The 57,671-nt window shown below is 33.6% G+C and carries 48 protein-coding genes and 2 tRNA genes (2 of these 50 running past the window's edge); 32 read left to right on the top strand and 18 right to left on the bottom strand.

The window, feature by feature from the left end; all coding sequences use genetic code 11:
* From BC962_RS06970 to BC962_RS06950, 5 genes are all read right to left on the bottom strand, one after another.
* Positions 1-825: the 5' portion of an OmpA family protein gene (locus tag BC962_RS06970; protein ID WP_121345233.1), read on the bottom strand. It extends 459 nt beyond the left edge of the window; 825 of the gene's 1,284 nt are visible here — the first part of the coding sequence; the start codon lies at positions 823-825; the stop codon falls past the left edge of the window.
* 324 nt (positions 826-1,149) lie between these two features.
* On the bottom strand, positions 1,150-1,485 hold the full coding sequence (locus BC962_RS06965; protein ID WP_121345231.1) for a hypothetical protein: 336 nt from the start codon (positions 1,483-1,485) through the stop codon (positions 1,150-1,152).
* A gap of 64 nt (positions 1,486-1,549) precedes the next feature.
* Positions 1,550-2,110, bottom strand: coding sequence for a Pycsar system effector family protein (locus tag BC962_RS06960; RefSeq protein WP_121345229.1), 561 nt, complete (start codon positions 2,108-2,110; stop codon positions 1,550-1,552).
* A gap of 236 nt (positions 2,111-2,346) precedes the next feature.
* Positions 2,347-2,730, bottom strand: coding sequence for a response regulator (locus BC962_RS06955; protein ID WP_121345228.1), 384 nt, complete (start codon positions 2,728-2,730; stop codon positions 2,347-2,349).
* Between the two features lie 44 nt (positions 2,731-2,774).
* The gene (locus tag BC962_RS06950) at positions 2,775-6,158 is read right to left on the bottom strand and encodes a PAS domain S-box protein (protein WP_147405630.1); all 3,384 of its coding nucleotides are present in this window, start codon (positions 6,156-6,158) and stop codon (positions 2,775-2,777) included.
* A gap of 323 nt (positions 6,159-6,481) precedes the next feature.
* Here BC962_RS06950 and BC962_RS06945 point away from each other — a divergent pair, with 323 nt between their 5' ends.
* From BC962_RS06945 to BC962_RS06925, 4 genes are all read left to right on the top strand, one after another.
* Positions 6,482-7,066 carry a TetR/AcrR family transcriptional regulator gene (locus BC962_RS06945; RefSeq protein WP_245984099.1) on the top strand — a complete coding sequence of 195 codons (585 nt, stop codon included), beginning with the start codon at positions 6,482-6,484 and terminating at the stop codon, positions 7,064-7,066.
* Positions 7,067-7,264: 198 nt separating this feature from the next.
* Positions 7,265-7,933 carry a hypothetical protein gene (locus BC962_RS06940; RefSeq protein WP_121345222.1) on the top strand — a complete coding sequence of 223 codons (669 nt, stop codon included), beginning with the start codon at positions 7,265-7,267 and terminating at the stop codon, positions 7,931-7,933.
* A gap of 1,058 nt (positions 7,934-8,991) precedes the next feature.
* On the top strand, positions 8,992-9,411 hold the full coding sequence (locus BC962_RS06930; RefSeq protein WP_121345218.1) for a hypothetical protein: 420 nt from the start codon (positions 8,992-8,994) through the stop codon (positions 9,409-9,411).
* Between the two features lie 25 nt (positions 9,412-9,436).
* Positions 9,437-11,005: a DUF1986 domain-containing protein gene (locus BC962_RS06925; protein WP_121345216.1), complete on the top strand. Its 1,569-nt coding sequence runs from the start codon at positions 9,437-9,439 to the stop codon at positions 11,003-11,005.
* 61 nt (positions 11,006-11,066) lie between these two features.
* Here BC962_RS06925 and BC962_RS06920 read toward each other — a convergent pair whose 3' ends face one another.
* The 4 genes from BC962_RS06920 to BC962_RS06905 all read right to left on the bottom strand — a co-directional run bounded on the left by BC962_RS06920 (position 11,067) and on the right by BC962_RS06905 (position 14,083).
* The gene (locus BC962_RS06920; protein WP_121345214.1) at positions 11,067-12,281 is read right to left on the bottom strand and encodes a site-specific integrase; all 1,215 of its coding nucleotides are present in this window, start codon (positions 12,279-12,281) and stop codon (positions 11,067-11,069) included.
* A gap of 212 nt (positions 12,282-12,493) precedes the next feature.
* Positions 12,494-12,571: transfer RNA gene (locus tag BC962_RS06915), tRNA-Pro, on the bottom strand.
* A 28-nt stretch (positions 12,572-12,599) separates the two neighbouring features.
* Positions 12,600-12,684, bottom strand: a tRNA-Ser gene (locus BC962_RS06910).
* 160 nt (positions 12,685-12,844) lie between these two features.
* Positions 12,845-14,083 carry an NAD(P)/FAD-dependent oxidoreductase gene (locus BC962_RS06905; protein ID WP_121345212.1) on the bottom strand — a complete coding sequence of 413 codons (1,239 nt, stop codon included), beginning with the start codon at positions 14,081-14,083 and terminating at the stop codon, positions 12,845-12,847.
* A 95-nt stretch (positions 14,084-14,178) separates the two neighbouring features.
* On the opposite strand from BC962_RS06905, the gene BC962_RS06900 reads away from it, so the two are divergent.
* The 17 genes from BC962_RS06900 (at position 14,179) to BC962_RS06820 (ending at position 31,538) form a co-directional block, all read left to right on the top strand.
* A complete protein-coding gene (locus BC962_RS06900) occupies positions 14,179-15,717 on the top strand; it encodes an HAL/PAL/TAL family ammonia-lyase (RefSeq protein WP_121346029.1) in 1,539 nt (512 codons plus the stop codon).
* Positions 15,718-15,749: 32 nt separating this feature from the next.
* The gene (gene fabG, locus BC962_RS06895; protein ID WP_121345210.1) at positions 15,750-16,487 is read left to right on the top strand and encodes a 3-oxoacyl-ACP reductase FabG; all 738 of its coding nucleotides are present in this window, start codon (positions 15,750-15,752) and stop codon (positions 16,485-16,487) included.
* Between the two features lie 2 nt (positions 16,488-16,489).
* Positions 16,490-17,368 carry an LpxL/LpxP family acyltransferase gene (locus tag BC962_RS06890; protein WP_121345209.1) on the top strand — a complete coding sequence of 293 codons (879 nt, stop codon included), beginning with the start codon at positions 16,490-16,492 and terminating at the stop codon, positions 17,366-17,368.
* Between the two features lie 6 nt (positions 17,369-17,374).
* Entirely contained in the window at positions 17,375-17,824 is a 450-nt protein-coding gene (locus BC962_RS06885; RefSeq protein WP_121345208.1) for a hypothetical protein, read from the top strand.
* Complete coding sequence (locus BC962_RS06880) at positions 17,825-18,244, top strand: acyl-CoA thioesterase (RefSeq protein ID WP_121345206.1); 420 nt, start codon at positions 17,825-17,827, stop codon at positions 18,242-18,244. It abuts the gene before it with no gap.
* Positions 18,245-19,381 carry a beta-ketoacyl-[acyl-carrier-protein] synthase family protein gene (locus tag BC962_RS06875; protein ID WP_121345204.1) on the top strand — a complete coding sequence of 379 codons (1,137 nt, stop codon included), beginning with the start codon at positions 18,245-18,247 and terminating at the stop codon, positions 19,379-19,381.
* Positions 19,381-19,992 (top strand): hypothetical protein, encoded by a 612-nt coding sequence (locus tag BC962_RS06870; protein WP_121345202.1) that lies wholly within the window; start codon positions 19,381-19,383, stop codon positions 19,990-19,992. The genes BC962_RS06875 and BC962_RS06870 overlap by 1 nt, the downstream gene beginning before the upstream one ends.
* Positions 19,985-20,242, top strand: a complete 258-nt coding sequence (locus BC962_RS06865; protein WP_121345200.1) for a phosphopantetheine-binding protein — start codon at positions 19,985-19,987, stop codon at positions 20,240-20,242. Before BC962_RS06870 ends, BC962_RS06865 begins: the two co-directional genes overlap by 8 nt.
* Positions 20,243-20,245: 3 nt before the next feature.
* Positions 20,246-21,436: a beta-ketoacyl-[acyl-carrier-protein] synthase family protein gene (locus BC962_RS06860; protein WP_121345199.1), complete on the top strand. Its 1,191-nt coding sequence runs from the start codon at positions 20,246-20,248 to the stop codon at positions 21,434-21,436.
* Positions 21,429-22,496, top strand: coding sequence for a beta-ketoacyl synthase chain length factor (locus tag BC962_RS06855; protein ID WP_121345197.1), 1,068 nt, complete (start codon positions 21,429-21,431; stop codon positions 22,494-22,496). The genes BC962_RS06860 and BC962_RS06855 overlap by 8 nt, the downstream gene beginning before the upstream one ends.
* Positions 22,493-23,263: a polysaccharide deacetylase family protein gene (locus BC962_RS06850; protein WP_121345195.1), complete on the top strand. Its 771-nt coding sequence runs from the start codon at positions 22,493-22,495 to the stop codon at positions 23,261-23,263. The genes BC962_RS06855 and BC962_RS06850 overlap by 4 nt, the downstream gene beginning before the upstream one ends.
* A complete protein-coding gene (locus BC962_RS06845; RefSeq protein ID WP_121345193.1) occupies positions 23,250-23,870 on the top strand; it encodes a LolA family protein in 621 nt (206 codons plus the stop codon). Before BC962_RS06850 ends, BC962_RS06845 begins: the two co-directional genes overlap by 14 nt.
* A gap of 67 nt (positions 23,871-23,937) precedes the next feature.
* On the top strand, positions 23,938-24,306 hold the full coding sequence (locus tag BC962_RS06840) for a hotdog family protein (protein ID WP_121345192.1): 369 nt from the start codon (positions 23,938-23,940) through the stop codon (positions 24,304-24,306).
* Positions 24,307-24,378: 72 nt separating this feature from the next.
* Positions 24,379-25,587: a DUF2062 domain-containing protein gene (locus BC962_RS06835; RefSeq protein WP_121345190.1), complete on the top strand. Its 1,209-nt coding sequence runs from the start codon at positions 24,379-24,381 to the stop codon at positions 25,585-25,587.
* Positions 25,588-28,569: an MMPL family transporter gene (locus BC962_RS06830; RefSeq protein WP_121345188.1), complete on the top strand. Its 2,982-nt coding sequence runs from the start codon at positions 25,588-25,590 to the stop codon at positions 28,567-28,569. It begins immediately after the preceding gene.
* Between the two features lie 11 nt (positions 28,570-28,580).
* Positions 28,581-30,251: a C45 family autoproteolytic acyltransferase/hydolase gene (locus tag BC962_RS06825; RefSeq protein ID WP_121345186.1), complete on the top strand. Its 1,671-nt coding sequence runs from the start codon at positions 28,581-28,583 to the stop codon at positions 30,249-30,251.
* Positions 30,252-30,254: 3 nt separating this feature from the next.
* Positions 30,255-31,538, top strand: a complete 1,284-nt coding sequence (locus tag BC962_RS06820; protein WP_121345184.1) for a phenylacetate--CoA ligase family protein — start codon at positions 30,255-30,257, stop codon at positions 31,536-31,538.
* Positions 31,539-31,606: 68 nt separating this feature from the next.
* Here the strand turns inward: BC962_RS06820 and BC962_RS06815 are convergent, their stop codons facing one another.
* The 6 genes from BC962_RS06815 to tsaD are packed head-to-tail and all read right to left on the bottom strand — an operon-like array spanning position 31,607 to position 36,824.
* Positions 31,607-32,803 carry a class I SAM-dependent methyltransferase gene (locus BC962_RS06815; protein WP_121345182.1) on the bottom strand — a complete coding sequence of 399 codons (1,197 nt, stop codon included), beginning with the start codon at positions 32,801-32,803 and terminating at the stop codon, positions 31,607-31,609.
* An 11-nt stretch (positions 32,804-32,814) separates the two neighbouring features.
* Positions 32,815-33,903 carry an AI-2E family transporter gene (locus tag BC962_RS06810; protein WP_121345181.1) on the bottom strand — a complete coding sequence of 363 codons (1,089 nt, stop codon included), beginning with the start codon at positions 33,901-33,903 and terminating at the stop codon, positions 32,815-32,817.
* 12 nt (positions 33,904-33,915) lie between these two features.
* Positions 33,916-34,440, bottom strand: a complete 525-nt coding sequence (locus BC962_RS06805) for a TrmH family RNA methyltransferase (protein ID WP_121345179.1) — start codon at positions 34,438-34,440, stop codon at positions 33,916-33,918.
* Positions 34,437-35,081: a DUF4159 domain-containing protein gene (locus tag BC962_RS06800; protein WP_121345177.1), complete on the bottom strand. Its 645-nt coding sequence runs from the start codon at positions 35,079-35,081 to the stop codon at positions 34,437-34,439. The genes BC962_RS06805 and BC962_RS06800 overlap by 4 nt, the downstream gene beginning before the upstream one ends.
* A gap of 6 nt (positions 35,082-35,087) precedes the next feature.
* Complete coding sequence (locus tag BC962_RS06795; RefSeq protein ID WP_121345175.1) at positions 35,088-35,798, bottom strand: 16S rRNA (uracil(1498)-N(3))-methyltransferase; 711 nt, start codon at positions 35,796-35,798, stop codon at positions 35,088-35,090.
* Between the two features lie 3 nt (positions 35,799-35,801).
* Positions 35,802-36,824, bottom strand: a complete 1,023-nt coding sequence (gene tsaD / locus BC962_RS06790) for a tRNA (adenosine(37)-N6)-threonylcarbamoyltransferase complex transferase subunit TsaD (RefSeq protein ID WP_121345173.1) — start codon at positions 36,822-36,824, stop codon at positions 35,802-35,804.
* An 84-nt stretch (positions 36,825-36,908) separates the two neighbouring features.
* Between tsaD and BC962_RS06785 the strand changes: the two genes are divergently transcribed.
* The 3 genes from BC962_RS06785 (at position 36,909) to BC962_RS06775 (ending at position 42,764) form a co-directional block, all read left to right on the top strand.
* On the top strand, positions 36,909-41,315 hold the full coding sequence (locus tag BC962_RS06785; protein ID WP_245984097.1) for a translocation/assembly module TamB domain-containing protein: 4,407 nt from the start codon (positions 36,909-36,911) through the stop codon (positions 41,313-41,315).
* A 96-nt stretch (positions 41,316-41,411) separates the two neighbouring features.
* Positions 41,412-42,398 carry a 6-phosphofructokinase gene (pfkA, locus tag BC962_RS06780; protein ID WP_121345171.1) on the top strand — a complete coding sequence of 329 codons (987 nt, stop codon included), beginning with the start codon at positions 41,412-41,414 and terminating at the stop codon, positions 42,396-42,398.
* A gap of 3 nt (positions 42,399-42,401) precedes the next feature.
* Positions 42,402-42,764, top strand: coding sequence for a methylglyoxal synthase (locus tag BC962_RS06775; protein ID WP_121345170.1), 363 nt, complete (start codon positions 42,402-42,404; stop codon positions 42,762-42,764).
* On the opposite strand, the gene BC962_RS06770 is transcribed toward BC962_RS06775, so the two are convergent.
* Positions 42,757-43,137, bottom strand: a complete 381-nt coding sequence (locus BC962_RS06770) for a RidA family protein (protein ID WP_121345168.1) — start codon at positions 43,135-43,137, stop codon at positions 42,757-42,759. The two genes, BC962_RS06775 and BC962_RS06770, sit on opposite strands and share 8 nt — an antisense overlap.
* A gap of 17 nt (positions 43,138-43,154) precedes the next feature.
* Positions 43,155-45,860: a putative LPS assembly protein LptD gene (locus BC962_RS06765; protein WP_121345166.1), complete on the bottom strand. Its 2,706-nt coding sequence runs from the start codon at positions 45,858-45,860 to the stop codon at positions 43,155-43,157.
* Between the two features lie 137 nt (positions 45,861-45,997).
* Between BC962_RS06765 and BC962_RS06760 the strand changes: the two genes are divergently transcribed.
* From BC962_RS06760 to bshA, 7 genes are all read left to right on the top strand, one after another.
* On the top strand, positions 45,998-47,125 hold the full coding sequence (locus tag BC962_RS06760) for an N-acetylmuramoyl-L-alanine amidase family protein (protein ID WP_121345164.1): 1,128 nt from the start codon (positions 45,998-46,000) through the stop codon (positions 47,123-47,125).
* Positions 47,126-47,178: 53 nt separating this feature from the next.
* On the top strand, positions 47,179-48,129 hold the full coding sequence (locus BC962_RS06755) for an MlaD family protein (RefSeq protein ID WP_121345163.1): 951 nt from the start codon (positions 47,179-47,181) through the stop codon (positions 48,127-48,129).
* A gap of 8 nt (positions 48,130-48,137) precedes the next feature.
* Positions 48,138-49,478 carry a (Fe-S)-binding protein gene (locus BC962_RS06750; RefSeq protein WP_121345161.1) on the top strand — a complete coding sequence of 447 codons (1,341 nt, stop codon included), beginning with the start codon at positions 48,138-48,140 and terminating at the stop codon, positions 49,476-49,478.
* Between the two features lie 92 nt (positions 49,479-49,570).
* A complete protein-coding gene (locus tag BC962_RS06745) occupies positions 49,571-50,362 on the top strand; it encodes a (Fe-S)-binding protein (RefSeq protein ID WP_121345159.1) in 792 nt (263 codons plus the stop codon).
* A 131-nt stretch (positions 50,363-50,493) separates the two neighbouring features.
* Positions 50,494-50,979: an ABC transporter ATPase gene (locus tag BC962_RS06740; protein ID WP_121345157.1), complete on the top strand. Its 486-nt coding sequence runs from the start codon at positions 50,494-50,496 to the stop codon at positions 50,977-50,979.
* Between the two features lie 7 nt (positions 50,980-50,986).
* Complete coding sequence (locus BC962_RS06735) at positions 50,987-53,908, top strand: glycoside hydrolase family 3 N-terminal domain-containing protein (RefSeq protein ID WP_121345155.1); 2,922 nt, start codon at positions 50,987-50,989, stop codon at positions 53,906-53,908.
* A 3-nt stretch (positions 53,909-53,911) separates the two neighbouring features.
* Entirely contained in the window at positions 53,912-55,051 is a 1,140-nt protein-coding gene (gene bshA, locus BC962_RS06730) for an N-acetyl-alpha-D-glucosaminyl L-malate synthase BshA (RefSeq protein WP_121345154.1), read from the top strand.
* A 46-nt stretch (positions 55,052-55,097) separates the two neighbouring features.
* Here bshA and BC962_RS06725 read toward each other — a convergent pair whose 3' ends face one another.
* A complete protein-coding gene (locus BC962_RS06725; RefSeq protein WP_121345152.1) occupies positions 55,098-55,613 on the bottom strand; it encodes a hypothetical protein in 516 nt (171 codons plus the stop codon).
* A gap of 139 nt (positions 55,614-55,752) precedes the next feature.
* On the opposite strand from BC962_RS06725, the gene BC962_RS06720 reads away from it, so the two are divergent.
* Positions 55,753-57,671, top strand: partial view of an FAD-binding and (Fe-S)-binding domain-containing protein gene (locus tag BC962_RS06720; protein WP_121345151.1) — the 5' portion only. 991 nt of this gene lie beyond the right edge of the window; 1,919 of the gene's 2,910 nt are visible here — the first part of the coding sequence; it begins with the start codon at positions 55,753-55,755; its stop codon lies beyond the right edge, outside the window.

Genomic DNA, 57,671 nt, shown 5'->3' with positions numbered 1-57,671 from the left:
AGTTCCCTCTCTAATTGCTCTTGGAAAATCCAAAACTTTCTCTCCATTAACATACATTCTATAACGCGGTCCTTTAACTGATATCCCAATGTGAGCTCCATTTAAAATAGCTTCTCGAATATCTTTTTCATTACTACCTCTCACAACTTCTCCTTTATCCCATGAAACAAAATCTTGTTTCTTTACCCAATCTTGAAAAGGGGAAATATTTGCTGAGAGATAAGTGTTTCCATATTTCAAAGGGCTTTTCCCATCACCTACATAAATATAAAAATTAGCGGTTTGCGAAGTATTCTTTTTTGAGATACCATAAGTGGCTAAATCAAATTCAATTGTAAAATTCTCAGGTAATTCTTTAGGAAGATCAGGTTCATAATAAGCACGATTATATAGTCGTAGCCATTTTTGCTCTGAATTGTTGTTCAATGTTATAAGTTGTCCATTACCATTGGAGTTCCATGCTTTAGGTAAATCTCCTACAGCATCGTTGCTGTAATCATCAAATAAAATTAGATTTTCTCCTGCCACCCAATCTGATTTTGTGTAGAGGGAGATTTCTTCTTTTTTTGTACTAGGAACGGTTGAACTATTTGGTTTTTCAGGACTATCAACAACACCAGAACTAGATTTTTGACTTCCTTTATTACCTAGAATAGTATCCATGGCCTTACTAGTTTCTTCTTCTGTTTTTTTCTCAAGTTTCCTGTTTACAACTTTCTCTGCCTTCTTTCCTAGCTTTTCTAAGATTTGTGCTTCAATATTTACAGACATAAAAAACGTCATGAGCATAAGCACAAGAATTCGTAAATATACTTTGCTTCTCATAATAATATAAACTTTAGAATTTATTTTTAGACTTTTTATTTTCGAAATTCAATAATCTAGTTCTAAAAATGAAAGGGGAAAGTGGGGAAGAAATTGGCTTTTAATTCTTTATAAAACTAAGTTTATAAATTTACTGAATATTTGATGAAAATTCTAAATTAGATTAAATAAAAACCTAATATCTAATTATTTAATATATTGATTAATAGAGTTTTAAGTGTTCATTAGTGGGGTTTAGGGAAAAAATAGGTTATTGATTTAAATTTCATAAAAATTTAAATTTAAACAACTTTTACTTTCTTATTAAACTTGTTTCAAGCTTTTCTAATAAAGCATGCTATCTAGGATTCTATCTAGGTTTCGTTCTTTCATATTAAATTTTTTATCTGTTAAGAAGACTGCATGTATTTCTTTTCTTAACCCGATAATTTCCTTATTAGAATATTCATGTTTGGCAATTGCCGACTGTATTTTGTCCAGACAATTATCTTCATCATCACAGCTGAACTCATTATATAGTCTATCAAAGGTTTCAGGATCTATTTTAGATCTTATCATATTGATCTCTTCAATGGTTTCAACTGAGTCTGCCTTGGCGCAAAGCAATAAGATGTAAACTTTTAATTCTTCTTTGGACCAGTATTTTGATTCATTTTTCATTTTATTAAATTTTAATTAGCTGTCTAAAAAAATTATATACAATTATTTACAGTTATAGAATTAATTAAATTGTTGCAAGTATGTAATACACTACTACCACTAGCAATAGAAGAAGCCCTAATGCTAAAAGAAGGATTGCTCTTTTTACATTTCTAAATTTCCAGGCTGCAATTTTTGAAATAATATAAATTTGCTCTCCTAATTGCTCAAAGAGCTGATCCTCATCAAGGCTCACAGTATAAAAGGTCTTTGCAAATTGCTTAATGTCTCCAAATTTGGAAATAACATCGCCAAAAAAGAAAATATTCTTATCGTAATTACCTTCTATTTTAGGCATAAAACAACGTATACTAAAGAAGATTGATGCTGCCGTACAACAAAACCAAAATCCAACAAGCACGTCGAATAGTAAATCGTTAGAAACCTCTGTGATAATCATACCCCAACTTTGGTAAATAAAGTTTAGTAAGATCCCATAGAAGGTTAATATAAGACCAGCTTTTAATTCTGATGCCTTAATAAGACTTGTTACGTAATTAATACTACCCCAGTAATGATCTATAAGATCATCTGTGTGCTTGTTTTTTATCTTTTGATCTTTTATTAGAGGTGCTGTTTGCTCCATAAAATATTAAGTTATAATTCAAATTGTTCTTTTGAATTTATCAATTCTTAAACTTTGGGGAGTTAAACTATGGGGGGAGGGGGAATAAAGTTAACTAAAATGTGGTTCGATTGAAACCTTATTTAAATTTTTTAATCTCAAAATTAGATTTTTTGTAATGGTAATTGGTACAAATAACATATTTTATACACATTCATATTTTCTTCAAACATCAAAATTCCTTAGGAATGTAAATACTAAAGAGCTTTAATTATATTTTCTATTTTACCAATAGTCAATGGTTTAGTAATTATGTCTTTCACATATTTATTATTTTTTCCTCTACAATGATCTGCTCTATCTACAGAAGAAGTAAATAAATAAATAAGCTTTTCTTTAACTAGATCTTCTTCTTCTAATCTTTTAAGGAAAGTCCATCCATCCATCACTGGCATGTTAATATCTAAAAAAAGAATATATCTATATTCCTGGTCCTTTTCAGTAGTTAGGTAATTATATGCCTCTAAACCATTTTTAAACAAAAGTGGCTCAGAAGTAGAGAGTTTAGAGACCTTAACCATTTGTGATGTTATTTTTCTAATAATGTTGTCATCATCAATAATCAGTACTTTTTTAATCATCTAATAGAGTCTCTTTTTAATAGAATGTTAAACGTGTATTTCGTTTATTTTTCAAAATTAATAGTATCTGTTTTTTCAGAGATATCACGAATTATCACATCAATTTCCTCAGATGAATTTAAGATCTCTGTAAAAAGCTCTTCTTTTTCAGCAAGATTTAAATTCCCGTTCTTTATTAGATCAATTATTGCCATTAATCTCGCAACAGGAGCACGAACGGAATGGGACTGTTGCCATGCAATATCCTTTAAGCGTTGCGTAGTGATTCTAATTTTTTCCTCTGCAATTTTCTTTTGTGTTATATCTTTAAAATAAACTGAAAGACCGGTACTAGAAGGATAAACGCTTATATCTAACCAACTTTTTACAGGTTCATAAAAATCTTCAAAATGAATAGATTTTCCAGAACTTAACGACTCATTATAATAGCTAAAAGAAGGAAGGTTTACAGCATCTGCAAAAATCTCCCAAAGATTTTTACCTAAAATAATCTCTTTTGGAGTTTGAAGAATTTCCTCGGCTGTTTTATTCCAATAGGTAACTATAAAATTTTTGTCTACTGCAAAAAAGGCATCATTAATTCTTTCTAGAATTTCTTTTTTCTCCGTTAAAGTATCCTTCAATTTTAGTTCGAGAGATTTTTGCTCATGAATGTCTTGAAAACTACCATATAAACGAATGCACCTTCCATTTACATACTCAGACTTTCCCATGGACCGAACCCATTTCTCTTTGCCTTTAAATGTTATTATAGGGAATTCAAAATCCCATGATACTCCTTTTTTTATGGCTTCAGAAATAGTTTGATCTATCTTTTTTCTTAAGTCTTTTCTATAATGGTTAATAGCGTCCTCTTTTATTGGAACATAGTCTTTTTCTGCTTCAAGAATTTCTCTTGTAATATCAGACCAATAAATAGAATTATTTTTTAAATCTAACTCCCAACTACCAACACTAGCCATTTTAGAGGCATCATCTAATAAATTTCGTAGTTTTTTATTATCGGTTACATCTTTTACAACAGTATATATTAAGCCTTCTTCTAAAGAAGCACGGCAATTCCAGTCTAACCATAATACTTTTCCAGATTTTGTAATATATCTATTTTCATTTCTATATGTATCTCTATTATTATAGAAAGTTTGAGCAGTTTCATTAAATATTCCAGTGTTGGATGAGTTTAAAAGCTCATTATAATTCATTTTTAATAATTCCTCTTCTGAGTATTCTAATAATTGACATCCAGCAGCGTTTATTTTTTTTATTTTCCCTTCAAAATCTATGGTGCATATAATATCTGGTGCAAGTTGAAAAATATGAGATAGCTGCTCTTCTAGTTGTTTTCTATGTATTTCTGAAGCTAAGTTCTCAGCAATATCAAGACCTATATGTTTAGTGGTATCAAAAGTGCTATTATCATCTGTAGATTCTGCACATATCCATACTCCTATGAGTTCTCCTTGTCTAATTAATGGCACACCCATAACTTTTTTTATTTGTGCCTTTATTGCAGATTGCCTGTATACCATATGTTTTATAGTATCCTTATAATCCCAAGCAATAATTTTCTTTTTCTTCCATACTAAGCCTGGTAGTCCTTCACCAATTTTAAAAGTATCAATATTTTCAGAAGTGTAAAAAACCTCCCCATTTTCGTTTGAAGCGGTAGAGTATAAATTAAGTTCTGTTTTGCTACTATCTATAAGCCAAATTTCAGAAATACTAAAACCTCCATAATCCAATAATAATTTGGTTATTTCATGTAATGCAGGTTTTAAAGCATTATTACGATTAAAAATAGTATTGAAGTGTGTTAAAACTTCTTTCTTTAGAAGTTCTAAGCGGTTCAGACTTATATCTCTTAGTACTCCAATGAGTCTTACTAAATTCCCTTCTTTATCTCTAATTCCATAAGCTCTATCCTCAACAAACGAGTAGGTGCCATCTGCTCTTTTAAATCTATATTTAGTGTGCCAATGCTTTTTAGTGGGATCTTCAGCAAAATCACTTAATAATATTACATTTTTCTTTAGATCATGTGGATGTACAAGCAATCTCCATTGAGAAATAGGTTGGGTAGTGTTTTCTAATTTATGACCAAATAGCGCCTGATGACTCAATCCCCATTCCATGGTATCTAAATTAAAATCTGCCTCATATATAGCATCATTTGTTGCTAGATTCACATAATTAAATTGCTCGATTTTAAATTTTAAATCCTTGCTTTTCTCATTATTTTCGAAAATTATACCTATTAATTTGGCAGAACGTTTAAATATTTTAAGCTCGATATCTGAGGGCTCGCGTAAAGTCCCAAAGTAATTAGCAAAGGTTGCAATAACTTCTTTTTTAGAATTGAAAATAGGTTCAGACCAACAGGCTTTTAAACCTACATTTAAAGCATAAGACTTAAAATCTTCCCATAATATATCGGTACTAATATCGCTTGTAATTACTGTCTTTTTTAAAAAGGCTGCTGTCCCACAAGAACCAACCCTTGGGCCAATGTTTACCCCTTGGATCGCCGTTTTAAAAGATTCTGGAAGGGAAGAAGCAAGGTTCCATATTTTATTGTCTTCTATCTTTAGAATTGTAGCTTTAATCTCTGGAAAAATATCTTCAAGACTTCTTATATAATATTGAAAAAGTGAATCTAGATCAGTTTCTACTTCCAGAGCTTTTTCCATGATCTCATTCTCTAAATGTTCTAAACTATTTTTTTGTAATTGTTCAGTTACATCAAGACAAGTGATAATTATTGCAGGTTCATTATTTAAAGGAAAATTTTGACCAGATATTTCTATTTTTAAGGTTCCACCATCACTTTTAATATGAGTATATATGCCCAGATGCTTCGGCTCATTTTGCTGAATAAGATCCTTCTGATCTTCAGCGAAATTTAAAAAATCTTCCTTGGTAGTGATGTCTTTAATACTAATTTCTATAAACTCTTTTCTGCTATACCCATAGGTGCTAAAAGCACGATCATTTGCATCTAAAAACCGGAAGGATTCAGATGAATAGATCAATTTTGGATATGGACTATTGTTGAAAAGTGAATGATAACGATCATTTTCAGCCAAAAAGAATGGCTTATCAATATTATTGGCTAAACAATACAGAAGTTTTTCCTCCTCATTCCAAGTTAAGGTCCAGTTGCGTGCAGCAGTTCCATTTCTAAGCGATGATTCAGGATGAAAATTTAAGGTTTTTGAGGCTTTAGATTGAATTTGTGTAATCAAAGCTTGAAAGTTAGGTTTATCTACTTCCTTTAACTCATCTAAAAAATTCTTCTTGGAAGGATTTGAGGAAGAAAAACCGAAATAATCTTTAGCACTCTTATTAAGCCATATGAATTCGCCCGATATATTTATAGAGCAAATAATATCATTAGCAGTACTTAATAATTGCCTTAGGGTATTTTGCATAATCAATTTTGTTCCTTGCTTATGGGGAAGCACAATTAAGTTCTTATCCCAACAAAAAATCCAAAATTGCAGGGAAAGTCTTAAATGTAGGAAAAGTATATATAAATATTACATATTAAGAGTTAAAAATATCAATTCAATAGTTAAATCTGCAATTAAATGTGAATTAGCTTGTAATTCCATAATTGAATGATATTGATGGTAATAAAGGGATATTGGACTTTTGATTTTTTAATTTGACTTAACCTTCCAAATCCATTTACAAATGCAGGTAACATAATATTTTATTAAAAGGTTTTCTGTTTCTAACCAATCGTTTAGATTTGTACAGAGATAAAGTGAATATGCCTAGAAAGAAAGAATATATTGAAGAAGAAGTTATAGAAAAAGCTATGAATTTATTCTGGCTTAATGGATTTGAAAATACCTCTATGCAAATGCTCGAAAAAGAAATGGGCATCAATAAATTCTCCATCTATTCTAGTTTTGTAAATAAGAATGGGGTATTTCTAGAATGTGTAAGAATTTATAATAAAAAACTAGATCTAGTTATTGATAAGTTGAAAAATTCAACAAATGGAATCCTTGGAATAAAACAATATTTCTATGATTTTATAGATTTTACGAACATTTCAGAATTAGGTAAAGGATGTTTAGTAACAAATACTTCTAATGAAATTGGAAATGAAACAGATGAAAGAGTGAAGGAAGTTTTATCAAATTTTATGGAAGACTTGAAAAAGGTTTTTATCAAAAGTTTAAGTCAGGACCTAAATAAAGAAATTGCAATTATACAGGAACAAGCAGACTTTTTAATTATTTCTATGTTCGGCTTATCATCTGCCACAAGGATGTTCAAAAAAGATCAACTAAATAATTATGTAGAAAATGTATTTAAAAACCTGTGATCTTTTTTTATTTAATAATTAAACGGTCGGTTATTTATAGTTTATCAATAGCTAGAAATTTTCCTCTAAGGAAATTAATAAAGTAGTCTTTAAGTATTTTATAGATTAGACTTTTCGCTTATTAATAAAAATTCCAATATCAAATTTAATAGTATGCTTACCGCAAAAGATTTCAAAATAGTTTTTAAATAAAGTAGCATGGAAATACGAGAGATCAATATACCAAACATCGCTAAGCATTGTATTGAAGAGGTTTTCAGAAAAACCACCGACAAGCCAGGCTTTGTTCATTTAGATTTTGGAAATAACATAGGCTCTCACCAGTTTAGATCGATAATGGTTGAACTAAAGAAGGAATTATCAAATCTAACACAGCAAAGATTCAATAAGAAATTAAGCTATCATTGGCTTGTCCGTTTTGATCAGCAAGTAAACACACCTTACCATCTTGATAATGCGGGAGACCAATCCTTTTTAATGTTAGGATATGAACCAAGTGAAATAGAGAGTGAGTTGTATTTAGCAGATTATTTTAAATATGCAAACGAAAGCGAGGCTGCCTCCAAAGATTATCTCGAAAACTTTAATCCGGTATTCATAAATAATGATACTTCCCTAGAGCCTTATACCACCAAAGTAAAACAATTGAAAAAGGCTGCGTATAAGATTGTTTTAATAAATAACAGTAAGCCTAAAGTTGATAGGGAAACGCTTGGTGTGTTTCATAAGGCTAGTATTATTAATCCCGATAAAAATAAGAGTAGAATTGTTAATTCTATGATCGTGAATATGATACCTGAAGATGATATTGACAAGAATCAAATTGATGAAATGGAATTTATTAGTACCGATACTGTAAGTAAATAGTATTCTCTCCAATTGTTACTTAAAAAACATCAAAATAATTAAAAATATCAAACAAAAAAAAGCCTCCAACTTACGTTGAAGGCTTTATGTAGTCGGGGTGGCAGGATAATTTATTCAAGAACAAACGCCCTATCCACAGTACTTTCACTGCAAATCAATTTGATGTTTCACCGAATGATTCACCAAACTTCATAAAACAAAGAGCTTTCATATTATTTACTCGTCTTTGTGCTATAAAGATATGATTTTCTTTAAAACATACTTTCCTAAAAACGAATTTTCCATGTACCTACTACTTTTTTTAGTTGATGCAAATGGACAAGATTTAGAAGTTAGCCGGACTGCATAAGCCGGGCTTCATGCTTTGCCCTTTGTATAAGTCCTTTCCTAATTCTAAATCGTTGGATAGAACAGCATCAAAAAAAGGTAGTAGCGAAGGCACTGGAAGAAGTAAATTGATAAAATAGTTAAGGAGAACCTACTATCAGAAAATTTTAAGGCAATCAAAAAAAAGGAAAGTGCTCAGGATAAAAAAAGTAAATTGTATGGCTCACCGTGAGGTTATTTTTTAAATTTGTATTCCGTTTTAATTTTATAAAAAAATGAAATTAGGAATAGCAAGAGGGTAACACGCTGCGCGATGTTATATATCCCTAATTCATTGATTATAAGCTTTTTAAAGTGTTTAAGTATGTGGTTTTTTATGAAATTTGCGACAAATGCCGTGAGAAGCCCAGTAAATGCTTTGATTTTTGCGACAAATTTTATTAAAAACATTTTTTAGAGGTAAATCTCCAGCTATATTTCAGGCTACTAGCTGTTAGTCAAAATTTACATACCATAGTTATTGATTTGCACTAAAAAGGAACAAAGGAACAAAGCAAGATGTGTCATTGTCATGACAATCTTGCTTTGCGCCCGGAAGTTGCAAAGGAAAGTAAATAATTAGGGATTTTAAAATGAATTCTCTATATTTATTAATAAATTCACATAATAACAATATTTTTTCGAAACCTTTTAAAGGTTAAAGCATCTTTATAATACATTTTATATTGAAAATGAAAACATTAGTTATGATAAAACCTATAATTTATTTTGTTGTTTTAACATTTTTTTCCTGTTCTACTAGGGATGATATCAATCAGGATATTTTTTCAAAATGTAACGAGAGGGAGGTCAGAATAGTTTTGAAAGAAGCTATTCCTGCCACGGTAAAGTCAATAGAAGATGGGGATTATTTTTATGATGGCAATCGATTTTATTTGGAAGTTGATGCCGAAATACATTTACCTGAGTTGGCTAACAAAGATAGCGTATCAATAATTAGGATTTTTGCTCCCGCAAATAATATAGGGGAAATCGGAGAGGAGCTTATGGTTAAAGGTACGATTTCTACATGTGTTTCCGGAGCGCACGGTCGATTGACAAACAATCTTCATTTATTTTATCTGATCGAAAATTTAAAGGTTACAAAATAATTAATTATTTAAATTTTCTTAGAAAATGAAAAAACTACTACTTCATACATTATTTTTTCTCGTTGCACTTAATGGATATAGCCAAGAAACGAATATAATCGGAGGAAACAATACGACTGTAGAGAACAATCCTTGGCAAATTTCTATTCAAAGAAATGGCGGTCATTGGTGTGGCGGATCAATTCTTACCCCGGAATGGATTTTAACCGCTGCACACTGTTTAGATAACGTACCTATAAATCAATTAAAGGTTGCTGCTGGGATAACAGATAGAACGGATAATATTAATGGACAATATTTAAATGTTGCACAGGTTATAATTCATCCAAACTATGATCCTGCTACTTCTAACAATGACGTTGCACTAATCAGGCTTGCCGTCCCTCTAAATTTTAATGCTAGAGTTCTACCAATTAAGCTTACTAATAGTTTATCACATTCTGATACTGGACAAACAGCTAGAGTTACGGGGTGGGGAAACACTTTGGACGGTACTAATCCGTCACCATCTATTATATTGCAAGAACTGGAAATGCCAATTATAAGCAATACTCAAGCAAACAGTATTAATACCGGCTCAACACCTGTAAACAATAATATGATTGCTCTTTACCAACCAGACTCCGGGGTATCTCGCGGCGACAGCGGTGGACCTCTCTCCTTGGTTAGTAACGGAATTCGATATCTAATTGGATGTAGTAGTTGGGGAGAGTTTCCAAAAGCTGAAAAACCAACAATTTATACAAAGTTATTTAACTATATATCTTGGATTAATAGTAATGTACCTCTCCCAGATATTACTGGCGCATCTTTGGTCTGCAATTCTTCGAATTCGGTTTTCACTTTACAAAATGCACCCAATCATATGAGCTGGACTACAAGTAATAATTTAGAAATAATAAGTTTTACTACTTCAACAGTCACCGTTAAAGCCAAATACGCAAGCAGTCGTGGTAATGGTTTTATTACAGCAACCTATAATAATGGCGCTGAAGCGACTAAAGTAGTTTATGTAGGAAAACCTGACGCTAGTTTGCCACAAGCCCCTAATCTATGCACCAACAGTTTTTCTGAGCCTTATACACTTCCTAATTCTGACGGGGCAGTTTCTTATAGGTTAAAATCGAACTCTCCATATTTAGATATTAATGGACAGAGTGAAGTAACATTTACGAATGGTCCAATATCATTTATTTATTTTTCGTCTAGTCGAGCAGGAACCTATTTGGTTGAACTTTTTACAACCAATGCATGTGGAGAAAGTAGAGGTGCCATGTATGTTACTTCTGAAAGATGTGGTCTGGGTGGACCTTGTGGTTTCAAGATATCCCCCAACCCGGCATCGAGCGAAGTTACTATTAAAGCTAATAATGAAAAATCAAATATCACAAATGAAACGCAAAGTTTGATTTTTGAAAAAACTGCTCAACTTGCGAAATTATTTGATTTTAGCGGGGCATTTGTAAAAGATATTGAACTCGATCCATACGGAACTACGAAAATGGATGTGTCCAATTTGAAAGAAGGCTTGTATTTTCTAAAAATTCAAGTTAGAGAGGAAGAAGAAACCTATAAAATTATTGTTGCACATTAAGGTATCTTTTATTTAATAACATGGTTTCAAGTTTATTAAAACTAGAATCCATGTTATTAATTTATTGGTTTAATACTTGCCTAAGAGCAAGCATATCTTTACTAATTTTATTTTCCAAAACCCTTGCATAAATCTGAGTAGTAGATAATTTGGTATGTCCTAAAAGTTTAGAGACCGTTTCGATGGGTACACCATTGGATAAGGTAACCGTGGTAGCAAAAGTGTGCCTGGCAGAATGAAAGGTAATTGTTTTTTTTATTTTCAATTGCAGCATCACCTCTTTTAGATATTTGTTGACTTTCTGGTTAGAAAATACCGGGAATAAAATTTCGTCTTTTATACTATCGGCATATCGATCCATAATATTTTGGGCCTGGGGCAAAAGTGGCACTTTTACCGTTTCGTCTGTTTTCTCCCGTTTAGTATAGATCCAGTTGCTCCCATCGATTCCTTTAATAATCTGATGAATGGTCAATTCTTTTATATCTATATAAGAAAGCCCAGTATAACAGGAGAAGATGAAAATGTCTTTAACTTTTTGTAAACTGCTATTCGTGAATTCAGTGTTCTCTACTATTTGAAGTTCCCGTTTGCTTAGATATTGCCGCTCATTTTTCTCAAACCTGAATTGGAAATTGTCAAAAGGGTTTTTAACAAGCCATTCCAGCCTAATTGAAAGGTTCAACATCTTTTTAAAACGTTCCAAATGTTTCATCGTGCCATTGTTGCCACAAGTCTTACGAGAAACCTTAGCCGAATAGTTGCGTAGGAACTGTTCAAAGTCGGTTACAAACTGATAGTTGATCTGTTTGATGTTAATATCATTACAGTTCATTTTCTGCTTTAAAAACTCATTTAAGTAGGTTTCGGTAGTACGATAATTTTTCATCGTGCCGGGTTTCAACACGTTCTTCATGTGAGAATTGTGATAGCTCATTAATTCCGACAAGGTTTTCTGGTGCTCATCATTCCCGTAGAACCGGGCTTTGATACTTTGGGCTGTAACCACTTTGTTCTCGGAAGATAGTTGCTTGTGGCAGTCCAGAAATTTAGTATAGATCTGGTCCAAATACTGGTTTAAACTTCTTGCTTTTGGAGTAGTTCCTTTGGCACGTCCTTTTGAGACGTCCCAATGATTCACCGATATTGATCTTTTTAAACTTATTTCTGAGCGTTTACCATCCACGGTAACTCGGGCATAAATAAATAATTTCTTGGTCTCGTTGTGGTGTTTACGAACAAAGAATAATACGGAAAAGGTAGTGTAATTAGGCATTTCAAGCGTCTTAAATGAAACAATCAGTTTGCAAAGACGAAAGTCAAATCAGTTATATGCTCTATGAAGTTACGTAAATATCTGTAATAAAATGATTCACCGAATGATTCACCAGACTTATGTATTTAAATGATATTATTTGATATCATTAAAAATAAAAAACACTGATAATCAAGAGATTAACAGTGTTTTGGCGGGTTTTAATACCCATTTGGTCGGGGTGGCAGGATTCGAACCTGCGGCCTCCTGCTCCCAAAGCAGGCGCGATAACCGGGCTACGCTACACCCCGAATAATTCGGTTAGAATTAATCGTTTTGCGGAGAGTATGAGATTCGAACTCATGCGACAATTGCTCGTCGACAGTTTAGCAAACTGCTCCATTAACCACTCTGGCAACTCTCCGTTAAATTGTAAGAACTTATTGCAATTATTTTGCGGTTGCAAATCTAACTTTTACCTATTAACAATCCAAACCTTTTATGCCTTTTTTCAACATAAAAATTCTAAGTTTTAATTAAAAGGGTCGGACTCAGAAAATTAACCTCAAAAAAAATTATAAACTTTAGTGAGATGCCTCTTCTAATTCTATTAATTTGGATAAATTTTGAAGTATATGTTCGTGTTTTTTCACAAAAGGATTAGTCTTATCCCAAACATAACCTGCTAGAACAGCACAAATTTGTTTTTTAATTTCTGGATTAGGATGGCGATGAAAAATGATCTTTTGAAGATTCCCTGAATACCACTCTTTCACATAACTCGAAAAAACAAGCACGCCTTCCTTGATATAATTTACATACTCATTTTCCCAATTAACCTTCTCACCATTTCTCTCTTTAATAATCAATTTCGCAGCTAGTAATCCAGATGCGGTGGCAAAGGATACCCCAGAAGAAAAAACAGGATCTAAAAATTCGGCACTATTGCCGGTAAGTACAAACCCTTTTCCATATAGTTGAGTGACATTTCTACTTATGTTTTCTACCTTAATTGGCTTGAATATAAAAGCGTGATCTGTAAATCTATTATTATAAAATTTAAGCTTATTCATCATTTCCCTCATTGCAACATCAGGATCTTTGGAAAATTGCTCGAACCAATGTGTAGGTGCAACAAAACCCAAGCTAGAATTACCATTAGAGAATGGGAAATACCAAAACCAAACTTGTGTTTCTAAAACCTCAAAGGTTATAATTTCTCCTTCTTTTCCTGAAGGGCGATCGGGTTCTTCTATATGAGTAAATATTGAAGAATGTGCAGCAATTTGGGGTGGCGCTTCCAATTTTAATTGTTTTGCCAATACTCGCCCAAATCCACTGGAATCTATAATGAAATTTGCCTGAATCTCTGTAAGCTCTCCATTCGAGTTTCTTACTATAGTGGTAGAATGACCTTCTTTAAACTCAACATTAATTACTTCAGTATCAAACAAGATCTTAACACCTTTCTTTTGAGCTTCTAATGCCAAACAATGATCAAAGTCTGCTCTGGGAACCTGCCAGGTCCAATCCCAACCCTCGCCATATTTTTCAGAGAAATTAAATTCTCCAATTTTTTCATCTTTAATAAACCGGGCTCCAAATTTCTTTTGAAAACCAGCATTTTTAACGGCCTCTAATAAGCCTGCTTCTTCCAAATTATCCATGCACTGCGGAATCAAACTCTCCCCGATCTGGAATCTGGGGAAAATAGATTTTTCTACGACCAAAACCTTTATTCCTTGATTATGAAGATAAGAGGCTGAGACCATTCCCGAAGGACCCGCACCAATTATAAGAATTTCTGAAATTTCCTTTTTCATTCCATTTCATTTGCGTTGTAAATATAGTACATTTGTTAAGAGAATTAACAGTTCCTGCAAAGGATACACTACTAATAATCCTGGATTTCTATCGTATGCTCCAAATTACAACAGCTCTTGATTTTAATAATTTTTATGAAGTCCTTTTTGAAGATTCTAAAATAACATTAGATCCATCAATAATGGAGCGTATGTCTATAAGCTTCAAATTTTTAGAGGAATTTTCTAAAAATAAAGTGATTTATGGAGTAAATACAGGATTTGGGCCGATGGCTCAGTATAAGATCAAAGACAAGGATAGACAGAAATTACAATATAATCTTATAAGAAGCCATGCTTCAGGAATGGGGAAACCTATGGAGCCATTATATGTAAAATCCTTAATGCTTGCTAGATTAAATACTTTGGCTCTCGGTAAATCTGGCGTACATGCTTCTGTAGTAGAAACCATGCAGAATCTTATAAATAAAGATATTACTCCTTTGATTTTTGAACATGGGGGAGTAGGAGCTTCCGGAGATCTGGTACAATTGGCACATTTGGCGTTAGTGCTTATTGGGGAAGGTGAAGTATATTTTAAAGGAGAAAAAAGGAAGACAGCAGAAGTTTTTTCAGAAGAAAATATACAACCAATTAAAATTGAACAAAGGGAAGGTTTAGCATTGATGAATGGAACTTCTGCAATGACGGGGATTGGGATCGTAAATGTTATTTACGCAAAAAGGTTACTCAACTGGTCTATATTCTGTTCTTCGGCGATCAATGAAATTGTTGAAGCTTATGACGATCATTTATCTTCTGAATTAAATGGAACAAAACTTCATGTTGGCCAACAAGAAGTAGCTAAGAAAATGAGAACTCATCTAAAAGATTCTTCTCTTACCCGAGATAGAAATGAACATTTATACAGCGGAAAAAATCCTGAAAGCGAATATTTCGAAGAAAAGGTTCAGGAATATTATAGTTTACGCTGTGTCCCGCAAATTCTAGGACCCGTTTACGATACGATAGAACATACTCAAAAGATATTACTAGAAGAGGTGAATTCTGCCAACGACAATCCTATTATAGATGTGGAAAGAAAGCAGGTATATCATGGAGGGAATTTTCATGGAGATTATGTCTCGCTAGAAATGGACAAGCTTAAATTGGTGGTTACTAAATTAACCATGCTTGCAGAGCGTCAATTAAATTATCTATTGAACGATCGTCTTAATAATATTTTACCACCTTTTGTGAATTTAGGGGTACTTGGTCTTAACTTTGGGATGCAGGGTGCGCAGTTTTGTGCGGTCTCTACAACAGCAGAGAACCAAATGCTTTCAAATTCTATGTATGTTCACAGTATTCCAAATAATAATGATAATCAAGATATTGTGAGTATGGGAACCAATGCTGCTACTGTAACTAAAACAGTTATAGATAATGCATTTGAGGTATTAAGTGTCGAGCTACTAACTATAGTTCAGGCATTGAGACATCTCGATATAAAAGAACACTTATCTACGCTTACTCGAGAAAAATTTGAAATCTTGGATAAAATAGTTCCAGAGATAAAGGAAGACTTCCCACTTTATAAAATTCAGGAATTAATTAAAGAATTTATTAAAACTCAGGACGCCTATAAAATTTAATCAAGGCAAGTATTTATATTTAAAACTTTTCAATGAAATTAAAATATGCTTTAGTAACTGGAGGATCCCGAGGAATTGGGAAGGCCATTGCGCTTAAACTTGCTGAAGATCTAGGTTACAATATCCTGCTGAATTTTAATTCTAATGAAAATGCTGCATTAGAAACGCAGAAATCTATTATTGAAAAAAACGTACGTTGTGAACTTCTAAAATTTAATGTTTCTAATACTGAAGAAGTTTCAGGAACAATAGGAGAATGGATAATTAATAATCCGGAATGCACTATTGAAGTACTTATAAATAATGCTGGAATTGCTAAAGATGGTTTATTTATATGGACAAAGCTAGAAGATTGGCATTCTGTTATAAACACCTCTCTTAATGGATTTTACAATTGTTCTCAGGCAGTTTTAAAAAACATGCTAACTCAACGTTATGGTCGCATAATAAATATAGTTTCCTTGTCTGGACTTAAAGGAAACCCAGGACAAGTAAACTATTCTGCCGCAAAAGGAGCTGTGATCGCTGCTACGAAAGCTTTAGCTCAAGAAATTGGAAAAAGAAAAGTGACAGTAAATGCCGTAGCACCAGGTTTTATAAAGTCTGATATGACTGCAGATTTTGATGAAACCACTCTTAAAAAAATGATTCCATTAAATAGATTTGGAGAAACAGAGGAAGTGGCAAATCTTGTTTCCTTTCTAGCTTCAGAAAAGTCATCTTATATTACTGGAGAGGTGATCAATATAAATGGCGGATTGTATTCTTAACTATGGCAGAATGGAAAGGGCAATCTAGAGGGACCGTTCTAGGATTTAGGATCTATGTTTTTATTATAAAAACCTTTGGGCTCTATGCCTCTTATTTTGTGCTTCTGTTTGTAGCTGCATATTTCATAATATTTTCATTTAAATCTACAAAAAGCACGTATTACCTTTTTAAAAAGAGGTTAAATTATTCCGTTTTAAATTCCGTTTTTCAGGTTTATAGAAGTTATTTTACCTTTGGAAGGATCCAATTGGATCGTGTGGCTATTGGAGTTGGCTTAAAAAATAAATTCAGTTTTGAGTTCGATGGAATTCATCATATTAATACCCTACTAGCGAAGAAAAAAGGAGGAATTCTTTTAACCGCACATATAGGGAACTTTAATTTGGCTCAACATTTTTTTAGTGATAAGCATGACTCTGCGGTCGTGAATTTGATCATGACAGATCTAGAACATAAGGAGATCAAGAATTATTTAGAATCGGTTACGGGGAAGGCTGCTATAAAAACAATTATTTTAAAGGACGATCTTTCTCATATTTTTTTAATGAATGACGCTTTAAAGAAAAATGAACTTTTAGTTTTTGCAGCAGACCGGTTTTATAAAGACGCCAAAACATATACTGAAAAGTTACTTGGTAAACCTGCCAAATTCCCGCAAGGTCCTTTTAAACTTGCTGCAAGAAACCAGATCCCTGTATTATTTGTGCATATAATGAGAGAAAAAGATTTTCATTATCATTTCTATGCGCGATCCTTTGAAGGCCCTGCAGACTCATCAAAAGAATTATTAAAAGCCTATCTTAGAGACTTGGAAGGCATGGTGAGAAAATACCCGCATCAGTGGTATAATTATTACGATTATTGGAATGATTTCAATTAAACTTTTATGGAACAAAATTTATTACAAGAACCTATTCTAGATCCTCAAAGAATTATTCAGCTTATACCGCAGAAACCACCATTTGTAATGGTAGATTCTTTATTTGAATATACCGCATTAACTGGGAAAACAGGATTTGTAATTCCCGCAGATAATATATTGGTGGAAAAAGGCTTTTTTTCTGAAGCTGGCCTTATAGAACATATGGCCCAAAGTATGTCTTTACACCGTGGATATCAAGGATATTTATCTGGATTAGATAAGCCTAAAACAGGATTTATTGGCGCTATAAAAGCCATAGAAATAAAAACCTTACCTAAAGTATCTACCAAACTTATTACAAATGTTATAATTCTAAAAGAAGTTATGGGTGTAACTTTAGTAGTTGCTGAAACTAGAAATGAAAATGATGAAGTGATAGCAACTTCAGAAATGAAAACTGTAACGGTAGAATAAATGTCCCCAACGACTCTTAAATCCCGAATTCAACTTAAAGTAAGATTTAATGAATGTGATCCTCTACAAATCGTTTGGCACGGGAATTATTTAAAATATTTTGAAGATGGTCGGGAGGCGCTTTGTATTAAACATGGCATCTCGTACTTAGATATGAAGCAACATGGCTTTGCTACACCAATAGTAAAATCTAGTTGCGAGCATAAATTGCCTTTGCAATACGGAGATACTTTCGAGGTAGAAACTTGCTTCCAACCTGCAGATTCAGCTAAACTTGTATTTACTTATAAGATCTTTAAAGGGGATAAATTGGTTTGCGTGGGAGAAACAACTCAAGTTTTTCTAAATGAAAGCAAAGAACTTGTATTGATTAATCCACCGTTTTTCTTAGATTGGAAAAAGAAAATGGGCTTGATCTAAATGATGGATATTTTATTACAGGAAGATTCAATTATCTCTCCACTTGGTTTTTCTACTTCAGAAAACATAAAAGCGATTAAAGCAGGGGTCTCTGGACTTCATTTTCACGAAAACTCAAGGTTTTTAAACGGTGGTTTTTATGCTGGTATCGTAGACAAATCTCTATTAGCCGAGCACTTTTCTAAGATAGGAGACTCAAGTAAATTCACCAAATTGGAGCAAATGATGCTGCTTTCAATTCAAAGTGTTTTAAATAATAATCAGTTAGATCTTTCAGAAACAGGGCTTGTTATTTCGAGTACTAAAGGGAATGTAGATCTTTTAGGTGATTCCCGAAATTTTTCTAAAGATCGGGCAAGTTTAATTTCCTTAGCTAAGATCATTCAGGATTTCTTCGGCTTCAAACTTCAACCAATTATTGTTTCTAATGCTTGTGTTTCTGGAGGACTTGCAGTTGCAATTGCCAAAAGATTTATACAGGTAGGAAAATTTACTGATGCTATAGTTGTTGCTGGCGACTTAGTTACCGACTTTGTAACTTCCGGATTTCAATCTTTTCAAGCATTAAGTGCAACACCCTGTAAACCCTTTTCAAAAAACAGAGATGGAATTAGTTTAGGAGAAGCAGCTGCGGCGATTTTGGTAAGTAGGAGGGAGAGAAAAGCTAATAATATAAGTTTGGTTGGAGATGCCACAGTGAATGACGCCAATCATATTTCTGGACCTTCTAGAACTGGTGAAGGTTTATATAAAAGTATTCAGCTAGCTTTAAAAGAAGCAAAATTAGCAGCTTTAGAAATAGATTATTTATCTGCACATGGCACTGCTACTTTATTTAATGACGAAATGGAAGCTATTGCCTTTAATAGAGCGGGCTTAGAACATGTTCCTGTAAATAGTTTTAAAGGTTTTTATGGGCATACCTTAGGTGCTTCGGCATTAATAGAAACAATTCTAACCAAGCATTCATTGCTTAATAATGAGTTATATCCTTCGCTTAATTTCGAAGAATTAGGAGTTTCTAAACCTATAAATATTATTGATAAATTAGAAAAGAGAGAACTTAAAATAGCATTAAAAACAGCTTCTGGTTTTGGGGGTTGTAATTTAGCTATGATCCTGAAAAAAGCGTTTTAATGGATAGATCTAAAACATATTTTATCACAAATTCCATTAGAATTAAAAATGAAAAATTCCTTCAAAAAAAAGAGACTATTCTTTCTTTTGATCCTGAAATTAGCTTCCCTCAATTTTTAAAAGATTCTTATAAGAAATTGGAGCTTAATTATCCAAAATATCACAAAATGGATTCTTTATGTAAACTAGGGATTCTTGGTGCCTCATTATTACTAAAGAATCAAAATTTTACAGAGGATACGGCTTTAGTATTTTCTAATAGGTCCTCTAGTCACGACATAGATCTTAAGCATCAGCGATCTATGGAAAACATAGTTTCTCCAGCAGTTTTTGTGTATACTTTGCCAAATATTGTTCTTGGAGAAATTAGCATAAAATATAAACTGCAAAGCGAGAATGTGTTTTTTATTGAAGATAAATTCAATCCAGATTTGTTAGTAGATTATTCGGAAGGATTACTGAATTCGGGAAAGGCTACAAGTGTTGTTTGTGGGTGGTTAGAGCTAAAAAATGACGAATATGACGTACTTTTGTGCCTGGTTTCAAATAATGGAAAGATACCGTTTACCAAAGTTAACTTAGAGGAATTATATAGATTTGAAAATGAGTGATTTACGCACAGAGCTTAAACAGAGTATTATAGAACAACTTAATTTAGAAGAACTAAGCATTGAAGAGATAGATAATGATGATTCCCTTTTTGGAGACGGATTAGGGTTAGATTCTATAGATGCCTTGGAATTAATTGTATTGCTGGAAAAAGATTACGGGATCAAATTAACAGATCCCAATCAAGGGAAAGAAATTTTTATTTCCATTAATAAAATGGCAGAATATATCGAGTCTCACCGAACTAAATAATCTATGAATAAAGGAGTTGCCGTAACAGGAATGGGAATTATTTCTGCCTTAGGCAACGGGGTAGAGGCAAATTTTAAGGCCTTAATTGATGCTAGGGATGGAATTTCTTTTCCTGAAATATTAATTACCAAACATACCCATCTTCCTGTTGGAGAAGTGAAAATATCCAACTTTAACCTAGAAAAAAACCTTCTAATTGCAAATGATCATTCCTATACGCGGGCTGCACTTCTTGGAATTGCAGCGGTTAAAGAAGCAATGAAATCTTCTGGCTTATCTGAAAAGGAGCTGCTAAGTACTGGTTTTATATCTGGTTCTAGTGTAGGAGGAATGGATGCTACAGAGAAATATTATTTAGAATATGAAAGTTCTAAATCACATCATCAATTTATCCCTGCACAACATCCTGGATTTACTACTAAAAAGATTTCAGATTACCATAATATAAAAGGATTTACCACCACTATTAGTACTGCCTGTTCCTCTGGCGCTAATGCCATTATGTTAGGAGCAAGACTAATAAAGGCAGGGGAATTAGACCGGGTTATAGTAGGTGGAACAGATTGTCTTACGAAATTCACTTTAAACGGATTTAACTCTTTGAAGATCCTTTCTGAAGAAAAATGCAAAGCTTTTGATGATTCAAGAAATGGCCTTAATTTAGGAGAAGGTGCTGCTTACTTAGTTTTGGAAGCTGAGCATTTAGCAAAAGACAAAAAAATTATTGGTCGTGTCCTTGGCTATGGTAATGCTAATGATGCCTATCATCAAACAGCGTCTTCGGAAACTGGTGAGGGCGCTTATAGAGCGATGAAAGACGCATTGGAAGTAGCAGGAATAGCTGTTGAAAAGATCGATTATATCAATGCCCATGGAACTGCAACCAGAAACAATGATCTTTCAGAGAGCAATGCTATTAAACAAATATACAGTTCGAAAATTCCAGACCTGAGTTCTACTAAAGCCTTTACTGGTCATACTTTAGCAGCGGCAGGAGCATTAGAAGCGGTTTTTAGTATATTATCTCTTCAAAAGAATTTAATTTTTCCAAATTTGAATTTTTTCAATCCAATGCAGGAATCAGGATTACTCCCAATTACCGAATTAAAGCATAAATCTGTTAATTACGTACTTTCCAATTCTTTTGGTTTTGGCGGGAATTGTACCTCTCTAATCTTCAGTAAAAATGAGTAGAGCTATTTATATTACTGGGATTGGAGCAATATCTGCGCAAACTGAAGAAAGTATTTTTTCAGAAAAACCAGTGATATACAATTCGAATATATTTCAGGCTATTTCGCCAAATTTCAAAGAATATATTCCTGCTATGGCTTTAAGAAGAATGTCTAAAGCAATAAAAATGGGACTTACAGCTGGGAAAATAGCTTTGCAAGATGCCAATGTTGAACTTCCGGCTGCTATAATTACAGGTACAGGCGAAGGCTGCAAACAGGATACAGAGAAATTTCTGGAAAGCATGCTCGCTCAGGAGGAAGAATTGTTAACTCCTACCTCTTTTATTCAATCTACTCATAACACAGTAGGAGGACAGATCGCTTTAAATTTAAAATGTACGGGATATAACCTTACTTATTCCCAAGAAAACGCTTCTCTAGAATCTGCTTTAATAGATGCTATTTTATTACTGAAAGAAAAACTTTCTATGAATTCAGTTTTGGTAGGTGGGGTAGACGAAATTTCTAAAAAGATCACTTCATTTGGAAATCTGAACGGATTTTTAAAACAAGGGAAAATAGATAACTTAGGTTTGTTCTCCCAGAGATCTAGGGGAACTATCACTTCTGAAGGTGCTTTTTTCTTCAATTTAACAACCGAATACAACGAGAATTGTTACGCTAAAATAAAAGCAGTATCGAATTTTAATACCGACTCTTCTTCAGTCGAAATTTCGGAAAAGATCATTGATTTTTTATCTAGAAATGGGTTGAAATTAAAAGATCTGGATATTTTTTTTCTAGGAAAAAATGGAGATTTAGAGCAAGATAAGATCTATGAGGAGTTGCAAATCAGCATATTTGCTGAATCTTGCCAACTTGCATATAAACATCTGGCAGGAGATTTTAATACTGTATCCGGATTTGCAATTTGGTTGAGCTGTTTAATTCTAAAAAAGCAGGAAATTCCAGCTATTTTAAAACTCAATACCGTTTCTAGTACAAAGCCTAAAAACATCCTTATATATAATTTTTCTTCAAACAGCAATCATAGCCTAATCCTATTACAAAAGCCTTGAATTACAAACCATTTAATATTATAGTCATTCTCTTATTTCTCATGGGAGTGATCTTGGTATTTTTTCAATTTTTATCTATTTGGATCTTACTGCTTGTTGTTCTAGTTTATCTCCTTTTTTTATTGCTAGTTTCCACGAATGTGCAATGGAATTTTTTTGTAAAAGCTTACAACAGCAATTCAAGGATAGAAACTAGAGAAATTGCACTGACATTTGATGATGGCCCGGTAGAAAACACTTTGCAGATTTTAGCTCTATTAAAGAAGTTTGACATGAAGGCAAGTTTTTTTTGCATTGGAAAACATATACAAGAAAACCCAGCGATCTTTCAACAAATTATAGATGAAGGGCATATGATTGGTAATCATACATTTTCTCATACACGAAAAATGGGATTTTTGAGAACTCAGAAAATAATTGAAGAAATAAATCACTGTAATGACATCGCTTTTGAGATAGGTGGAATTAGATTAAAAACCTTTCGCCCTCCCTTCGGAATTATTAATCCGAAGGTGATGAGAGCATTGCATATAACAGGACATCAGGTAATTGGTTGGAATGTGAGATCTTATGATGCCGTTCTAAATTCTAAGAATTTTATTTTAAAAAGGATCATTAAAAATATTAAACCTGGCGATGTAATTTTATTACACGATAACAATCTTCTAACTGTGGAAATATTGGAACAATTGTTGTTATTTTTGCAAACCAACAATTATAGATCTGTAAGGGTAGATAATTTATTTCAAATTGATGCGTATTCTTAAACTAGTTATTTTTCTTATTTCGGTAGCCACTTTTGCGCAGACTCCTTTAACGGAAGCTGAAACGCTGAAGTTCAAAGAAATTGTTTCTAAGCGATCGGACGGCTTAGAAACTTTGTCTAGTGATTTTCTCCAGACAAAGTATATTAAAATGATGAAAGGCGCGGCTATTAGCAACGGGAGATTATATTATATGGCGCCGGATATACTTAAATGGGAATATAGGCAGCCTTATAATTATAAGATATTATTTAAAGACGACAAACTTATTATAGACGACGATGGTTACAAAACGGTCACCGATCTAAAATCTAATAAACTATTTGAAAAATTAGTTACTTTGATCTCGGGTAGTATTAATGGTAAGCTACTAGAAGACAAAAAAAATTATGATGTTTCTTATTTCAAAACTACCAATCTAATTTCGGCAGTTATTGTTCCTAAAGACAATGCTATTAGAGACATGTTTAACCAAATAATCCTGCTCTTCGATAGGAATTTAGTAGTAATAACCGTGAGACTTATGGAAGCCTCGGGAGATTATACGGAGATCGATTTTAAAAACATCAGATTTAATCAGCCTATACCTCCTTCCGTTTTTCAGAATTAAAAATTCAAGTACACGTACCTCCAAATTCAATTTTCTCTCTATTTTAGCATTTCAAAATAGATAGAAGATGCTTTTAAAAGATTTTTATTCAGTAACCAGTTCAACCGAACTAGAAGGAGAATTCATAACTGAGGTGAAGATCAATAAGGATCATGAATTATACAAAGGTCATTTTCCAGATAGACCCGTAACTCCAGGTGTTATATTGATGCAACTTTTTAAGGAGGAAGCAGAGCGAAGATCTAATAAAAAATTGCAATTGATGACCGCTGCTAATGTGAAATTTATGGCAGTTGTAGATCCAAATGTTTGTGAGAAATTAATTTTACAATCTTCTATAGTTTTGGATGATGGGCATTTTAAACTTAAAGGAATAGCTAAACAGAATGATAGTATCTCCTTAAAGATCAGTGCAACTTATAAGTCTATTTCTTAACACAAGTATTTCCGTAGGAACTAATCTGTTCCATTTATAAACAATACTTTTGCATTTTTAAAACCTTTTTGTTTGAGCGCAGCACCTATATTTCAATCTAGATTTGACTCCTTACAGTGTTGTGTAGTGATCCCGACTTATAATAATGAAAGAACTCTGGCATCTGTGATCCAGAATGTTTTAGTATATACCAACAATATTATTATTATAAATGATGGTTCTATAGATGACACCATTCATATTCTTGAACAATTTTCCCAACTCACTATTTGTCATAAGCCTTCCAATCAAGGGAAAGGTAGCGTACTAAAAAAAGGTTTTCAGTTAGCTGAAAGCGCAGGTTATAAGTATGCTATTACTTTAGATTCGGACGGGCAGCATTATGCAGATGATTTGGATGTTTTTTTATCAGAATTAGAAAAAAAGAAAATCGGCGATAGGGAAATGTTATTAGTGGGAGATCGAAATATGAATCAAATAGGGATTCCTGATAAAAGTTCTACGGGTAATAAATTTTCCAATTTTTGGTATTTAGTGGTTACCGGGAATCAATTACATGATACCCAAAGTGGCTACAGGCTCTATCCATTAGAGATCGTTAATAAGATCCCCTTATATACCAAAAAATTCGAGTTTGAAATTGAAGTCATTGTAAAAGCTGTCTGGCGAAAGGTAGACGTTAGAAACATTCCAATTAAAGTTCTTTATCAAGAAGGAGAAGAGCGGGTTTCGCATTTCCGGCCTTTTATGGATATTGTTAGGATCGTTTTATTATACATGTGGTTCGTTTTGGTAAGCTTTCTATATATTCATCCCAGGAATAAATATCAGGATTTTAAGGATAAAGGCTTTAAAAAGTTTTGGAACGAGGATGTGCTAAAGAATCAGGAACCAGCACATAAAAAAGCAGCTGCTATTGCACTTGGTGTATTTGTTGGGATCTCGCCTTTTTGGGGACTTCATACCTTATTGGTTTTTATACTTGCAGCTAGTTTTAAATTGAATAAAGTAATTGCTTTTCTATTTTCCAATATTAGCATTCCACCCTTAATACCTATTATTATTTATGCAAGTTATCAAGTAGGATATGTGCTCACAGGACATGGATTTAAATGGGAATTAAGTTTATCTGATTTTGATTCTTCCACAGAGATCTTGGAGAGTTTGTGGCAATATATTATAGGAAGCATGGCATTAGCAGCATTCACTGCTTTAACACTGTGGATTGTCTTTTATTTCTTATTTTCGATGACTAATCCAAAACAGGTTATCAAGCCATAAATGTTCCACTTTAACCAGTATTTAAAGCAACATAAATTTCTTGCGATATTTTCAGGAATCCTGATCTTATCCTTGTTGTCATTTTTGGCATCTAAGATAAATTTAGAAGAAGATATTACCAGCCTTATTCCGGAAGGAGCACAGCAGGATGTGCTTAAGAAAGTCTTGAATCAAACTGAGTTCTCAGATAAGATCATTGTTACAATTTCTGCGACTTCAGAAAATAATTCTCCGGAAGAACTAACCGAATATGCACAACGGTTTATAGATTCTATAAATTCTAAGCTTCCAAGCTATGTAAAGAATATTCAAGGAAAAGTACCAGAGGAAGGGATCTTGGAGATCTATGGTTTTGTTTACAATAATTTACCGTTATTTTTAAATAATTCCGATTACCAGACCATAAGTGATCGGTTGGAATTAGATACCATTCAGCAACGTTTAAAAAATGATTATAAAAGCATTATTTCTCCCACTGGTCTGGTAACCAAAGATTTTATTTTTAAAGATCCACTTTCTTTCACAAATCTTGGTTTGAAAAAGCTCGAAGAATTACAGGTTGGTGATGATTTTAAATTATATAATAGTTTCCTTTTAACTAAAGATGAAAAGCATTTATTGCTATTCTTGTCGCCAACGTATCCAGCTTCAGAAACAGATAAAAATGCTGTGTTTATAAAAGAATTAAATCAGCTTCAAAATTCTTTAAATGCGGAATACTCATCGGTTAAATCCCAATTTTTCGGGGGTGTTCTATATTCTGTAGCCAATGCCAACCAGATAAAAAAGGACATAAAATTAACTCTTGGCTTTGCTAGCGGAGTGCTTTTACTACTATTATTTTTTTATTACCGAAGGATCTATATTCCACTAATATTATTTGTTCCAAGTATTATAGGTGGAATTACTGCCATTGCTGTACTATATGTTTTTAAAGGTAGTATTTCGGCAATTTCTGTTGGGATAGGAGCAATTTTATTAGGGATCAGTTTAGATTACGCCTTGCATATACTCACGCATTATAAAAATAATAATGATCTTTCTCATTTATATAAGGACGTAACGGCACCTATTTTAATGAGTAGCTGTACTACCGCAGTGGCTTTTTTATGTCTTTTATTCGTTAAAAGTGAGGCTTTAAATGATTTAGGAATATTTGCAGCAGTTAGTGTTTTAGTCGCTTCTGTTGTTGCACTTGTCCTAATTCCTATTTTATATAATGTACCAACAGAAAAAGTAATTACAAAAGAGACCTTTATAGATAAGATTGCGGGAATAGCTTATCATAAGAAGCCTTATCTAATAATAGCAATCTTAGGTTTGTTCATTTTTAGTCTTTTTTATTTTACAAAAGTTCAATTCAATAATGACCTTTCAGCAATAAATTTTGAGCCTTCGGAAATTAAGCAAGCTGAAAAAGAAGTTCAAGCTATTGCTGGTAATGCAGCAAAATCGATTTATCTGGTAACTTATGGAAATACTACAGATGAAGCTTTGGAAGCAAATAATGAACTCTATGAAAAATTAAATGTTCTAAAGGATTCTGGCGATATAGAAGCATTTAGTAGTATTGGGGGAGTGGTGCTTTCTACAAATACGCAACTGGAAAAAATTAATAAGTGGAAGGAATTCTGGACTCTAGAACGACAAGAAAACCTTAAGTCCACATTAATTGCAGAGTCTTCAGAATTCGGATTTAGACCAGAGAGTTTTGAAAGCCTGTATGATCAAATTTCTAAGGATTTTGATCCTATTTATCTTGAAGACTACAGAAATACAAAAACTTTATATCTAGATGATTTTTTATCTTCTAAGCCAGGTCTTGCAACCGTAACTACTTCTATAAATTTGGATCCCACATCCTCGAAGGGAATTCTTTCGACAATAAAGGAAACTAAGAATGTTGTGGTAATAGATAGAAAGCAATTAAACCAGAGCTTTCTAGGGAATTTAAAAAGTGATTTTAACCAGTTGATTAGTTACTCTATAATTGCTGTTTTTCTAATACTTTTAATCTGTTATAGATCTTTGATGTTAAGTTTTCTAACCCTTTTGCCAATAGGAATTACATGGGTGATCGCTTTAGGAATGATGGCTTTTTTTAATATTGAATTCAACATTTTAAATATTATAATTTCCACCTTCATCTTTGGATTGGGCTTAGATTATAGCATATTTATTACCAACGCATTTTTGAAGGAATATGAATTTGGAGCCAAGGTTCTTAAAACGTATCGAACTTCCATATTGCTCTCGGTAATTACGACCTTATTGGGAATTGGAGCTTTATTCTTTGCCAAGCACCCGGCTTTGAGATCTATTTCTATAGTATCTATTATTGGAGTGTTTTCGGCAGTTTCGGTTGCATTTATTTTGCAAGGTGCAATCTTTGATTTTCTTTTTATAAAACCCAGAGAAAAAGGCTTGGCGCCTTATACAGCCTTAGGCTTAGCTCTTAATTTTAATAGGAATTCGACTAAGGATAAACTGTATTTTAAAAAAGAGATCATTGCTAATTATAGATATAAAAAGATATTTAGAACGGTAAAGAAAGATTTCGATAAGAATAGAGAACGTTATCTAAAGCTTGCTGAATTTTTAGAAAATGAAAATATTCTTCATTTTTATTCAGGTTTCGGGCTGTTACCAATTTATCTACATTTTAAGAATCCTAAGAATTTAATTACTGGATTGGAAATAAATCAGGAAAAACTTCAGATCGCTAATAATTGTTACGCAACTAGATCTCAGCAACTGGAATTTAAAAATGAGCTTCCCGAGAACTTCACAGAATTTAAATCGATCGTGATCTCCAGATCTTCTAATAATGTGTTTGAAAAAGAGATCCATCAATTAGTTGCAAAACATGTTCAAAAAGTGATTATTTTAGATGAGGGTTACGCCTATCAATGGATCGTAGACTCAAACTTTGAGATCCTTTATAGACAGAATGGAGTAATCTTGCTTCAAAAAATGGTTTAACAAACCGAAAGATGAAACTGTATATAATTCGTTTAGGGGCTGTTCTTTTCATGATTCTTCTACAAGTCTCATGTGGGATTAATAGATCTATGCAGAAAATTCCAGATATTTCTGGGATAGAAAAAATTGATACCCTTAGAACTAAACATAACGATAGCCTTTATTCCATAGGAAAAAACACACTTCTGAAGAACAAATATGGCATTTGGGAATTATATTTAGAAGGGGATGCTTTGGAAAGAGGGATCGTAAATGGCTCCCTGACTAGAGAGTTAATGCATAAGCAAGAATCTGCGTTTATGACGAAGATCGAGACTTTGGTACCTTCTGTTGGTTATCAAAATTTTTTAAGCAAAATGATTGGTTGGTTTAACCGGAAGATCTACCTCTACGTCCCTGAGGAATATAAAAAAGAGATTTACGGAGTGTCAAGATTCGCACTGCCAAAATATGATAGTTTTGCCCCAGCATATGTGCGAATGTTGTATTTACATGGAGCACATGATATTGGACATGCGCTACAGGATCTAATGTTAGTTGGTTGTACCTCTTTTGCCGCATGGGATCTTAAAACCGAAGACGGGAAATTACTAGTTGGCAGGAACTTCGACTTTTATGCAGGCGATGAGTTTGCTGAAGAAAAAATGGTCGCTTTTGTAAATCCGACCGAAGGGCACAAATTTATGATGTACACTTGGGGAGGAATGATAGGGGTAGTAAGCGGGATGAATGATAAAGGTCTTACGGTTACCATAAATGCAGGAAAATCTATGATTCCATTAATAGCGAAAACACCCATTTCATTGGTGGCTAGAGAGATCCTTCAATATGCCGAAAACACAGAAGAAGCCATTGCAATAGCACGCAAAAGAGAAGTTTTTGTTTCAGAATCTATTATGATAGGAAGCGCTGCGGAAAATAAAGCGATCTTAATTGAAGTATCTCCGAATAATTTTGGAGTATATGAAGTTCCAAATTCAGATCAGCTTATTTGCAGTAATCATTTTCAGAGTGAGGCATATCAAGATGATAGAAGAAATTCTGAAGCAATCTTAGAAAGTCATTCTCAATATAGATATGATAGAATGAAGGAATTAGTAGCTACTAATAATTCTTTAGATCCAAAGAAAGCAGCTTCAATCTTAAGAAATAAAGAGGGACTTAAAGGAGTAGATCTGGGACTAGGAAATGAAAAAGCGATCAATCAGTTACTTGCACATCACGGAATTATTTTTAAACCTGAAGAAAGAAAAGTGTGGGTAAGTGCAAATCCCTATCAGTTAGGAGCTTTTATAGCTTATGATCTTGAAGAAGCTTTTGAGATCTTTGAAAAAGGATCGAATTATAAAAGTGTGCTAAATGCTTCGGAAACAATTCCGGCAGATGACTTTATTTACACTAAGAAATTTAAAGACTACGAAGACTTTAGGGTTCTGTATAAAAAGCTCCATCAACAGATTACAGATGAAGAACCTATTAAAACTGAAGATCTTGATAGTTTGATTCAGCTAAATATAAATTATTGGAAAACATATGCTTTAGCTGGAGAGTATTATTTTCAGAAAAAAGAATTTAAGAAAGCAATTATATATTTTAAACAAGCTAAAAGGAGAGAAGTTACTACCTTACCAGACCTTGATTATCTTGATAAAATGATCGCTAAAAGCTATCGAAAATTATAAATTATGACCTCCCTTCAAACTGAATCTAAAGAAAGAATAGCTAGAATTCAATGGTTAGAACTGCAAAAGCAATTGCTCTACGTTCAAAAGAATTCTAAATTCTACAAACAACTTTTTAAAGTACATGGTATTGATGTTAGTGAAATTAAAACGGAAGCAGATCTAAAACGAATCCCAGTAACTACAAAAGAAGATCTTCAGGGATATAACGAGGATTTTATATGCGTTCCCAGGGAAGACATAATAGATCATGTAACTACCTCTGGAACTTTAGGAAATCCTGTGAATTTCTTATTGAATGAAGCCGATCTTGAGAGATTAGCCATAAATGAAATGCAATCTTTTAAGATGGCAGGTATTTTAAAAGGAGATAAAGTTCAAATTACAACTACTTTAGATAGAAGGTTCATTGCTGGAATGGCTTATTTCTTGGGTTTAAGGAAACTTGGGGCAGGAATTATTAGAACAGGAAGCGGATTGCCACATTTACAATGGGATTCCATAGAGCGCTTTAAACCGAATTATTTGGTGGCAGTACCTTCGTTTTTATTGAAAATGATAGAATATGCAGAATCGAATGCTATAGATTATAAAAATTCTTCTGTAAAAGCAGCAATTTGTATCGGAGAACCGCTAAGAGATCAAAATTACGACTTAAATGCCTTGGGTAGAAAGATCACAGAACTGTGGGGTATAGAATTATTTTCTACCTATGCTTCTACAGAAATGGCTACAGCTTTTACAGAATGTGAGCATCACACAGGAAATCATATTCAACCAGAATTAGTTTATACTGAAGTTTTAGATGAAGCTGGAAATGCTGTGAAAATGGGCGAAATAGGGGAGTTAGTGGTCACTACTTTAAAAGTGCAAACTATGCCATTGGTGCGTTTTGCAACCGGAGATTTGGTGAGTTATACCAATGAAAGCTGTAAATGTGGTAGAAACACCATGCGTTTAAGTCCTGTTCTTGGTAGAAAGAAACAACATGTTAAATATAAAGGAACCAGCTTATATCCGCAGCATATAATAGATGTTCTTGTAGAATTTAATTCTATTTCCAATTTCGTTGTGGTTGTACAAAAAGATGAAAATGAATTGGATCTATTAACTATTAAGATCTCCAATTCTTTAATAGAAGTGGAGCAAGAAGAATTAAAACAACATTTTCAAACAAGATTGCATGTAATTCCTGAAATTGAAATGATTAGCGACTCTGAAATTAATAATTTAAAGAATCCAAAAGGAAGTAGAAAACCGGTATTATTTCTGGATCTAAGGCGTTAATAGCTTAATGAGATTTTAATTACTCGAAATTGTTCCTGTTGTTATTGGGATTCTAACTAATGTAGACTTTAAGATTCCTTAAGATTAGCAATCTTCTTACATTCCAAAACAATTTTATCATTATTGAGATCTGTAGTGAAAAAGAGGTAGTCTTTTCCACCATCTTCAATTTTCAATTCTTTTCTAATCTCACTTACAGTTTTAGGAAAATTTCTCGTAGTAATATTTGCCTTTTTCAGTTTAAGAGATCTTTTTAAAGCTTTTTTATTATAGTTTAAAACTTCCATGATCTCAAAGCTTCTACCAGGGAACGCTTGTAATACTTCTGAAGTGAATAAATGAGAATTTGAGTGTAATTTCTTGGTATTTGTTTCTGTAGCTAAAGCACTAAAAAGTTTACTTTTCATGATAGCCGGATTGGGCTCGTAAAGAAATTTTAATGCTGAACTATATTTTATAGGTGCTAACAGCTCTTCGAAAATAGCTTCAAAAACCTGAGTTTCATTTTTAGTAATATTGATGGTCTTGATCTTTATTTCCTTGGAAATATTTCTATTTAAAACCCATAACAACTCTTTAACCTCATTATTTACTGCAACTATATGAATTTCAGTTACTTTTCGCAATTCAGCAATACCAGCAGAAAGATCTAATAGCGGCGAGGATTTTATTAATATATTATCTGAATTCTGAAATAAAAGTTTTAGGTTTTTAGGGACATTGGGAGTGCATTGTTCTAAAAGAAAAACTTTTCCGCCATAGTCATCTCTTCTGGCGGGATCTAAATAGATCCAATTTACTTTTTCTCCTAGTTCTTTTAAGATTTCCAATCCATCTCCAATATGTGTTTTAATGTTGCTTGCACCTAATTCAGAAAAATTATGAGAGGCTAATTCAGAAAGCTCCGCATTTAGTTCACAATGAATGACCTTTTTGAATCTTTTAGAAAAATAGTAATCGTCTATCCCAAAACCACCAGTGAGATCTATTAAAGTGTCTCCAGTAATTAACTGGCTTTTATATTTAGCAGTGATCTCGGAAGAAGTTTGCTCTAAATTTAAATTAGGAGAATAGAGTATACTTTGATTTTTAAACCATGTAGGTAATTTGGTTTTGGCTTTCTTTAGGCCAGAGATCTGGGTTGCTATTTCTTGAACACTAACATCTGGAAAAGGGGAGCCTTTCAAAATTAGCTTAGTAAGATCATCATTTAGATGGCTCTGAATAAACTTCTTAACATCGGGATGTAATAGTGCTTTATTCAAGCTAATGGGTTTTAAAGATCTCTTGTAAGTCTCTTAACGATCTTATATTCGCTCAAGGATTCCTTAGCGATCACTTTTAAAGCAGTATAAAAAGGAATTGCCACTACCATTCCGATAATCCCAAATAATAGCCCTGAAATAAGGATAATAAGAAATATCTCTAAGGGATGTGATCTTACACTGGCACCAAAGATCATTGGCTGGCTTATTAAATTGTCTATTAGTTGAGAAATGGAATAACCCATCATCACAAAAATTAGTTTGGGTAGAATTACAATTTGAAAATCGGCTCCAAGATTACTTGAAATAACGAATAATGCCATCAAGATTCCAGCAAAAATAGGGCCTAAGTAAGGCACTAAGTTAAGCACCGCACATATAAATGCAATTGCAAGAGGATTGTTAATTTCAAAAATACTAAGCAATAAAAAGTAAAGGATGAATAAAACAAACACTTGCATCGTGAGCCCTACAAAATATCTTGAAAGTAATATTTTGATCTTATTAAATACCCTTTGAAATTTATCTTCTTCACCTTTATTAGCAAAAACCAAAATGCTATTCAGCATTAATTTACTATCCTTTAAAAGAAAAAATGAGATGAACATGATGGAGAAAACAGCTATCAAAGTAGCTCCCAAGATCCCGAAAACACTATTTAAGAATTTTGGAATAAGATTCACATCAAAGCTTTGAACGAGCTCACTTTGCTTTAAGCTTTCCATCAAGTTAATGTCTTTAACTCCTAGATAATCATTTATCTGATCGTTCATTAAATTAATATCGCTCTTAAAAGCTTCTACATCTATCTGACCTAAATGATGGCTTTGTTCAATTACAATAGGAACAAATACTAAAATTATTCCTACAAATATAGCTAATACAAATAGTAGCACAATTAGAACAGCTGCCAGATTTGGCACTTTTAGTCTTGACCTTAAAAATATAACAATGGGTCTTCCAATTAAAGAGATCACTCCTGCAATAGCTATGTAAACTAGTACAGATTGAATTTTAAAAAGAAAGAATAAAAGAAGAAAGATCCCAAATAGAATTCCTAAAGCTCTTAATATCCCGTAAGAAAATGTTTTTGCGTTCACAGGGTAAAGATATTATTTCTGACGAAAGTTAAGAAAGGTTTTTGAAAATTCGTACAATGCAATCCCAGTAGCCTGAGAAACATTCATACTGCTATTATTTCCAAACATAGGAATATGGACTTTTGTTTGAATTGCATCTAGAACTAATTGGCTTATACCGTGTCTCTCATTACCAATAATAAGTAAGACTTTCGAGTCATTTTTCAGTTTTAAAACATCCAATGCCACACTATCTGAAGTGATTTCTAGAGCTACAGCCATATAACTCTTGGCTTTATAATTTTCGATTGTTTCTAGAATGTTTTCTGTATGTTCAAAAACAACTTTTTCAAAAGTGCCTCTTGCTGTTCTCCTAAGTCTATTGCTTTTTAAATTGATAGGAGTTCCAGAAAATAATATTTTCTCAATATTAAAAGCATCGGCCAGTCTAAATAGACTTCCAATATTTGCTTCTCCCGTTATATTATCTGTGAGAATAACAATGGGAAACTTCTTTTCAGATTCAGAATGTGTGGAGTGATCTAGTTGTAAACTCAATTTTCAAAAACATATTTAATAATATTAGCTCCCATTTGCAGGGCTTTAAGGCGAACTTCGGGCGGATCGTTGTGCACTGCTGGATCTTCCCAGCCATCACCAAGATCACTTTCAAAAGTAAATAGAAGAATAAGCCTGTCATTTTCAAATAAACCCAAAGCTTGAGGTCCTAAACCATCATGTTCATGGATCTTGGGCAAACCATTTGGAAAATTAAAAGCACTGCTAAAAATTGGGTGAGACGCAGATAATTCTTGAAGCTCCTTATTAGGGAACACTTTTTTTAATTCTGCTCTAATAAATTTATTCATCCCATAATTATCATCTATATGCAGAAATCCTCCACCAAGTAAATAAGTTCTTAAGTTAACAGCTTCCTCATTGCTAAAGACTACATTTCCATGACCCGTCATATGGATAAAAGGATACTGAAAAATAGCTACGCTTCCGGGAGTAACGGTTTCAACCTTATTTTTTATAGCAGTATTAATATTTTGATTGCAAAACTTTATTAGGTTTGGCAATGCAGTTGGATTAGCATACCAATCTCCACCTCCTTGATACTTTAGCAAAGCAATTTCCTGCGCAGCTATATTAAGGCTGAACAAAAAGATTAGGAAGATGCTTACTACCTGTTTCATTTAATATTAATCTTCGTTCAATAAAGCAACGGTGTGACAAGCTACGATAGCAGCAGTCTCAGTTCTTAATCTCGTGTTCCCTAAACTTATTGGTTTCCAGTCATTTTGCATTGCTAATTCTATTTCTTCTGAAGAAAAATCTCCTTCAGGGCCTATCAAAATAATAGATCTGTCATTAAGCTCTAAACAATTTTGTAAGGATTTTTTATCTATTTCATCTTCGCAATGTGCTATAAATTTACTTCCCTCTGGAGTATCTGTAACAAACTCCGAAAATCTTACTGGTTGATTGAGTTTAGGCATTGTAAAATGCAAGGATTGCTTCATTGCACTTTGTAAGACTCTTTCAAACCGATCCAGTTTTACCACTTTGCGTTCACTGTGATCACATATAATTGGCGTGATCTCCATTACACCAATCTCTGTGGCCTTTTCTAAGAACCACTCGTAACGATCGTTCATTTTAGTAGGAGCAACAGCCATATGTAAATAATACTTAGGTTTATCTTCTTTCTTTACTTCTATCACCTTCGCAATACATTGTTGCGCTGTGATCAAAGTTAATTCAGAAATAAACAGAAATCCTTTTCCATTAGTTACATATAAAATATCTCCTTCTTTCTTCCGTAAAACTTTTACTATATGCTTGCTTTCTTCTCTAGGAAAAATTATTTGTTGAGCTTCTTCTACTATATCTTGGTGATAAAATAACTGCATGCTTTAAATTTTATATCGCGGTTGAGCGGTTACCGAAAGGTCTGTAAAATCTTTTGCTAAATACTTATAATAACCAACAATTCCAATCATAGCAGCATTATCTGTAGTATATTCAAATTTTGGGACATAGGTTTTCCATCCGTATTTACCCTCTGCTTCATTTAGAGCTTTTCTAATCCCGCTGTTCGCAGAAACCCCACCGCCAATTGCAATTTGATTGATCCCCGTCTCTTTCACTGCTTTTTTCAGCTTATCCATTAAAATATTTACAATGGTATATTGAATAGAGGCGCAGATATCATTTCGGTTTTCTTCAATAAAATTTGGGTTCTCCTTTACTTGTTTCTGAATAAAATAAAGAATAGCAGTCTTTAAACCACTGAAACTAAAATCTAAACCACCCACTTTTGGTTTTGTGAATTTGTAAGCTTTAGGATCTCCTAATTGTGCATATTTATCTATGAGAGGCCCTCCAGGATAGGGCAGTCCCATGATTTTTGCACTTTTATCATAAGCTTCTCCTACGGCATCATCTATCGTTTGTCCAATCACTTTCATTTCAAAATGACTGTCTACCCTTACAATTTGAGTATGCCCACCACTTATAGTAAGTGCCAGGAAAGGAAACTCCGGAATTTTATAATTCTGCTCCTTTATAAAATGCGCTAAAATATGTGCTTGCATATGGTTTACCTCTATTAAAGGAATGTTAAGTCCAAGTGCTAAAGATTTTGCGAAAGAAGTACCAACCAGAAGTGAACCCATTAAACCAGGTCCTTTGGTAAAGGCAATTGCAGATATGTCTTTTTTGTCGATATTTGCCTCAGCAATCGCCTGATGAATAACAGGAACAATGTTTTGTTGATGTGCTCTAGAAGCGAGTTCCGGAACCACACCTCCAAATTTTTGATGTACCTCTTGGGTCGCAACAATATTGGATAATAAAGTATCGTTTTTTAGTATAGCGGCGGCCGTGTCATCGCAAGATGATTCTATAGCCAGAATGTATATATTTTGGGAAGCCATTAAGAAAAGGTAGGCGTATTAATAGTTAATATTGTTTACAAAGTTAAAACATAAAAGCGTATCAAAAAATTATTGAAAATACTTATGAGAACAGTAGTAGCGCTGCTGTTGTTTTTCGTTTTTTTATTGATTTTATTTTCTATCCCTGCCGTTCAAACTTCGGTAGCAAAAAAGATTACAAATTCTATACAAGAGCGGTCAGATATAGACGTGTCTGTAGGAAGGGTAAGTCTCTCTTATTTTGGAAAAGTAAAATTAAACGAGGTTTTAATAAAAGATCATCACGCCAACACGTTACTTGATATAAAGGAGTTTAGAACATCTATTCTTGGAATTTCTAATCTTATTGCCAACAATCCTAGTTTAGGAAGCTCCACTGCAGAAGGCTTCATTTTTAAGATGAAACGTTATAAAGGAGAAGATTCCGATAATCTAAGTATCCTCCTAGAAAAGTTGAAAACCGAGCCAACTGGAGAGCCTAAACAGTTCACCTTAAAGGTTCGTGATATTTTTATTTCCGATGGGTATTACAGTTATGTAGATGAAAATATCACGTATCCCGAAGTGATCATTTTGGATAAATTAGAACTGCAAGCAGAATACCTTGATGTCGTAGATCAAGATTTTAAACTTACATTAAATTCATTACAAGCAGAAGAAGGTCGGGGGATGGATATTCGTGATCTTAAAACAGATTTTTCCTATTCGCCTACAAAGATGAATCTAGATTCTTTTTTATTGGTAACTCCATATTCTAGATTGGAGGGTGCTATTGAGATGAATTATACCTTAGATGATTTTTCCGACTTTCTAAATAAAGTTCAATTTAATGCTTCATTTAAGGACTCAAATCTTTCTACAAACGATCTGGTGAATTTTTATGCACCTTTTGGTAGCAATCAAAATATACAACTCACTACAGATTTTATAGGAACTCTCAACGATTTCGATCTAAAAAACTTAGATCTTAAGGGGATGGATAGAAGCAGAATTGATGGATTCGTAAATTTAAAGGGTGCATTTTCAGAAGAGATGAATGAATTTATTCTAACTGGAGATTTTAACGAATTGGCTTCTAATTACTACGATCTCGTAAATCTGTTACCAACTATTTTAAAAGATAAGTTACCGCTAACATTAAGAGAATTCGGGAATTTAAGACTTACTGGTAAAACGATTGTCACAAAAAATTCTTTAGATGCAAATGTGCTTATTAACACGCAGCTTGGTAGTGCAAAGGCAGATGTTGTAATGAATAATATTAGTAACAGTAGAGATGTTAATTATAAGGGAAACTTGGTTTTCAATGAATTTAATATCGGGCGGTTATTAGACAATAAAGACCTTGGAAAGACTAGTCTTAACCTTAATATAAACGGAAGCGGATTTACACAAGAATCTTTGAATACCCAAATTCGAGGAAAAATAGCTAAACTGAACTTTAAGAATTATACTTACCAAGACATTAGTATTCTCGGAAATGTTAGAAATTCGGTATTTAACGGGAACTTTAATTCTAACGATGCTAATTTTAAATTAGAATTTAATGGGCTTGTGGATATTTCACAGAAAGTAAATGTGTACGACTTTCAAGCTTCTATAGCCTATGCAGATCTTAATAAGCTGAATTTTATTACGCGTGATAGTATTTCTGTCCTAAAAGGAGATATCCTAATAAACATGCAGGGGAATACCTTGGATAATGTGGCAGGGAAGGTATTGTTATTAAATACCTCTTACCAAAACCCTAATGATCTCTATTATTTTGATGACTTAGAAGTGAATTCTACTTTTGATGCTGAAGGGGTTAGAACGATTTCTGTAAACTCTCCAGATGTAATAAATGGACAAGTTACTGGGAAGTTTAAAGTTTCGGAAGTAGGGTCTTTAATCACTAATTCCATAGGAAGTATTTATACCAACTATAGGCCAAATGTAATTACTACAGATCAATATTTAGAATTCGATTTCGATATATATAATAAGATCGTAGAAGTTTTCTTTCCAGATGTGGCTCTTGCGCCGAATACTTTTATACGGGGAAGAATAGAATCTGATGAATCTGAATTTAAGCTCACCTTTAGATCCCCGAAAATTGAAGCTTTTGGGAATATGATGAAGGATATCAATGTTCAGGTAGATAATAACAACCCTATCTATAACACCTTTGTGGAAGCAGATAGTGTTTCTACCCAATATTATAACTTTTCAGAATTCAGTCTTATTAATGTAACCTTACGAGATACCTTGTTTATACGTTCAGAATTTCAAGGAGGTAAAAATAATAAGGATATTTTTAACCTCAACTTTTATCATACTATCAATGAGCAGAACAAGTCGGTAGTTGGAATTCAGCGATCAGATGTGAAGTTTAAAGACAATCTCTGGTTTCTAAATGAGAATAATAATAGGAGCAATAAGATTGTTTTCGATAATAAGTTTAATGACGTTGTAATAGATTCTTTGGTATTAAGCCATGAGCAGGAATTTATAAGGTTAAATGGTAATTTACGAGATAGCACCTACAAAGATTTTAAAATAGCTTTTGAAGATGTAGACATTGGTAAGATCACCCCAGATATAGATAGTTTGGACCTTGCTGGTACCTTAAATGGAAAATTGAATTTACTTCAAGAAAAAGGTACCTATTATCCAAATACATCATTAACCATTCAGGATCTTTCGGTTAATGATAATTTAATGGGGAATCTTAAATTAGATGTAGATGGGAAAGGAGATCTCTCTTTCTATAATATAGATGCAACTTTAACAAATCAAGGATTCGAATCTTTAAACGCTAAAGGAGGTATCAACGTTGGGGATAAGCCTACAATAGATCTGGATGTGAATCTTAAGAAATTCAATATGGCAGCCTTTAGTGCTCTAGGCAGGGATGCTATAGATAATATTAGAGGTCTTGCTTCTGGAGATGCAAAAGTAAGTGGGAATTATAAAAACCCTGATATTACAGGACAACTAACTTTAGAAAAGGCAGGGCTACGAATTCCATATTTAAATGTAGATATAGATTTCAAGGAAAATGCTACTGTTAATCTTACCAAGCAGCAATTTAACTTTGACGAAATTGATATCGTTGACACTAAGTTTAAAACTTCTGGTATTTTAGATGGTATTATTTCTCATAAGAACTTTAAAGAATGGTTCTTAGATCTAAGTGTAACTAGCGATAGGTTATTGGTTTTAGATACGGAAGCTACAGAAGATGCGCTTTATTATGGAACAGCATTCATCGATGGATTTGCTAGTATAAAAGGACCCACAGATGAGTTGGTTATAGATGTGAATGCATCTACTGCAAAAGGAACTATTTTTAAGATCCCATTAAATGATACTGAATCTATTGGAGACAATTCTTATATACATTTCTTGAGCCCTGAGGAAAAAGCATCTCGTCTTGCAGGGATTCCAATTCAAATTCAGGAAGTGAAAGGTTTAGAATTAAATTTCGATCTGGATATTACTAATGATGCCGAAGTGGAAGTGGTGGTAGACCAAACCAGTGGAAGCACTTTGCGTGGTCGTGGAGCAGGAAACTTGTTATTGGAGATCAATACCAATGGTAAGTTTAATATGTGGGGAGATTTCGTGGTTTATCAAGGGGTTTATAATTTTAAATATGCAGGTCTCGTTCAAAAAGTATTTCAAGTGCGTTCTGGAAGTAGTATAAACTGGGATGGGAATCCGACTCAGGCACAGTTGGATGTAAGCGCGGTATATGAGGTAAATGCAAATCCTGCGGTATTACTTGAAAACCCATCTATCAATAGAAAGATTCCGGTAGAAGTGGTTATTTTATTACAAGGCCAAATTGCACAACCCGATATTACATTTAATGTTGAATTTCCAAATGCCAGTTCTGTAGTACGTTCAGAATTGGAATATAGAATTAGCGATAGAGCCAGTAGGGAATTACAAGCTTTATTTCTTGTTACTCAAGGCTCGTTCTATAGTGAATTTGCAATTGGGCAGAATGCTATAACAGGGAATTTAGTAGAAAGAGCTTCTTCTCTAGTAAATGATATTTTTGCTGATGAAGATGGGAAATTCCAAGTGGGTGTAAATTATGTTCAGGGAGATCGCACCCCAGACCAGCAAACTGTAGATAGATTTGGATTAACACTTTCTACGCAAATCACTAATAGGGTGCTTATAAACGGCCAAGTAGGAGTTCCTGTAGGTGGTGTTACAGAATCTATAATTGTTGGGGATGTAGAAATTGAATTTTTACTGAATGAAGATGGAAGCCTGCGGGCTAAAGTTTTTAATAGAGAAAATAATATTCAGTTTATCGGGGAGGAGATTGGTTTCACTCAGGGAATCGGACTTTCCTATTCTGTAGATTTCGATACTTTTAAAGAATTGATCAGAAAGATCATGAATAAAGAGATCGTGAAATCTGTTGAAGAAAAAGAGCAAGAAGAATCTGCCAAATCTTTAGCCCCAGAATATATTGTCTTTCCAAAGCAATAAGATTATCTCCACAATTATTATTTTAAGGTTAAATAGATGTGCACTTTTTAAGAGTATCAATTATACTTTGTAATTTTAGTAATCAAAGATTTATTTATGAGCAATAAAATAAAACGAATTGGGGTAATGACTTCTGGAGGAGATTCACCGGGAATGAATGCTGCAATTCGAGCTGTAGCCAGATCTTGCGCCTATTATAATATACAGTGCGTAGGTTTTTATCGAGGTTTTCAAGGAATGATAGAAGGAGATTATGTAGAAATGGATGCCCGAAGTGTAAGAAATATCATTTCTAGAGGAGGTACTATACTAAAATCTGCTCGATCTAAAGAATTTCACACTTCTGAAGGCAGGCAAAAAGCAGCAGATAATTTAAAGAAAGCCGAAGTAGATGCCATGATCCTTATCGGGGGAGATGGAACTTTTAGAGGGGGGCAAATTTTTAGTAAAGAACATAATATACCTGTTATAGGAGTGCCAGGAACTATAGATAACGATATTTATGGGACAAATTATACGATTGGGTATGATACCGCATTAAATACTGTGGTTGATGCCATAGATAAGATACGGGATACTGCAAGTTCTCATAACAGATTGTTCTTCGTTGAAGTAATGGGAAGAGATGCTGGATTTATCGCCTTAAATAGTGGAGTGGGAGCTGGTGCTGAAGAAATTCTGATTCCAGAAGAAGATCTTGGACTAGATAGATTATTAGCATCCTTGGAACGCAGTCGAAAATCTGGTAAAACCTCAAGTATAGTTGTGGTTTCTGAAGGAGACAAGATTGGAAAGAATGTTTTTGAATTAGCAGAATACGTTACTAAAAATCTACCAGATTACGACTCTAAGGTAACGGTCCTTGGTCATATTCAGCGTGGGGGAAGCCCAAGTTGTTTCGATAGGGTTTTGGCTAGCAGACTGTGCGTAAAAGCAGTAGAATTACTACTAGATGGTAAAAAGGATTTGATGGTTGGATTTGTGAATAATCAAATTGAATCCTGTACTCTAGAAAGTGCTTTAAAAGAAAAGCATGCTATTAATCTAGATCTATTAAGAATTTCAGACATTTTATCTACTTAGAATATGACGATAGCGATAATCGCCCACAACGGTAAAAAGCCAGAAATGGTAATGTTCTTAAATGAATTTAGGGATATTCTTCATGCCAAACATATTAAACTTGTTGCCACAGGAACTACGGGGGCAAAAACAGAAGAAGCTGGCTTTGAAGTAGAAAAGCTATTATCTGGACCTTTGGGAGGAGACGCGCAAATTGCCTCTAGACTGGCAGAAGGAAAAATAGATATGGTAATCTTTTTCAGAGATCCATTAGATAAGCATCCGCATGAACCAGATATCTTTATGCTAATGAGATTATGTGATGTTCATAATATTCCACTAGCTACCAATCCCGCTACCGCAAGATTATTGATGAAAGCTATCTAGTAGCGATCACACTAATTTCAACATTAACAAATTTTGGAAGATTTGCTACTTCCACTGTTTCTCTAGCTGGAGCAGTTTCAGCGTTAAAATATCGAGCATAAACTTCATTTATCTGAGCAAAGTTGTTCATGTCGCTAATAAAGATTGAGGATTTTAATACATTCTCGAAACTCATTCCAGCTTCAGTAAGAATTGCTTTTAAATTCTCCATTACCAACTCTGTTTCAGTTTGAATAGAATCTGTAACTAAATTCCCTGTTTTTGGATCTATTGCAATCTGCCCTGATGTATAAAGCATATCCCCATTTAAAACAGCTTGGTTATAAGGTCCAATAGGAGCAGGAGCATTGGAAGTATTTATTATTTTTTTCATAATAGAATTATATTAAATTATAGACTTCTGTCTGGTTCTAGGCGTTTGTCGTATTTAATGTCGCTCAAGATAGAAGATTTAATTCCTATAAAGAAGAACCAAGAACTACGGGCACTAAATGGAACCCAGTTAAAACTCATTCTCCAGCTATCTAGATCTCGCTGAAATCTTAATTGAGTATATGTAAATCCTCCATCTTTAATATCAAAACCAGAGGAAGCTCCTACTACCCATTTTGGGGCGAGCTCTACATCTCCAGAGAACATAATGGAGTGGGAGGAGATCTCATTTTGTCTGGCATTATTATTATAAGTCATCGTATAAGCGAGCCTTAGATCCCAAGGGATCTTATAATTATACCATTCATTCTTCTTTTTATCTTCATCCTTTTCGAAAACATCTTCCTCATCATCATAGAATTTCCCGTCTAAGTCTGTTGACTTTCCAAAAAGATCGTCTGGACGACCTCCATTTCTAAAGGTTTCGTTCTCAAGCTTGTCTTTGTTCTCACCGCCCAATTCAAAATCTTTACTGGATAAGGAATAACCAAAACTAACGTTTGCAGAGGTCATTCTAAATAAACTCCCACCGTTATTTATGTTAAGCTTATCTACTCTTCTATTGTTATTATCAAGAGCATAAATATCCAGGTTGGCACCCACATTTATATCCAATTTATCTTGTATAATAGGAATGCTTCCACGCATGCTAACAAGCGAAAGTTTGAGGGAATCGGCTGCTAGATTATAAGCTGTGCTTACGCTAAAATTATTCAATAATTTTATTTTCTTGGCCTCTATAGCCGTGCTATCCTTGTCTCGTACTTTAGCTTCTAAAGTATTACTTATAGACATTCCAATAGAACTTGAGTATAGCTGTCCTGGAGAACCAAATAATGATCCTTGAAATCTCGTATAATCCACAACCTGATTTCTCGTAGGGTCTATTTCATCTTCTATTGTATATTGATCGTAGTATTGATCGAAGCCTGGGTTAATACTATAACTAATGGAAGGCCTCATTACATGTCTAATAGCTTGGATCTTCTTATCTTCCCCAAAATTCATCATTCCATATACTGTAGTACCGATGCTTGTACTAAAATTGTATGTTCTAAAAGAATCAAATCCATCTATAGTATCTATAACTACCACATTATTTTCTTGGTCATAGGATCTATCAAAAGTTTTGAAAACCCAATTCTCTTGATAATTTGCATTAGCGCTAACGCTTAAATAATTAAGCAGCTTAAAGTTTGTAGAAATTGGAATGCTGTGTTGCGCTCCATAAGTGGCATCCTTAAACATTTGAGGCTTAAAGAATAAAGAATCAAACGTTTGGATCCTGTTCTCTCCTCTAAAATTATACTGAAAATTGATGTTCTCTATAATTCCTTTCTTCGTACCTAATTTTGGAGCTAAAGGGTAAATTCTGGACACACTTCCTTGAACTGTTGGGAGCGTCATGTTTATTGCTCCTGTATTACTGTTTTGCGTATGAGTAGCTGCAACACTTACATTTACCTGAGGTTCTCCTTGAAAGGTCTTAGAATAAGAGACAGAAGAACTTAATGTATTATTTAAGAAATTAGCAGTATTGGTTTGATTCACCGATTCTTGATAGTACGTGCTACTTCCTAAATTCACAGATGCAGAGAACCTGGAGTTGGGACTGGACTTACTATCCTGAGAATGACTCCATCTTAAATTATAAACTGAACTTTGTGAAAAATCTGGAAATCCACGTTCACTACTTAAAAGATTTTCATATCTAAAACTTAAATTACCACGGAATTTATAACGCAGCGCATAACTAGATTCCAGCCGCAATCCATAACTTCCATTGGTGTAATAATCCCCCACTGCAAGTAGATCTGCATACTCGCTTATAGCAAAATAATAACCTCCATTTTGTAAACTGTAACCTCTATTATTACTCTGCCCAAAAGAAGGAATGATAAAGCCAGATGTTTCTTCTTCTGTTAATGGAAAATATCCAAATGGAAGCCCAAGTGGCGTGGGAACATCTGCTATATACATATTCACCAAGCCAGTAACGATTTTCTTTTTTGGAACAAATTTTATTCTTCTGGCATAAAAATAATAATCTGGGTCCTCTTCATTTTCAGATGTGGTAAATTTCACATTTTGCATGAAGTACACAGAATCATTTTCTCTTTTAGTTATTTCTCCATTTACTTTAAATGCTCCTTCTTCAGTCTTAGAATTATAAACTAGGGCCTTTTTAGATTTAAAATTGAAGCGAATTGAATCTGGTCTTACGGTATTTTGAGCTTGTGTAAAGATGGGGGTTTGGGAATAGTTACCTAAAGAATCCGGAATTCCAAAAGCGTAAACTTCATTTTTTTCGTTATCTAGAATAATTAAACCTGCAGTAATTACCAAGTCTCCATAGGTAATTTGTGCTTGATCATATAAATACATTCTATTTTCTCTAGGGCTCAAACGCATGTAATCTTCCGCTTGATATGCCACGACGTCGGTTAATAAAGCCGGCTTTTTCTTTATTGTATCGGTTTGTACAGGAGTAGCGATTAATTTTGTGGTTGCCGTAGTAAGAGAATCAGAAACGGTAATAGTGCTGTCTCTCTGTGCGTTAATACGAACTTCCTCTTTTGTTTTAACTTCTTGTGCTTGAGATAATACTGGGAATATCAGTACTAAAACAATTGTAAAAAGAATATAAAGTGAGTTTGTCTGCAATACTATAAGTGCTATTTTTGTAAAGAATGGCTTGCTTTTTGAATAATCAAAATTACATATATTTTTTTAGGTTCCTTTTGGGAAATTAAAAAAATCAAACATAAAATAATTGCTCTAACAGAATCGTTAATCTATATATGAAAACTAACAGTATTAAAGTTTTAGTCTTATTACTAACAGGTATACTAATATCTGCATCTACTCCCAACAAAAACTACACCGAAAAATCTAAGTTCGTAGTGGTATTAGATGCTGGACATGGTGGAAAAGATCCGGGAAATAGAGGTGGAGGATTTCAGGAAAAGGATATCGCTCTTAATATTATCCTTAAAATTGGTGCCGAGCTAGAAAAGGATAATAATATTAAAGTGGTTTACACTAGAGATTCAGATGTATTTATTCCATTAGAAAAAAGAGGAAAGATAGCAAATGATGCTAAAGCAGACCTTTTTGTATCTGTACACTGTAATGCTCATAATTCCCAAGCTTCAGGAACAGAAACTTTTGTATTAGGAATCCATAGAAATTCAACAAATTTTGAGGTTGCTAAAAGAGAGAATTCTGTGATCTTTTTGGAGGAAAATTATGAAGTAACTTATGATGGTTTTGATCCTAATTCTCCGGAATCTTCAATAGGAATGACCATTATGCAAGAAGAATATTTAGATCAGAGTATTTTACTTGCAGATTTTGTTCAGAAAAAATTCACTCACGATCTTAAACGTACCAATAGAGGTGTAAAGCAAGCAGGTTTTATTGTGCTACATCAAACCTATATGCCAAGTGTGTTAATTGAAACTGGTTTCTTAACTAATAAAGAAGAAGGTCCTTATTTAAATAGCTCTAATGGTCAAAGTAAAATGGCAGATGCAATCGTAGATGCTATTAAGGATTATAGTCACAGTATTAATTTAGGGGTTTTAGATAATTTAGAAAAAAACGCTCCTGTGGCAGTTACAACTCAAGAAAAAAAGATCGAAGAGTTTAAAGATAGTTATGAAGGTATAACCTTTAAAGTACAATTAGCTGCAAGTTCTAAGAAACTAGAACCTAAATCTTCGAATTTTAAAGGTCTTACTCCTGTATTTAGGGAGAAAGAGGGAAAATTATACAAATACTATTTTGGAGCAACTTCCAGTTATTCTCAAATCCAAAATCTACATGAGCAAGCCAAAACTAAGGGTTATAAAACCAGTTATTTGGTCGCTTTTAAGGATGGAGACAAAATTACAGTTAATGACGCGTTAAAATCACAGGCGGAATAGCAGTACTTTCCTATATTTATTTTTAAATTTGTACGTATCTAAAAAAAATACTTTTGAAATATACTAAAGAGGTTAAGACTGGTATCCTGGCAATTGTGGCCATTGTAATTTTAATATTTGGTTATAGTTTTCTTAAAGGTAAAAATCTCTTAGATTCCAGCCGTAAATTTCACGCAGTATATGCAGACGTAGAGGGGCTTTCTCCATCTTCGGCAGTTACAATTAATGGATTAAAGGTCGGCCAGGTAAATAGAATAGATTTTTTAGATGGCACTGGGATTCTTTTAGTAACCTTTAGTGTAGATAGCGATTTTGAATTTTCAGGAAATAGTTTAGCTCAAATTTATGGTGGAGGTTTAATAGGAGGGAAGTCTCTTGCTATTGTTCCAGATTATGAGTCTAAAATTATGGCTAAATCTGGTGATACGCTACCTAGTGATATAGAAGAGGGTATCATGGAACTTGTAAATGAAAGACTTACACCTTTGCAGGTTAAAGTTGAAAGAACCATCGTAAGTGCCGATTCGTTACTTACAGCATTCAACGAAGTTTTAAATCCGAAAACAAGAAATAATATTGCAGCTACTTTCGATGATTTAGCAGAAACTGTAAGATCTTTTAAAGGAACTGCACAATCCTTAAATGGTATTGTAGTTGGTAATTCTGCTAAATTAGACAGAACATTCACTAATTTAGATGAAATGTCTGGAAACTTCAATAAGTTTTCAGATACACTTTCGCAGGTAGATCTTAACGGAATGACGAAAAAACTTGAGGCCGTTATAGCAGATTTTGAGCAATTATCGAGTAACTTAAATGATGGGAAGGGAACTGCTGGTAAGTTCCTGAATGACGATAAAGTATATAATAATTTAGACCGTGCGACAAAGCAGTTGGAAGAATTATTACAAGATCTTAAATTGAATCCTAAAAGATATGTTCATTTCTCATTATTCGGTAAAAAACCGGGATCATATCAAGCTCCTAAAGATTCTTTAAAATAGACCAACATATGCAACTTATTGCTCAAATTGCCTTTTTTATTGTCCTAGTGGCTGGTATCGCTTTTTTTACATTTAATATTCGCCGAGTTATTCGCAATATTAAATTAGGTAGAAAAATAGACAGATCAGATAATCCTGGGGAGCGCTTTGCTAAAATGGCCAAAGTTGCGATGGGCCAGTCTAAAATGGTTAAAAAGCCCTTTGCTGGATTTCTTCACATAATTGTATATCTCGGATTTATAATTATCAATATTGAGGTTTTAGAAATTATTATTGATGGAGTTTTTGGCACCCATAGAATACTTTCCTTTCTGGGAGCTGGCTATAACTTCTTAATAGCTACGTTTGAAATCTTAGCTTTACTTGTTTTAGTAGGAGTGATTATTTTCTGGTTAAGAAGAAATGTAACCAACATATATCGCTTTATAGGGAATGAGTTAAAGGGTTGGCCTAAGAATGACGCAAATTATATATTGTATTTTGAAATGGTTCTAATGATCCTTTTCTTAACCATGAATGGTGCAGATTACCAATTACAACTTAACGGTGCAGATCATTATGCGCAGAACGCTGGAATTGCAGGTTCTTTTCCAATAAGTCAGTTTTTATTACCTTGGTTTGAAGGTTTTAGTAATGCAACGCTTATCATTATTGAAAGTACTGCATGGTGGTTGCATATAGTTGGGATATTAATTTTTCTGAATTATTTATATTATTCTAAGCACCTCCATATTTTATTAGCTTTTCCGAACGTTTATTTATCTAAATTAAAACCACTTGGAGAATTTGATAATGTTGAAGCAGTTACCAATGAAGTAAAATTGATGATGGATCCAGATGCCGATCCTTATGCGATGCCTGCTGAGGGAGCTGAAGATGACGTTCCTGAGAAATTTGGAGCCTCAGATGTAATGGATCTCAATCAGGTACAGCTTTTAAATGCCTATACCTGTACAGAATGTGGGCGTTGTACGGCAGAATGTCCAGCAAACCAAACAGGGAAGAAACTATCTCCACGAAAGATAATGATGGATACTCGTGATAGATTGGAGGAAGTTGGAAACATTATAAATGAAAAAGGTAGTTTTGAAGATGATGGAAAACAACTTTTAGACAACTACATTTTAAGAGAGGAGCTTTGGGCTTGTACCACCTGTAACGCTTGTGTGGAAGCTTGTCCAATTGGAATAGATCCATTATCTATTATTTTAGATATGAGAAGATATCTAGTAATGGAGCAAAGTGCTGCCCCGTCAGATCTTGCAAATGCAATGACTAATATTGAGAATAATGGGGCACCTTGGCCTTATAATCAAATGGATAGATTGAATTGGGCTAAGGAAAATTAGATTAAAGTAAAACTTAAAGTATAATAGGTTAATTAATTTAAAATTAGATCCTTGTGTTATAAAGGACAATATAAAATATAAAAGTATTCAAAATGGCAGAAGTAATCAAAGTACCAACAATGGCAGAATATATGGCTCAAGGAAAAAAACCTGAAGTCTTATTTTGGGTGGGTTGTTCTGGAAGTTTTGATGATAGAGCTAAAAAGATCACTAAAGCTTTTGTAAAATTATTGCATGAAGCAAAAGTAGATTTTGCTGTTTTGGGAACGGAAGAAAGCTGTACTGGAGATCCTGCAAAACGGGCTGGGAATGAGTTCTTGTTCCAAATGCAAGCTGCAACCAATATTGAAGTTCTTAATGGATATGAGATAAAAAAAGTAGTAACTGCCTGTCCGCACTGTTTTAATACTCTTAAAAATGAGTATCCTGTGCTTGGTGGAAACTATGAGGTGATGCACCATACTACATTTTTAAAGTCTCTTTTAGAAGAGGGGAGATTAAAGGTTGAAGGAGGGAAATTCAAAGGTAAACGTATCACTTTTCATGATCCTTGCTATTTAGGACGTGCCAATAATGTTTATGAGGCTCCAAGGGATCTACTTAGAAAACTTGAAGTGGAATTAGTAGAGATGCGTAAATGTAAATCTAACGGTCTTTGTTGTGGAGCTGGAGGTGGACAAATGTTCAAAGAACCAGAGCCTGGGAATAAAGATGTGAATATTGAGCGCACAGAGCAGGCTATGGAAGTGAAACCAGAGATTATTGCAGCTGGTTGCCCATTCTGTAATACGATGATGACAGATGGTGTAAAAGGTAAAAATCAAGAAGATAAAATAGAGGTGATGGATGTTGCAGAAATGATTGCAAATGCTCACGATCTCTAATATTCCCTCATAGAATATTATTCGCAAAAATTTAACTAATAAACTGGTGTTAAATACAACATTTTAGTGGTACTATATTTGAAGCTATCCCTTTAAAAAAGTAGCTTTGTAAAAATATAACTCCACAAAATATGCTTGTACCATTTAATGAATTACCAGATTCTTCTAGAGTTTGGATATATCAGTCAAATAGATCATTTACAGATCTAGAACTTGAGGAAATCACTTCAAATTTAGAGAACTTTATAACTCAATGGACTGCTCACGGAGCCGATCTTAAAGCTTCTTTTGAAATAAAATACAAACGTTTTATCACCTTAGCACTAGATCAGCAATTAAACGCTGCTACAGGCTGTTCTATAGATAGTTCTGTTAAATTTATCCAAGATCTAGAGAAAAAATACAATGTAGACCTATTGGATAAAATGAATGTAAGTTATAAGCAAGGTGAGTTTGTAGCTTATAAAACATTAACAGATTTTAGAAAGATGGCTAAGGAGAAAGCGGTTAGTAAGAATACCATCGTCTTTAATAATTTGGTGACCAATAAAGGTGAATATATATCAGACTGGGAAGTTCCTGCATCAGATAGCTGGCATAATCGTTTCTTAAACTAAATACTGAATGAAAATACCCCAATTTTATTCAATTTTAATTTTCCTGTTTTTTACTTTTTCCTGTTTTTCTCAGAGTATCAATCCGCTTATAGCTAAAGATTTTAAAGATCAGAAGATCTGGGTGGATAGTATTTATGAGAATATGAGCCTTCAGGAAAAAGTAGGTCAGTTATTTATGGTTGATGTTTTTTCCAGTCAAAGTGGAAAAAATATCGAGAAAGTTCGTGAATTAATAAGCGAGTACCATATTGGAGGAATTATATTTTCTAAAGGCGGACCACAGCGTCAGGCTAAATTAAATAACGAATTTCAAGAGCTATCTAAAACCCCCTTAATGATCGGGATGGATGCAGAATGGGGTCTTGCAATGCGTCTGGATTCTACCTTTGCTCTGCCTTGGAATATGACTTTAGGAGCTATTCAGGATCTTAAATTAATAGAAGAAGCTGGGGCTGCTATATCACGTAATTCCAAAAGGTTAGGGGTTCATATTAATTTTGCTCCTGTTGTAGACATCAATACAAATCCTTTAAATCCAATTATTGGAAACCGCTCTTTTGGAGAGGAAAAAATTAATGTTACTTTAAAGTCCGTTTCTTTCATGAGAGGGATGCACAAAGAGGGAATTCTATCTAGTGCAAAACATTTTCCTGGTCATGGAGATACAAAAAGAGATTCCCATAAAACTTTACCTACCATTTCATTTTCTAAAAGTAGATTGGATAGTATAGAATTGTATCCTTTTAAAAAATTAATTGAAGAAGGGGTTTCTAGTATTATGGTAGCGCATCTTAACGTTCCAGGTCTGGAAACGGAGGAAACAATTCCATCTTCATTATCCAACACTATTGTAAATGACTTGCTGAAAAAGGAATTAAAATTTAATGGTCTTATTTTCACGGATGCTCTTAATATGAAAGGAGCATCAAATTTTAAAAATCCCGGAGAAATAGATCTAGCAGCTTTTATGGCGGGCAATGATATATTATTGATATCTGAAGATGTTCCAAAAGCGGTAGCTAAGATCACAGAGGCTTATAATGATGGTACTATTTCAGAAGTGCGAATGGCCCATTCTGTTAGAAAGATCCTATTTGCAAAGTATAAAGCTGGTTTACATAATTATAAATCAGTAGATACGACCAATCTTATTGCAGATCTTAATACGAAAGAAGATCTTGCTCTTTACGATAAGCTCATAGAAAACGCAATCACGGTTATAAAGAACGATGTAGGTATTCTTCCAATTAAAGACCTTGATACTAAAAAGATAGCCTATGTGAGTTTAGGAGATGATGACGGTGCTGCCTTTTTTCATCAATTATCTCGATATACCCAAGTAGATTGGGTAAAAGCTACCAAACTGGATGAGTTGCTTGAAAAATTAAAGAATTACAATCAAGTGATCGTCGGTTATCATAAATCCAATGCTTCTCCTTGGGCTAGATATGCTTTTACTGCGGAAGAGTTGAGTTGGATACATGAAATATCTAGAAATAATACCACTATTTTAGATGTATTTACAAGACCTTATGCTCTTATGGATCTTAATTCTAGTAGTAATATAGAGGGAATTGTGATGAGTTATCAAAACTCTGAAGCTGCTCAAAAGAAATCTGCAGAAATTATTTTTGGAGCATTGGGAGCAAAAGGACGATTACCTGTAAGTATTAGTGAAGAGTTCCCTGCAGGAACGGGTTATTATACTAAAAGTTTAGATCGACTTTCTTACGGGTATCCAGAAGCTGTAGGTATGAATTCTAATAAACTTCAAGAAATAGACTCTTTAATAAACTTAGCTATTTCAGAAGAAATGACCCCAGGCTTGCAATTGATTGTAGCCCGAAAAGGGAAAGTGATCTATGAGCGAAATGAAGGTTTTCATACATATGATAAAACTATAAAAGTTACAGATTCTTCTGTTTACGATCTTGCCTCACTAACCAAAATCCTTGCTTCTTTGCCCCTCATCATGGAGTTGGAAGACAAAGGGGAGCTTAAATTAAATTCGAAATTAGGAGATCTGATGCCATTTTTTAAAGGTTCCAATAAAGCGAATATAAAGCTGCAAGATATGCTTATGCACTATGCCCGTTTAAAACCATGGATCCCATTTTATGTTTCTACTTTAGATAAAGAGACTAGAGGCAGATCTGTAAAATACTATAGAGAAGAACCTATGGATATTTATAATACACAGGTTGCAAAAAACATGTTTATAAGAGATGATCTTCGGGATTCTATCATGGGAACTATAAGAGATAGTAAATTAGAATCTAAACTAGCATATAAATACAGTGATCTCCCGTTTTATATAATGAAATACTTTATTGAAGATCATTATAATTCCTCTTTAAGTTATTTGGTAAAAGAGCATTTTTATAAGTCTTTAGGCGCAAATACTATTACTTATTTGCCTCTAGTGAATATAGATACCAGTAGGATCGTCCCAACAGAATACGATAAGCTTTGGAGAAAACAAGAAGTTTTAGGCTATGTTCATGATCAAGGTGCAGCTATGCAAGGAGGAATTGGTGGTCATGCTGGACTATTTAGCAATGCCACGGATGTTGCGAAAATAATGCAGATGTATCTAAATGGTGGGAACTATGCCGGTAAAGAGTATTTTAAAAAGGAAACATTAGAAAAGTTTAATACCTGTTATTATTGTGAGCAAAACGTAAGGAGAGGAGTTGGTTTCGACAAACCTCAATTAGGCACTGCAGGTCCTACCTGTGGTTGTGTTTCATTATCTAGTTTTGGACATACAGGATTTACTGGTACTTTAGCATGGGCAGATCCAGATAAAGAAATAGTCTACGTATTTTTATCTAATAGAACATATCCAGATGTTAATAATAGAAAATTGATTAGAGAGGATATTCGAGAAAAGATACAACGCATTATATATGAATCTATAGAGGAATAAATCATGAGAATAGGTATAGTTTGTTATCCCACTTTTGGCGGGAGTGGAGTAGTGGCAACAGAATTAGGTATGGAACTATCTAAACGAGGCCATGAAATTCATTTTATCACCTATAAGCAACCTGTGCGTTTAGAACAACTTACAGGAAACATACATTTTCATGAAGTGAATGTTCCAGAATACCCGCTTTTTCATTTTCAGCCTTACGAATTGGCACTAAGTAGTAAATTGGTGACTATGGTAAAGCTTCATAAAATTGAAGTTTTACATGTGCATTACGCCATTCCGCATGCTTATGCAGGATATATGGCGAAAAAGATCCTAGAAGAAGATGGCATCTTCATACCTATGGTCACTACGCTGCATGGTACAGATATCACCTTAGTTGGAAACCATCCTTTTTATAAACCAGCTGTAACTTTTAGCATTAATAAAAGTGACATTGTAACTTCTGTATCTGAATCCTTAAAGGAAGACACTTTAAAGTTTTTCAAAATTAAGAAAGAGATCGAAGTGGTTCCCAATTTTATTGATGTAGCTAAATTCAGGATCGGATTTACAGATTGTCAAAGAACCTTAATGGCAGATGATGATGAAAAGATCATTTCTCATGTTAGTAATTTTAGACCTGTTAAAAGGATCTTAGATATTATTAATATCTTTTATCAAGTTCAGAAGACTATAAAATCTAAACTTATCATGGTTGGGGAAGGTCCTGAGAGAGAAAAAGCAGAATATTTAGTGCAAGAATTAGGGATAGAAAATAAAGTAGTTTTTCTTGGACAAAGTAATGAGGTAGATAAGATCTTATGTTTTTCAGATCTATTCTTGTTACCTTCAGAAAAAGAGAGTTTTGGATTAGCTGCCTTAGAGGCAATGGTTAATGGAGTTCCAGTTATTTCTTCTGACAGTGGTGGACTTCCAGAGGTTAATAAGCATGGAATTTCTGGATATTTAAGTGAAGTTGGAAATATAGATGAAATGGCAACAAACGCCATTAAAATATTAGAGAACGAAAGTACTTTGGAAAAGTTTAAGCTAAATGCACGTGAGCAGGCTAAGGCTTTTGATATTCATAAAATAGTGCCTATCTATGAGAAATTATATGAAAAGGCAATCTTAGAAATAGAAAAGGCTGACTAGAGTTTTAATTCCTTCAGCCTTTAATAATAATATATTTTGATTAGTTCTAGAATTGGTATCTAAGTCCTAATGCTACGTCTGGTGAGAAATTATCAAGATCATCATTGTCATTAATAAAACCTATTTCTGGTCTAAAGTCTAGAGAAATCAATAAAGGGATATCAAAATTATATTCGATACCTATATTACCTGCAAGAAATAAAAAGGTTTCATCGTAATATTTATAATTTTTGTTATTGTAATAACGATCATCCTTTGCACTAATATTTCCTATACCACCACCAGCACCTGCATACCAGTTAAAACCACCGTCAATATTCCATACCCATTGGTATAAACCAGCAAGTTTTACTGAATTATATCTAGAATTATCATTTCTCCATCCTAGATCAAATTCCAGTCTGTTGTTATCTCCACCTACAGCTCTTTGGTAAGAAACTTCTGCTCCGTACCCATTACCACCTCCAAAACGCAAACCAAGTGCATTTTCAGATATCGTTTGTGCATTGGTAGCTACCGTAGTACCAAGTGCGAATATTGCCAATAAAATTAATTTTTTCATTTTTTGATTTATTTTAGTTTGTTCAGCAAATTTAAACGTTAAAATCACACTGAAATTGCCTGAATAGCTAATGTATTGTTAATAATGATTAATAGCTTGTTAAGGCTATATGGGATAAATTTGTAATTTTAAAGCAGCTATGAAAGAAAAATTATTAGGATTACAAAAAGCGCTCGCAGGAGAACTTTTAATGGACGACCTGCATAAAAGTATATATGCAACTGATGCTTCGGTATATAGAGAAATACCTTTAGCAGTTTCTTACCCCAAAAACAAAGAAGATATTAAGTTGCTTATAGAATTTGCAACTAACAATCATATTGGTTTAATACCTAGAACTGCTGGAACTTCCTTGGCAGGACAATGCGTAGGTAGTGGGATAGTTGTAGATGTTTCCAAACATATCAATAAAATTATCAACATAGATCCTATTAAGAGGATCGCTGTAGTAGAACCTGGAGTAATTAGGGATGATCTTAATAGAGCTATTAAAGAATTTGGATTATTCTTTGGGCCTAATACATCTACTTCTAATAGGTGTATGATCGGCGGAATGGTGGGTAATAATTCTAGCGGAACTACTTCTATAAAGTATGGAACAACCCGTGATAAAACACTAGGGTTAAAAACCATATTAAGTGACGGAAGTGAAGCAGAATTTAGTTCAATTGCAAAAAATGAACTTGAAGAACTTAAAGTAGGAAAATCCTTAGAGTCTAAAATATATAAAGATCTTTTTAATTTGCTTTCTCCTGCTGAAGTTCAGAAAGATATAACCAAAGAATTTCCAATAAGTACCATTCATAGAAGAAATACAGGTTATGCCTTAGATAGTTTAATTGATACTGAAGTGTTTTCGGAGAGTAATAAGACTCTAAATCTATGCGATCTGCTTTCCGGAAGTGAAGGAACTTTAGCTTTTACAACAGAGATCAGTTTGCAATTAGATGTATTGCCTCCAAAATTCACTGCGATGGTAGCAGCTCATTTTACGAGTATAGAAAATTGTATGCTAGCAGTAGAACCTGCTATGGAAAGTGATCTTTATACTTGTGAAATGATGGACAAGGTTATTCTGGATTGTACCATTCAAAATTTAATGTACAAGGAGAACAGGTATTTTATTGAAGGAGATCCGCAAGCAATTCTTATGTTAGAATTAAGATCTAATGATCAAGAAGACCTTAATAACCAAATTCATATTCTTTTAAATAGACTGGAAAGCACAAATCTCACCTATGCAGTGCCTGTGCTTTTGGATGATGAAATAGATAAGGCATTAGAACTACGTAAAGCAGGACTTGGTTTACTGGGGAATATAATAGGTGATAAAAAAGCGGTAGCCTGTATAGAAGATACAGCTGTTGCCTTGCCAGATCTTGCAAATTATATTGCAGAATTCTCGGAGATCATGAAAAAGCATAAACAGAACGCAGTTTATTATGCGCATGCTGGAGCTGGAGAATTACATTTAAGACCCATCTTGAACCTTAAAAAAGATGAGGATGTAAAGTTGTTTAGAAAGATCACAGAAGAGGTAGCTGTTTTAGTTAAAAAGTACCGAGGTTCTATGAGTGGGGAACATGGTGATGGACGACTTCGTGGGGAATTTATTGAAATGATGATAGGTTCTAAAAACTATAAACTTCTGGAAGAAGTGAAAGCTATTTTTGATCCTAATAATATTTTTAATCCTGGCAAAATTACCAATACTGCTCCTATGGATACTTCCTTGCGTTATGAAGTTGACAGAAAGGAACCAGAGATCAAAACGCTGATGGATTTCTCTGATTCTGAAGGGATTTTAAGATTAGCTGAAAAATGTAATGGTAGTGGAGATTGTAGGAAGTCTGTTGAAGCGGGTGGAACTATGTGCCCTAGTTACCGCGCTACAAAAAATGAAAAAGATACTACAAGAGCGCGTGCAAATGCTTTGAGGGAGTTTTTAACTAATTCCGATAAACCAAACAAGTTTGAGCATGAGGAACTTAAAGAGGTGTTCGATCTTTGTATAAGTTGTAAAGGCTGTAAAAGTGAATGTCCATCTAACGTAGATGT

Source organism: Gillisia mitskevichiae (genome assembly GCF_003634585.1).
GTDB classification, from domain to species: domain Bacteria; phylum Bacteroidota; class Bacteroidia; order Flavobacteriales; family Flavobacteriaceae; genus Gillisia; species Gillisia mitskevichiae.
This window is presented reverse-complemented; position numbering and strand designations above follow the sequence as displayed.

What these genes read in the sequence shown, in the direction of transcription:
- BC962_RS06775 (WP_121345170.1), top strand. Translation starts at nt 42,402, where the DNA reads ATGACGATAGCGATAATCGCCCACAACGGTAAAAAGCCAGAAATGGTA.
- BC962_RS06885 (WP_121345208.1), top strand. Translation starts at nt 17,375, where the DNA reads ATGGAACAAAATTTATTACAAGAACCTATTCTAGATCCTCAAAGAATT.
- BC962_RS06930 (WP_121345218.1), top strand. Translation starts at nt 8,992, where the DNA reads ATGAAAACATTAGTTATGATAAAACCTATAATTTATTTTGTTGTTTTA.
- BC962_RS06785 (WP_245984097.1), top strand. Translation starts at nt 36,909, where the DNA reads ATGAGAACAGTAGTAGCGCTGCTGTTGTTTTTCGTTTTTTTATTGATT.
- BC962_RS06840 (WP_121345192.1), top strand. Translation starts at nt 23,938, where the DNA reads ATGCTTTTAAAAGATTTTTATTCAGTAACCAGTTCAACCGAACTAGAA.
- tsaD (WP_121345173.1), bottom strand. Translation starts at nt 36,824, where the DNA reads ATGGCTTCCCAAAATATATACATTCTGGCTATAGAATCATCTTGCGAT.
- BC962_RS06890 (WP_121345209.1), top strand. Translation starts at nt 16,490, where the DNA reads ATGGCAGAATGGAAAGGGCAATCTAGAGGGACCGTTCTAGGATTTAGG.
- BC962_RS06875 (WP_121345204.1), top strand. Translation starts at nt 18,245, where the DNA reads ATGATGGATATTTTATTACAGGAAGATTCAATTATCTCTCCACTTGGT.
- BC962_RS06740 (WP_121345157.1), top strand. Translation starts at nt 50,494, where the DNA reads ATGCTTGTACCATTTAATGAATTACCAGATTCTTCTAGAGTTTGGATA.
- BC962_RS06870 (WP_121345202.1), top strand. Translation starts at nt 19,381, where the DNA reads ATGGATAGATCTAAAACATATTTTATCACAAATTCCATTAGAATTAAA.
- BC962_RS06820 (WP_121345184.1), top strand. Translation starts at nt 30,255, where the DNA reads ATGACCTCCCTTCAAACTGAATCTAAAGAAAGAATAGCTAGAATTCAA.
- BC962_RS06830 (WP_121345188.1), top strand. Translation starts at nt 25,588, where the DNA reads ATGTTCCACTTTAACCAGTATTTAAAGCAACATAAATTTCTTGCGATA.
- BC962_RS06725 (WP_121345152.1), bottom strand. Translation starts at nt 55,613, where the DNA reads ATGAAAAAATTAATTTTATTGGCAATATTCGCACTTGGTACTACGGTA.
- BC962_RS06860 (WP_121345199.1), top strand. Translation starts at nt 20,246, where the DNA reads ATGAATAAAGGAGTTGCCGTAACAGGAATGGGAATTATTTCTGCCTTA.
- BC962_RS06950 (WP_147405630.1), bottom strand. Translation starts at nt 6,158, where the DNA reads ATGCAAAATACCCTAAGGCAATTATTAAGTACTGCTAATGATATTATT.
- BC962_RS06880 (WP_121345206.1), top strand. Translation starts at nt 17,825, where the DNA reads ATGTCCCCAACGACTCTTAAATCCCGAATTCAACTTAAAGTAAGATTT.
- BC962_RS06795 (WP_121345175.1), bottom strand. Translation starts at nt 35,798, where the DNA reads ATGCAGTTATTTTATCACCAAGATATAGTAGAAGAAGCTCAACAAATA.
- BC962_RS06965 (WP_121345231.1), bottom strand. Translation starts at nt 1,485, where the DNA reads ATGAAAAATGAATCAAAATACTGGTCCAAAGAAGAATTAAAAGTTTAC.
- bshA (WP_121345154.1), top strand. Translation starts at nt 53,912, where the DNA reads ATGAGAATAGGTATAGTTTGTTATCCCACTTTTGGCGGGAGTGGAGTA.
- BC962_RS06865 (WP_121345200.1), top strand. Translation starts at nt 19,985, where the DNA reads ATGAGTGATTTACGCACAGAGCTTAAACAGAGTATTATAGAACAACTT.
- BC962_RS06825 (WP_121345186.1), top strand. Translation starts at nt 28,581, where the DNA reads ATGAAACTGTATATAATTCGTTTAGGGGCTGTTCTTTTCATGATTCTT.
- fabG (WP_121345210.1), top strand. Translation starts at nt 15,750, where the DNA reads ATGAAATTAAAATATGCTTTAGTAACTGGAGGATCCCGAGGAATTGGG.
- BC962_RS06770 (WP_121345168.1), bottom strand. Translation starts at nt 43,137, where the DNA reads ATGAAAAAAATAATAAATACTTCCAATGCTCCTGCTCCTATTGGACCT.
- BC962_RS06940 (WP_121345222.1), top strand. Translation starts at nt 7,265, where the DNA reads ATGGAAATACGAGAGATCAATATACCAAACATCGCTAAGCATTGTATT.
- BC962_RS06905 (WP_121345212.1), bottom strand. Translation starts at nt 14,083, where the DNA reads ATGAAAAAGGAAATTTCAGAAATTCTTATAATTGGTGCGGGTCCTTCG.
- BC962_RS06845 (WP_121345193.1), top strand. Translation starts at nt 23,250, where the DNA reads ATGCGTATTCTTAAACTAGTTATTTTTCTTATTTCGGTAGCCACTTTT.
- BC962_RS06855 (WP_121345197.1), top strand. Translation starts at nt 21,429, where the DNA reads ATGAGTAGAGCTATTTATATTACTGGGATTGGAGCAATATCTGCGCAA.
- BC962_RS06955 (WP_121345228.1), bottom strand. Translation starts at nt 2,730, where the DNA reads ATGATTAAAAAAGTACTGATTATTGATGATGACAACATTATTAGAAAA.
- BC962_RS06760 (WP_121345164.1), top strand. Translation starts at nt 45,998, where the DNA reads ATGAAAACTAACAGTATTAAAGTTTTAGTCTTATTACTAACAGGTATA.
- BC962_RS06745 (WP_121345159.1), top strand. Translation starts at nt 49,571, where the DNA reads ATGGCAGAAGTAATCAAAGTACCAACAATGGCAGAATATATGGCTCAA.
- BC962_RS06735 (WP_121345155.1), top strand. Translation starts at nt 50,987, where the DNA reads ATGAAAATACCCCAATTTTATTCAATTTTAATTTTCCTGTTTTTTACT.
- BC962_RS06960 (WP_121345229.1), bottom strand. Translation starts at nt 2,110, where the DNA reads ATGGAGCAAACAGCACCTCTAATAAAAGATCAAAAGATAAAAAACAAG.
- BC962_RS06900 (WP_121346029.1), top strand. Translation starts at nt 14,179, where the DNA reads ATGCTCCAAATTACAACAGCTCTTGATTTTAATAATTTTTATGAAGTC.
- pfkA (WP_121345171.1), top strand. Translation starts at nt 41,412, where the DNA reads ATGAGCAATAAAATAAAACGAATTGGGGTAATGACTTCTGGAGGAGAT.
- BC962_RS06750 (WP_121345161.1), top strand. Translation starts at nt 48,138, where the DNA reads ATGCAACTTATTGCTCAAATTGCCTTTTTTATTGTCCTAGTGGCTGGT.
- BC962_RS06800 (WP_121345177.1), bottom strand. Translation starts at nt 35,081, where the DNA reads ATGAAACAGGTAGTAAGCATCTTCCTAATCTTTTTGTTCAGCCTTAAT.
- BC962_RS06920 (WP_121345214.1), bottom strand. Translation starts at nt 12,281, where the DNA reads ATGCCTAATTACACTACCTTTTCCGTATTATTCTTTGTTCGTAAACAC.
- BC962_RS06925 (WP_121345216.1), top strand. Translation starts at nt 9,437, where the DNA reads ATGAAAAAACTACTACTTCATACATTATTTTTTCTCGTTGCACTTAAT.